Below are 57671 nucleotides of genomic sequence, written 5' to 3'. Positions count from 1 at the left end.
CTTGCCACGCCAGAATTTTCAGCTCGCGGCATAATGAAAAAAATGAACGTGGTAATGGCTGGCACAACTGATGATCCTATTCACTCCCTAGAGCACCACAAAGCTATTGCCGAAGATCCAGCCTGTGATATTGAAGTGGCACCAAGCTGGCGTCCGGATCGCGCTTTTAAAATTGAGATCGAAGGCTTTAGTGAATATATGCGCCTGTTAGGCGAAGTAACTGACATTGAAATCGGCAGATTTTCTGATCTCCTCAGTGCATTAGAGCAGCGTATTGAGCACTTTTCGGCTCATGGTTGCCGTGCAGCAGATCACGGTATTGAAGTGGTTCGTTACGCTACAGTACCAGTAGAATCAACGCTTGATTCTATTTTAACTCGCCGTCTAAGTCAGCAAACACTGACCGAACAAGAGATAGATCAATTTACAACTGCTGTTCAGATTTGGTTGGGCACTCAATATGCTAAACGTGGCTGGGTAATGCAATTGCACATTGGTGCACAACGTAATAATAATACCCGCATGTTTAAGCTGTTAGGGCCAGATAGTGGTTTTGACTCAATTGGGGATCGACCCTTTGCATTACAATTAGGCGCTTTACTTGATGCCATGGATATCACTAATGAGTTGCCAAAAACTATTCTTTACTGCTTAAACCCTCGTGATAACGAAATGCTGGCTACCATGATGGGTAACTACCAAGGTGGCGGTATTGCCGGAAAAATTCAATTCGGCTCAGGTTGGTGGTTCAACGATCAAAAGGACGGTATGCAGCGCCAAATGCAGCAGCTATCGCAATTAGGGTTACTCAGCAAGTTTGTGGGTATGTTAACCGATTCCCGCAGCTTCTTATCTTATACTCGCCATGAATATTTCCGTCGTATTTTATGTAATATGGTTGGTCAGTGGGTAGAGGACGGTGAAGCGCCAAATGATATAGCAATGCTTGGTAAGCTGATACAAGATGTTGCTTTTAACAACGCTAAAACCTACTTCAAGTTACCTGGGGAGCAGTGATGAAACGTCTCGCAATTATTGGCGAATGCATGATTGAGCTAAGTGGCAGTCCATTCGGCGCAATGCAGCAGACCTATGGTGGTGATTCTCTCAATACGGCCGTGTATTTGGCGCGAACGGCAGGTAAATCGGTTAACATTGACTATGTATCTGCATTAGGAACAGACGCTATTAGCGAAGGCATGTTAAATCGTTGGCAAGCAGAAGGGGTTAATACCCGTTATGTATTAAAAGATGTAACACGCCAACCCGGGTTGTATCTTATTCAGCTAGATACGCAAGGTGAAAGAACCTTTTTGTACTGGCGCAATCAGTCGGCTGCACGTTATCTTTTACAACATAATGAATTTCCATTGGTAGCAGACCATCTATCAGAGGTTGATATGGTCTACGTCAGCGGTATTAGTCTCGCCATTTTGCCCGCAGCAGATAGGCAGCAGTTAGTCGACTTGTTACAAACACTAGCAAGCAAAGGGGTTGAAATCGCCTTTGACTCTAATTACCGACCGGCTCTTTGGCAAGATGCGCAGGAGGCGCGTGACTGTTACCAGCAAATATTAACATACACCGATCTGGCGCTGGTCACCGATGATGACGAAGCAACCCTTTGGGGTGATACTTCCTCGCAACAGATAATGTTACGCCTGCAAAAAAGTGGTGTTAAACAAGTGGTATTAAAGATGGGGGAAATCGGCTGTTTGTATACAGATTTTAATAGCGAAACACCCGAGCTTATAAAGACTACCCCAGTGACAAACGTTATCGATACCACTTCAGCGGGTGACTCCTTTAACGCAGGCTTCTTAGCCGGTTACCTAACAGATAAAAGCCCGAGAGAATCAGCCCTGCAGGGACATCAATTAGCCGCCATCGTTATACAGCATAAAGGGGCAATTATCCCCACCTCTGCGACGGAATCGATTGATTATAATGCTACAAATAACTCAAACAAGGAAACAACACAATGAGCAATCTTGTCAAACAACTAGCCGCGCTTAAAGTTATCCCGGTTATCGCACTTGAACGCGCTGAAGATATTCTCCTATTAGGTAAGGCATTATATGACAATGGCCTGCCCGTTGCCGAGATAACTTTCCGCTCAGATGCCGCGGTTGAAGCGATTCGCTTATTACGTCGAGCCTATCCCGACATGCTAATCGGTGCCGGCACAGTGTTAAATAAAGCGCAGGCGCAAGCGGCAAAGGACGCAGGAGCAACCTTTATCGTTTCTCCCGGATTTAATGCCAATACAGTGCGTGCCTGCCAAGCATTAGATATTCCGATCATTCCCGGGGTCAATAATCCAAGTACGGTTGAAGCGGCGCTGGAAATGGGGCTGAAAACAGTCAAATTTTTCCCCGCTGAAGCCTCTGGCGGGATTAACATGCTCAAATCCCTCCTGGCGCCTTATACGCAGATTCAGATCATGCCAACCGGGGGTATTAACAGCGCAAACATTAATGATTATCTCGCTATCGATCGTGTTATTGCCTGCGGCGGTAGCTGGATGGTGGATAAAAAGCTTATTGATAATGGCCAATGGGATGAGATTGGACGCTTAACCCGCGAAGCGGTCGAATTAGTGAAATAATTAATACAGCAGCCATCGTTTTATTAAGGCTTCCATCGGAGGCCTTTCTTTTAGCGGCAGTAAGCGCTGACAGTAAATAATATCAATCAGACAAGTATCTAACGATTAACTACTCCACAGTAGTATTACTTGAACACATTTATAGAGAGAGCTTCACTAATGAATATCGCATTTCTTCACACTCTTAAAGCCAACGAAGTACTTTTTAAGCAATATATTGATAAATATCTGAAATACCTTCCTGTAACAGTTTCTCATTTTACCAACGAACGTTTATTACAAAACGCCATAAAAGATGGCTTAACCGAGCAGATCGCCACTGACGTACAGCAAAGCATCACAGAAATTTCAGCAGGTAATGCGGATATCATTATTTGTACCTGTTCTACCATTGGTGATTTAGCTGAAAAAACACCCAATATTTCTCCCCAGATAATTCGTGTTGATCGACCAATGGCAGAAGTCGCTATGCAACATAACACTATATTGGTACTTGCTGCTCTTTCTAGCACCTTGACACCTACCAGTGAATTATTGCACTCTGTGAATACTGCAACAAAAATCGACAATCATTCAGATCAAGCAACAACTCAACCAAAGAAGCTGCCAGTCATTCACACTGAACTAGTCCCTAAAGCCTGGTCTTATTATGCAGCCGGTAATACAGAAATGTATGCTAGAACCATCGCGGCATATATTAATGCGATCACCACTAAACCGGGTATTGTGATATTAGCGCAGGCGTCTATGGCTCCTGCGGCTCAGTATTGTCATAAAAACACCTTTGAAATATTAACCAGCCCTGAAATGTGCCTTCGTTATCTTGTAAAGAGAGTAAAGCTGCATGCCTGAATTAGATTTTCCACAAGCTATAGGCCTTGTCGCTTTTTCAATCGGTGCGACAGCATTTTTGCATAAAGATGGGCATAAGTTTCGACTGCATCTCACTCTTTTTCAAATTTTTCTCTGTTCCCATTTTATCTTAATGGGTGCAGTTACTGCCGCCATTGGCTGTGGAATAAGTGCACTACGTAGTTACGTATCAACTCGAACGCAATCCAGTCACGTAATGTGGTTTTTTATTGGATTATTATGGCTGATGGGATTACCCAATGTTGAGCATAGCTATGAAATATTGACTATATTTGGAGCCTCAGTCGCTACCTGGGCTTTGTTTAAAGCCCAAGGTATTCATATGCGTTTATTAATTCTATTTAATTCATTTTGTTGGCTAACAAATAATTTATTATTAGGTTCGATTGGCGGCATCATGATGGAAGCGACCTTTATTATGGTGAACATATTAACCACCTATAAAATGTATCGTACTTCCAAACAGCTCTCCGCCTGAATTGTCATCACAGACGTGACATGCACAAATATATCCATATTATTTATGTGGACATGTATTGCCGAAAAATTAAAAACATGCCTATATAGCAACTAATAAACCATGTTCTTGTTTCATTTCAGGTATAAATGCCAATTTATCTGCCGACATTTTTATCCGCTCGGCATCTGAATATAATTCACAATACAAATAACACAACCTTGCGGTAAATTAAGTAAGCTTCTTACTTGAGAATACAGCCTTCTATCATTAAATTCATCGGAAATTGGTGATACTTTTCCCTGCCAAGCTTCCATTATTTGCTGCTGGCTGACAGGTAAATCTAAAAAAAGATTTCAGGTTCAATATCTTTCATCACCTTTAAGTGCAAACAAATACCATCCTTATCACATTTTTTAACCCATAAGCGATGAGGTATATTATGATCACCCCAAGTAAGTTCATTAATATACTGATTCATATTTTCTTCTAATTTCCTATCGATTTAAATTACCTTTAAACAAAGTAACCTCTATTAATCTTAGATGGTTTAAAAAGTAAAATATTACTAAAAAGTATCTTTACGAATAGAACGCGAACATTATATACCACCACCAAAATACAATTAATATAGGATCAAGATCAATATTTAAGAATTGGAAAAACAGCTTGCAGAAGCTAGAGAAACTTTAAGCTGTTTTAGCCGAACCAAATGCTTTAGGCAATACGACTCCTATGCTCCAGCAGCATTACCTCGCAGTTATCTTTGTTGGCATCGTCATCATTAAAAATAAAATGAACGTGCTTTCTTAGGAAAAAAAAACAATATCCGTTTTTATTGATTTCATGACTCACAGTGAAACGCAGCCGCCACACATCAAAATAGAACAAGATCTGCTACTTATTCATCGAGATTAACAATCAATAGATCAGCAGCCACAGAATTGATCAGCTTACGCACAGAAGATAATAGTCGACTCCAGAAATCACGGTGATGGCCGCAAACCAATAAATCAATATTCATTTTTTTAACTGTTGCTACAAGTTTATTCTTCAAATCCTCCGTCACAACTATGATATTGTCAAACTGATAATCAGCCTTATCAGCTAATTCCTGCAATTCACCTTTTAATTTTTTTTCTCTCTCCTCAACCGAAGGTAGAGGTGCAACTTCTATAGTTACAACCCCTATGTTAGCAATATCATCAACAAAAATTAATGAAAGGTTAGCCTTTGCATCTTTAGCTAACGAGACAGCTTTATTGATTACTTTTTCGCTGGATTCAGATAAATCAACAGCGACTAATATATGCTTATAGCTCATAGCGTCCTCACAATTAACCCTATTAATAAAAAAACATCTTTTAATCCGACGGCTTAATCACTCTCTATAACAACACCGGATCAGTTTGGCATTTACCCCCTTTACAAGATAAAAGACTAAAAAGTTTAGATAACCTGTTGAATACCTTTTATATAATATTAGCACTAAAAAATAATTTATTTAGTCACAATGCCCAGCTTATAATAATCAGGAAAACCGAACTCAATATATTGGCACATATCATTATCCTCCGGATAGCTAGTACAGCTTCCAATTAATTTTGATGAGTTGATTCCCTGACGTTACCGTACGCTTTGTTAAGCTTTGACCGTGCGGCATACATCGAACATCCAGTTTATCGTTTCTTTTGCCTCACTGCGTTTTGACTCCCAAGCAGATAATTCAAACTTTAACGTATCCATGTCCGGGATGCGCCGATCCAAACACTGTTTGCTCATAACTCCGATCTCTATTTCCACCATATTAAACCAGCTTGCGTGCTTTAGCGTGTAATGAAATTCCAGTTTATTGAGTATTCTTCTCGCTTCCTCCGGTGGATAAGCTTTATATAGCGCGCTTGGCTTATGCGTGCCAAAATCATCCATAACTACACATATTTTGCTCGCTTCTGTAACCACTGGATATAAGGCATTGGTGGGTTCAGCATAAAGTGTCAATATATCTTCCATTTGAGCTCGCCATATAATATGAGTTGTCTACAAATATGGTTAATACTGATATATAGACATGAACTCACTAACGAATACTCAGGGCTTGCTAACAATACTCATTATATTGCCTTCGAAGAGTTTGAGAACGCATGCTCTTTCTTTCACTTTTTGGAGGTACTATGAATACTCATTTAGAAATAAATCTATATCGTGCGTTTGTTGGTATTGATTGGGTAAATGATAAACATGATATTTTTTTGCAATAGCTTGCTACAAACAAACGAGAATTCTCCGTTATCAAACACAAGCCTAAGAATATTGATACATGGGCTAACAATCTTAAAAAACGATTTGGCGGCCCTATCGCAGTTGCAGTTGAACTCAGAAAAGGCCCAATTGTTTATGCTTTGCTACAGTATGATTTTATTGTGTTAATCCCAGTTAACCCGACGACTTTAGCTAAATATAGAACCGCCTTTAAACCTAGTAGATCAAAAGATGATCCCACTGACGCAGAACTCGCATTAGAATTAATGCTTCGCTATCCTGATAAATTCAAACCGCTAAAGCCTCAAACTACTGACATGCGAAAGCTTACGTATCTTGTTGAACAAAGAAGGAAATTAGTAGATGAAAAGCAACGAGCAGTTAACCAAACTATCGACACATTAAAACAGTATTTTCCTCAAGCTGTTGAATGGTTCCCTAAAAAGACTCCCGTATATTTTGTCGATTCATGACTCGTTGGCCTACTATTCAGCAAGATCAGAGAGCCCACAAAGATACTCTAGAGGACTTTTTTCGTATCAACTATTATGTCATGCCCAAAAAATTACTAAGCGCGTCAATGCCATAAAAGAAGCAATGCCACTTACTGAGGATGAAGCGGTTATTGAGACTCATTCTATGTTTATAACCGCTTTACCAGAGCGAATTATATGTGTAATGAAAAACATAAAGCTGTTCGATCATAAAACCGCTGAGTTAATGAAAATACTGCCTGACGCCAAATTATTTATTACTCTACCAGGTGCAGGAGCTTGCCTTTCTGCCTGGTTGTTAAGCGCGTTCGGTGAGCAAAGAGACAGATTCTCTTCTGCTCAACAGTTACAACAATATGCAGGAATACCACCAGTCACAGAGCATAGTGGTAAAAAATCATAGGTACATTGCCGTTGGCAATGCCTAAGTTTGTAAGGCAAATATTTATCGAATGGGCTTCTCATTCAATTTATAGTTCGTATTGGGCTAAGATTTTTTATCTTAACAAAAGAGAATTGGGTAGTTCACATCAAGCGGCTGTTCGCGCCCTTGCATTTAAATGGATCAGAATAGTTTATAGGTGTTGGCAGGATAGCAAGCCATATAATGAAGTACGTTATTTAAGGGCATTAAAAGATCGTGGTTCACCATTATTAGACTGAGGAAAAGCTTGAACTAATCCTCAGGGCGTGAAGCGCCTTAGAAACCGCTCCTGTTAACATCCACAAAAAACAATCCAGTAAGAAAGAAAATAGGAACATTTAGCCATTTGGTCTTGGAAAAGAGCCAAAATGAGAATAGCATGTTAATCATTAAATATTCACGATTCCATGATTATTTTTAGATTGTGATTTTAAGGCGGATATCGATTGATTGGTTGTCTATTTTGAGTGTTTTATACTTATTTATCAATGAAGCTGTTATTTATACGATAAAAAATCGTTATTTACCATAATAGGTATTTTGTGCACATCCAAAGAGCTATAAATTTGCAGGTTTCTAAGTCGCAAAGGGGCACATAGCGCCTTAGAGCTTTTGCACTATTTATCTGTTGAAACCACCCCCCATTTACGCTCGCTTTCTCCCAAGACCGAGCGTAAAGACCTATCTATCCTTATAACTAGCTTTTGTAAGAGACTGCATTAACGCTGCGCTCTGCGGAAATTTGAGAGTGAAAGCGAGTAAGTTTTCCGTAGCAGCGCCTTGTTATAGGGACTCATTAGACGAATTTCCTCTTGAGAGCCTCTAAAATTGGAGGATTTTCTATTCCCTTAGGAATTATTGGATTATCGTTTCTATCTATTGCCATTATTTCAATATCATTCGGTCCAACTTCCCATGCATCCACAACTGTAATATCGAACTTTTTGATCATTTTTCGATTATTTGAAGAAGGAGGTAAAAGCACTTCGTTTTCAACTATTCCATAACTCATTATGAAATAGTTGCAGGCTTTATAAGCCGCCAAAAAGCGATCAAGATTATCACTAGTTGAAGGCGTCATAGTGTTTTTTCTAGCAACCATTTGAATTATTTTACTTTCATCAAATGAATGATTCTCACTGATGCAGACTCTATAATGCGCTGGTGACATTTTATCAATGTGCCGAACAATTGATATTTTAAGTCTATTAGATTTATCCTCCTTTCCAACTTCAATTTCAAGATCATCAAAAATTAATTGAGCTGCTTTTTCGTCTTTAAATAAGAGAATTAGCTCAGGCGTGCTATTTGGATAAATAGCGAAACCCGTTCCACACCAAGTTGTTCTGTCCCACAGCCTAACTTTAATCAAACTCTGAACTTTCATATCCTTATGTGACAACTTTTCATTATCAATTAATCCCTCTGGCGGCTCACCTTTACCAGGTTTGTAATCAGAAAATGAATTATTCACAGCACTTTCTTTTGGAAAGTCTTTATCCCATGGCTCAGGGCGTTTCAAAGTATAATCTTTTAGTTGTTTATCTAAAAAAAGCTCCTTAATATCGTTAACCGCACTATTACCCATAACATTCTGTAAACCTACAAAACAGGCACCAAAAGAAACTGAACGCTCCAGTGCTTTATCATTACCCAGCATTGACTCCAATGTTACTTCAGGATTTTTTGGCCTCATTATGTGAGCAAATACCTCAATCACAAAATGGTGAAGCCATTTTTGTATTTCATTCTGCCCCAAAATATTTAGCATGTCTGGCGTAAAAGAAGAGCAGAGTACTTCCATCTTTAAAATTGAACCAGAAGTATCAATTTCGTGAGATACAGCTATTTCATCGTCATCATCAGCTGTAATTTCAATATGAAGCTTTGACTCAAAAACCATTGCTTGACCGACAATGCAGGTTGAAAAGAATCCTTCTATTACGGAGAGAAGTGTTTCTGCAAGCTCTACCAATGGGCTTCGAAAAGGGAAGGAAATTTCTATTTTACAACCCATAACAGAACCTTTTAAATGACTATACCTACCTTCACAAACTATAAGATTTGGCACTAGGGCCCCTAAATCTGCATCCCTAACGATTTTAAGGTAATCAAGATATTCTTGGTCAATATTTAGTTCATATTCATTTTCAACAACCTCCTCATAACCTAAAGCGTGTAATAACATTAATCGGCTAACAAACAATTGGTAGTCATCTAACAAATCAGGTAATTTACTAAATAGGTTTAATCTCTCGTGGTTAGTATTCAAAAAACATTGAGAAAGGAACCCATCAAAACCTTGCGATTCTCTTTCTGATATAACTGATTCCTCAACATTGGCGTCAATTACACACGCCAGTCTCCACCATGCAAGTGCATAATTTAATCGGCCAAGTTGAAGTTCAATTTTGGCTAGGCGGGTATAAATATAAACCTGAGCTACAATAAGATCTCCACTTCTCCAATAATCATCTGTGACAATTGAAGCTGCCAATAATAAATTGGCACGTGAAGCCCAAAGCAAGCCAACTTCTTGATAAGCCTGTGATAAAACATTTAAAGCAGCATAAAGATCCTTCTTTGTTTCCTTTTTGTAAAGCCCAGCAAGCGATTTCCCAATAAGTGTTATAGCCTGATATGGCTCACCAGACTCCAAACGTCGCGTGCCTCTTTTTAACCAAAGCAATGCACCTTTAGCCTCTCCATCACGACTGGATGCTTGTTCGGTAAAGTAGTCTAACAAAGCCTCATAACTAGCTATATCACCGAAAACACCATCAAGTTCAGTTACTAAGCTATAAAGTTCGTTGAATGGAAAGCCCACAAGGTAGCCACTCTCTTTTATAACTAAAAGAAGCGAAGAGAATATATCCGATGCTTCATTTATATTTTCAATTGCATGTAAGTTTATTAATTCAATATAAGCACGAGACATAAGAGAATTGCTTGGTCGCTCATCTCTTAAAGATTGCTTTAAGAGAATTTTTTGAATTTCAACCTGAATCGGTGCCACTATATTTTGGAACTTTTCTTTATTACCTCGATAATAACCTGAATAAAGCCCAAGTAGAGAAACGACATCACCCCATTTCCCTGATTGCTCTAAATCCTTTGCTATTTCAATACATTCTAGTAAGTTCTCCTCATACAACGCCATATCTTCATACCACCAATAAGACGCCCATGCGTATTGATAATGTGCATCAAATAAGTGGTATTTCGTTCCATGTCGTTTTGACGCTCTGACAGCTCTATCAAAAAGCCCTTGTGTTTCTATAGGTGGATGTTCAAGCTCTTTTGAAATAACAGCTTCTTCAAGTATCCAATCTAATTGATGAGGAAGAATTTTACTGGTATTAACCTTTTCTCTGATATCCTTTTTAAGCTCTTGTAAGCGAAGATTTTTTGAATAGTCACTAGCACCAATCTCGACTTCCCTTCGCCAATCTATATCAATGGATAGCGTATCAATAGCTAACTTTTCATAGCCATTTTTAAAAATTTGATCAAGTATCCAGGATATATCTAATATTCTTACATCAATGCCAGTTTCTTCAGATAAGGAATCCTCTAGATCGCTGCGCTGATTTGCTTTTGCATACATATTAGTCACACAAAAGGCTTTTGTGTAATTACGATCAGTAGCCTTTATCTTTCTAACATCTTTTCTACACTTTGCTTTCCAGTTTTCTTGTGTACTAACAGCAAAAGCCCAACGCTCTTCATCGGACTTTTCATTAAGACCAAGATACCAAAGAACTTTTGCTTGCTCTGATACAGGAAAGGTTTGCGTATCAACTTTTCCATCCCCACCCGCAACTGGACCTGTTTGTTCGAGCAAATTTGGACATATTATTTTTTCACAAAGCTGCTTTGAAAAATCCTCAAATGCCAATTCCATATTTCTTTTATTGAGAGTAGATAGCTGATGCTCCAAAGCTGAGCGATCCAGCCTTCCGACTTCCCTTATCACCGAATCAGAAAAACGTTCTGGCCTTCTAGATTTAAGGAATGATTTTGGCGAAAATTTTGAATCTGATTTTTCAGTCATATAACATCCATTTATATTCAAACATTCAAGATCCATTGCATTGAAGAATGAAGTATGTGAAGTGTACTTATCTGCGAGAAACAGCCCTATAACGCCGCACTAAGCAGACTAAAATCGTGGGTTATAACGTGGAGCGAAGCGAAACGTAATCCACTGTTTTAGTTACGTTTAAGTGCTTTGTTATGTTTGTGTGATTCATTTAGAAACCTTAATACTCTCCTTTTAGCCACTTTTCATAAGTATTCAGCAAATCTTCATCATCACCAAATATGGAGGAAGTTAACTTTGCCGTTACTTGTAGATTATCGCCATCACTACCATTAATTTTTGTATTAGAAAGCAAAGCTGAAAATAAGGACAAGCCTTTATCTTTTGTGATTAAAGCTACGTTGTAATTACTTTTATCTTCTTTTTCATGGGAATTGTGCATATTAATCAATACTTCGATTGTGGACAAATCACAGACTGCATTATAAGCCATATCTTCAGTGTAATTTTGAGCATCCTTTAACACTAATTGTGCAGCTGTTTTTTTACCAATCATTGTAACTCTTAGTAATGCTAAAACAATTACTAGATCATTCTTACTTAATTGGGCTTTCTTAGCAGCTTTAAAGACAACATTAACAGCTTCTTTTCTCGACTTTGCAGTGAATTGTCTATTCAGCTTAGGTGTAACTTCTTGCAGAAAAGCCATTCGTTTTTTCATGATTGGCTCTAATAAATCCTTCAAATCATGATAATAACTATTCCCACCAGGATAATTAGCAATTTTAAGATTTGGCAGTGCCCGTTTAAGTGACTCTTTTACACTCGCCACTTGCTGATTAATTAATTCATTCGTTGGTATTTTACGTTCATTTGCCTCTATTACAAAAGCTGAAATATCTATACTTACACTCTTATTATGTAAAAAAATGCTATCAAAATAATCGAGAGCTTTATCACTTTTTTTTATTCCGCCTTTGTATCTAGTTGTAATTTCAGTTATAACATTTCTATCCGCATATAGTATCGTGTTGCTTTTGATAAATGCGCAAGGTATCCATCCACCAAATACAACTAGAAATGTCTCATTCTTGACTGAATTGATCATTTCTAATTCAATTCTTTCATCATTACGAATAATATTACTCTGGATGTTAAATAATCGGACTTTAACTTTATTTGATTCATTCATTTGTTGCATATCAGTAAATGAATTTGGAACAATATCAAATGACTTCAGAACAATATTATTTATTGTGAGTTCCCCCAAATGGTTGCGGCCTACTCCATCGTTCATTACATATACTCCAGAAGAACATAACGCCAGCAATAAACGGCGTTTAGGATTGGCGGTGTTTTTGCGGCTTTTTGCAAAAACAGTGACAAGACCAAAACGTCCGATTTAATTGCCTTGTTAGCACTCATATATCCCAAATTTCGCCTTTAAATAACCTTTCGTTTATATCTGGCGGATTATTCTTAACATTGGGGTGATTCGCAAGAATCATACGAAGTGTTCTTACAGCATCATAAGCGTCTATAACAAGCTCTCTTTGCTTTTTAAAAATACCCTGATCAAATACATTTGTATTCACTTTATGTGCAGGCTGTTGCCGTAATCTTCGTACTTTCTTGAAAGTCATCATCATTTGATCAATTGGCTCTGGATCTTGAGGGTGGAAGTACTTGTTTACCCAAGATTCTAAAATTTGGATCGTGCCCTTTGCTCTAACAATTATTTTACCATCATCTCTTTCTTCATCTGACTCGGTAGGTACATCATCTTCAAAGAATTTTTTATTAATATTGTCAGACATCATCTTATCGATTAATAACACAAAATCATTAAATTCAGATACAGTTGGCCTCAATAAAAATCCAAACTCTACTGGTCTTTGAGCACAATACGAATTTCTGAATAGTTCTGGCTTGCCAATTAATTTGCTCATTTTATTTATCAATTCAAGCTCTTCAACAAAAGCTTGAAATATCGATATTTTAGTTCCCCAAGAGCCTTGGATGCTTGAAGCATAATAATCAGGATGTAACTTTATATCGCCTTTAATTTCTTTTGCAGCCCACACTTTTTGATGTTCAGGACTCAAGTCAGATAAGTATCTAATAAAAACAGCAACGTAACGTCCAAAATCTTTGTCGTAAGCAAAACCAAATGTTTTTAATAGAATTTGATCACTTTCAGGAACCAACTCAGACTCAAAGTATTCACTTTCAATCGATATAGAACCATGAATGAAGTCTGTCTCATATGAATAACGCGGATCATTCCGATAATATTCAAGAACAGACAAATCAAATGTTCGATAATCAAGTTGTCCGGCACCTTTAGCTAGTTCTAATTCATAAGGTGAATCTTTATATTTATCTAGAAGTTTGCTGCCTTTCAGCACGTTCTGATGAGGATATAGGCAAATATGAGCCGGATACTTTTCACTATCAAACCATTCGAGGAGTTGCTCTTTTTTAAAACCTGAAAACGCTCTGATATGGGTATTTCCGTGGAATGTTGCGGTAATTATTTCATTTTCAATTCCAGCTCTTATTGCAGAACGAAAACCATCACTTTCAATATCAAAATTATCAGCTAAACGATAGATAGGCATTCCATTAAAGTTACCAGATCCAAAATACTGATTTTGTATTTCTTCTAACACTTCTTCTATCACGTACGTTTCCTTTTTGAGTGCTAAATGTGTATTAGTCTGCATTCTCACTAATACACATTTAAAATTTCATTTGTTGATATTAAATATATAATAACAGACTTATAAAACAGTTAGATAGACCCAGATCATGATTGTAAATTGACATTTAATGTTCGAGAAATGACGCATTTGCATTTATAGAGATCTCTATAAGTGCAAACTAAAAAAAATTAACTGATTTTTTTCAACAAGTTAATGTATTAATGATGTGAAACTTGTGCATAAAGTATTCATATCATGTGCAATAAAAGTGGCAAAACCCTTTATATGAATTATATCTGTATATAAAAACAGCCATATATAAGGAGAGTAAATATGCCAAGTTCCCCTTTTATTGAATCAATCCGTACCGAATTAAAAACACGGCTAAAACCAGGTGGTCTGTCTGATTCTGAAATCACTATTATCCATAATTTCCTCAGGCCTCTATCATCAAAGTGCCTCTGCTAATAAAAATTCCTATGCACGCTAATTCCCGGAAGTGAGCTAAATAGTGACAAATAAATTTGGTCACTATTTTTTAATTTGTAAGGCGCAATGGGGGCGAAAGCGCCTTATCCGTATCTCTGCATTTACCATAATACCCGTTAGATGCATTTTTAGAGGCTACCAAATGGTAGCCTCTTTTGTGTATAGCTGTAAATTTCTCTAGGGCGCTTTGTGCCCCAAACCGAGCTAGAAAGTTAAGTCGCAAACGCCCAAAAGCAATTTAGAAACCTACAAATCCGTGGCTAATTTTACTTGACTACTACAAACATAGAAACAACTAACCTATGAACAACGATGTCAGATATACTCCTTAAATAAAATAGGTATGAGCCAAAGTGAAATAGCCAACAACTAAATATTAGTGTGTAGCTCAAAGATAATGCGTGTAAATAGAAAGGATTTCGTATGTTATTTTTCGGTAATAATCAAAAATAACGGGAAGAAAAAGTGTATGGCTAAAAATGAATGTTTTAATAATTCATATTTCACTCTATCATTTTGTTTTTACTTGTTTATTTTCACGTCCCACCTCCAACATACAAAATTAAGAGTCATGTTCCGAGGGATGTTCCATCCATGTCTAGTAAGACTGTGTCGACCTCTAGTGCAAGATGCATAAAATACCTCAATAGGTTGTAATTAATTGGCAGTTACTTGTAAGATAACATCTTATTCATTGGCTAAAGAGAGTTTACATGAGTCAATCATCACCAACATTACCTCAAATACTCAAGCGCAGTCTAGTTGCGAGTAGTCGATTTTTTAAAATTGAAGCGCTGCAACTGAAATTTAGTAATGGTCAGCAACGAGAATTTGAACGTATGCAGGGTTACCATAAGGGCGCTGTACTGATTGTTCCATTTTACGATCCTCAAACTCTTCTACTTATAAGAGAATATGCTGCGGGCACACATTCCTATGAAATAGGTTTTCCAAAAGGGCTTATCGATTCTGGTGAAACTGCTGAACAAGCAGCGAATAGAGAATTAAAGGAGGAAATAGGTTTTGGGGCTAAAAGGTTACAAAAACTTAAAACAGTAACCATGGCACCCAGTTATTTCAGCAGTGAGATGACCCTGTTTATGGCATTTGATCTTTACCCCGAAAAGCTCGAGGGTGACGAACCAGAGCCGTTAGAAGTAATAAAATGGCCATTAAATAAAGTAGATGAATTATTAGCCAGGGATGATTTTCAGGAGGCGCGAGGAATATCTGCGTTATTATTGACCTTAAAAGCGCTTAACGAAGCCTGATGATGGGCATTAAAACCCATAAATAATTATTCTTTATGGGTTTTAAAATAATTTATAAGCGCTTCTATAACAATAAGTTATTGACAGAAAGAAGCACTAAAACAATCTATTTAGACCATTCAAAGCTGCCACACGGTAAGCTTCTGCCATGGTTGGATAGTTAAAGGTCGTCTTAACAAAATACTCAATGGTATTCCCTTCCCCTTTTTGTTCCATGATAGCTTGTCCAATATGAATAATTTCAGCTGCCCGCTCGCCAAAACAATGAATTCCTAATATCTCTTTTGTTTCGCGGTGAAAGAGTATTTTTAAACTGCCTACCTCTGAGCCTAAAATTTGTGAACGTGCTAAATCTTTAAACAGTGCACGTCCCACCTCATAGGGAACTTTTTGCTGGGTTAACATCTGTTCAGTTTTACCTACGGAGCTAATTTCCGGAATAGTATAAATACCCGTTGGAATATCTTTTATCAGTTTTTTCTTACCCTCTTGGGTTAATATAAAGTGGGCTGCAATCCGGCCCTGATCATAAGCGGCACTGGCAAGGCTTGGATAACCAATGATATCCCCAAGTCCATAAATATTATCGACCCCGGTTTGATAATGTTCGTTGACGGTGAGCTGTCCTCGGGGATCGGGTTTTAGATCAATATTCTCTAAGGCTAATTTATCCGTGTTACCCGTGCGTCCATTAGCATATAGCAGACAGTCAGCTTTCATCTTTTTACCCGACTTCAAGTGGATCACAACCCCTTCCTCTGTACTTTCCACTTTTTCATATTCTTCATCATGGCGCAGGATCATGCCTGAATTTCTAAAATGATAGGAAAGTGCATCGGACATTTCTGTATCTAAAAATGACAGTAAACTATCCCGAGTATTAATTAAGTCTGTTTTGACGCCTAACCCGTTGAATATCGAAGCATATTCACAACCCACAACACCTGCCCCATAAATCACAATGTGTTGCGGATGGTGGTCTAAGGCAAGAATGGTATCACTGTCGTAAATATTGGCCGCAGTAAAGTCAATGTCTGCAGGGCGATAAGGGCGCGATCCCGTGGCAATGATAATATCTTTGGCAGTAATAGTTTCTGTTGTGCCATCATCTTTGGTAATTAAAACAGTGTTTTTATCAACAAAGTTAGCACCACCAAAATATAAACTGCAATTGTTACGATTATAAAAACCACTGCGCATCGTTACCTGCTTGGCAATCACACTTTGTGTATGAGTCAAAACGTCTCTAAAAGTAAATGTTTTATTCTGAGGGTAATTGGTAAGAAATAATGGGTTTTTCTTTAATTCAATAAGTTGGCTGACACTGTGACGCAACGCCTTGGAAGGAATGGTTCCCCAATGGGTACAGCCCCCGCCGATATCTTTATATTTTTCTACAATAGCAACGCGCAAGCCTCCCTTAGCAAGCTTCATTGCAGCACCCTCTCCACCCGGACCGCTACCAATAACAATAGCATCATAATGATCGTGTTTAGGTTTAACTGTTGTATCTTTTACTGTGGACATGATGGACCTCGGGTTCGGGTGGACGAAAAACAGATTATGTTAACAAATTACTGTCATTTGTCACACATTCCAACAACAAATCGTGCGCTATACAATAGTTAAAGAAAATAAATATAAAAGTTTTACTTTGCAGATGGGAAAATGAAAAATAAAAAGAGGATTTAAGTGATTTATCATGCTATTTTTAACGTTAATATCTCAACCTATCGGAGGAAACACTCTATGAATCAACCTATTATTTCATTAAAATGGCTTGTTTACACCTATATTATTGGGCTTTCACTCAGTGCCTGCTATTCAATGCTTACCAAAGAACCCGTTCCGTTTTCTTTTTTTGCCTTTCTTACGCTGTTCTTTTCTGTGAATCACTTTTATGGTCTTTATATTAAAGAACCCGATAATGAAATCAGTATTCGCCCAGCTTGGGTATCCTTTTTTATTGGTATATTTTCTTACTCTGCTTTTATTGGCACACAATACCCTGAATTAGGGTCAAACTTATTTTCAGTCACATTAACTCTGATTTTAACCATCTGGTTAATCTATAAACTAATGTTTGGTGACAAACGCTATTCTGCTTAAAGTTTATTGTAAATAAAAAGGATATTAACTAAGTTGATACCCTCTTTTTTACACCCTTCCATAAAATATTTAACCTATTTTATAATTTGGTTAAGACAAAAATTAGCGAGCTGGATAACGGGTCGACGTTATATCCCCTCCGCAAATTTGATCATCTCTTTATAGCAAAATAAATCACTAAGTGATCATATTGTAAAACAGGACAAATTCTTCAATTATTGATTTAAATGGGTATTCCCACCTTTTAAATTTTACAACCTCTATGTTCATTGCAGGAGACTGGCTAGCAAGCTATCACTGCGTTACAATAGGTTAAAATTTAATCTCTGTACTGATCCTGGATACGGGAAAGTATTTGACACGCCGGCTGTAAATCGAAAGAGGCTTTAATCACCGCGTATTTAAACGGACCTATCTTCGAATAACTGAACCATGATACCTGACAAGCCAGATACTTAAGCCTTACGATCATTTTTAAGGAGCTAAAATGCAATATATAACCCGCGAGTTGCCTAAATATAAGCGGATCGCACTCGTTGCACATGACCATATGAAAACAGAACTATTAAACTGGTCACAAAGACGCATCAATGTATTAAAAGACCACCAGCTCTATGCAACGGGCACCACAGGCAGCTTATTGGCGAATAAATTAGGTTTGCCCATTGAGTGTTTGCTCTCCGGACCAATGGGAGGTGATCTGCAACTTGGCGCCAAAATAGCAGAAGGTGAAATTGATCTGCTGATATTTTTTTGGGATCCGATGAATGCTGTGCCGCATGATCCCGATGTGAAAGCATTATTACGTATCTCTGCAGTATGGAACATCCCCGTTGCTACCAATATATCCACTGCTGATTTTATTATCGATTCGTTACATATTGGAAAAAGTTACACTACGCGTATTCCAGATTACCTCGGTTACATGGCTGAACGCACTGAATAACACCCGCTTAAGAAGGCTTCTAACTTGCAAACACTTACAGATATTTATATTTATCCCATTAAATCAGTCAAAGCGATTAACCAACCTGCTGCAAAAGTTGAAAAAGCAGGTTTAAAGTTTGATCGTCGTTATATGTTGATTGATCAACAAGGGCAATTTATTACCGGTCGAAGTTACCCGCAACTCACCCAAATAGAGGTGCAGTTTTCAAAAAAAACGTTAATAGTCAACGCCCCCAATATGCCATCATTAACCATTAATCCTGCGCACTTTGGCCAGCAAACTAAAAATGCACAGCTGTGGTCTGATAATGTTAACGCACTGCATTGTCATGAGGATTACGACCAATGGTTTTCAGCCTTTTTGCAAAAAAAATGCCAGCTGGTCTTTTTTGCAGAAGAAACTCAGCGCTTGGTCAAAAATACTAACGCACCGGTTTCATTTGCCGATGGTTACCCGTTATTATTGATTAATCAAACATCCGTAGAGCAACTTAATGCGCGCTTAACAACGCCGGTAACCGCATTACATTTTCGTCCTAATATTGTTGTCAAAGGTGATTTCCCTTTTGTTGAAGACAGCTGGTCCCGCATTAAGATTGGAGAAGTCGAATTTGAAGTCAGTAAACCTTGCTCACGTTGTATATTTATTAATGTGGATCCTAAAACCGGCATTGCTGACCAAAGTGAACCTTTACTAACATTATCCAAATTTCGTTATTCCCATGGAAATATCGATTTTGGGCAAAATTTGATTCCTCTTAATGAAGGTTTGATTCGAGCAGGTGACGAGGTACAAGTGATCATTGCCCAGGGGGCCCGATTTTATAGCGCTCAGGACGATCAACAGGAAAATAATAAAGAAACCTTAGCAATACATTATCAAGGCTCAAACGTAACCACTCAGGGGGATAATCAACAACTATTATTAGATCAAGCGGAACAAGCAGGCATCGATATCCCGTACTCCTGCCGGGGTGGGCAATGTGGTAGCTGCAAGGTTAAATTAATCGAAGGTGAAGTGCAGGTGCTTAATGATGAAGGATTAAGTGAAGAAGAAATTGAGCAGGGGTATATTCTTGCCTGCAGTTGTATCCCCACCTCAGATATTAGTATCAACCATTAATAATATCGAAGAAGGAAAATAAAAAAGAGCCTTTTGAAAAAGGCTCTTTTTATAATGAATTAGTAACGTTCAAATAACTTCAATAACGTATCGCTATTATCAGGTACAAATTTTTCCTCTTGCTCACTACCATAAACGCTATCCGCAAGCTTTTGCTTACGCGTTTGCAGTGCGAGAACACGCTCTTCAACGGTATGCTCACAAATTAATTTATACACAAAGACTGGCTTATCCTGACCAATTCGATAAGCACGATCCGTCGCTTGATTTTCTACCGCAGGGTTCCACCAAGGATCATAATGGATAACCGTATCCGCAGCGGTCAGGTTAAGCCCAACCCCACCTGCCTTTAAGGAAATAAGGAAAATCGGCACATTTCCATTTTGGAATTTATCAATCACTTCACTCCGATTACGCGTCTGCCCGGTTAACTTAACAAAATCAATATCCGATGCCAGCAGTGATTGTTCAATCAAACCTAACATTTGTGCAAACTGAGAAAAGATAAGGATACGTCTGCCTTCTTCAATCATTTCCGGTAAAACACCCATCAAATAGTCGAGCTTGGCCGAACTTTTAATGTTTTTTGCATGCTCAAGTTTCACTAAACGTGGATCACAACAGGCTTGACGCAGTTTAAGCAGTGCATCCAAAAACTCTATACGGCTTCTTGCCAGGCCTTTTTCTTTAAGTAAATCACGGACTTTTTCTTCCATAGTGACACGGATGCTTTCATATAAGGTACGCTGGTCATTAGGCAGCACTATATTCTGGATAATTTCAGTCTTGGCAGGCAGCTCTTTTGCCACATCATCTTTGGTCCGGCGTAATAAAAAAGGATGAGTTTTTTGTATTAACCAGGACTGTACCTGTGCATTTCCTTCGCCTTCAATTCCTTTACGATAAAAGCGATTAAAAGTCGCATAGCTACCCAAAAATCCAGGCATTAAGAAGTCAAACAGTGACCATAATTCGCCTAAATGATTCTCCATTGGCGTACCCGTTAAACATAAACGCTGTTTTGCATTTAAACGTTTAATACTTTTGGTCATTTTTGCCAAAGGGTTTTTAATGGTTTGTGCTTCATCAAGAATTAAATCTGAGAATTGAAACGCTTCCAGCTGAGTAAAATCGCGGCCAACTAATGGATAAGTGGTGATCACTAAATCATAATCAGGCACATACTCAAAAGACTTATGCCTGTCCGCACCATGTAATATCAGCACTTTTAAATCTGGGGTAAACTTAGTTGTTTCATTTAACCAGTTGCCCACCAATGAAGTCGGGCAAATAACCAACGCCGGGTGAACTAATTGCTGATGCTGTTTTTTATAAAGTATATAGGCCAATGTTTGAATGGTTTTACCCAAACCCATGTCATCGGCCAGCACTCCTGAAAACCCATATTCATTTAAAAATACCAGCCAATTTAATCCCGTATGTTGATAATCTCTTAATGTTGCATCCAGCCCTTCAGGTAATGTAACTTCTTGAATTCCAGTGAAATTACTCAGTTTTTCAGCTAATGCCTTAACATGTGATCCACCAACCCAACTATTTATTTCAGGTAATTGAGCTAATAAAGCCGCCTGACTTTGCGGCAGGTGAATATTATCATTATTGACCTCACCCAACTCCTGCAATATTGATAAAATGGGTTGAATAGATTCACGTTTAATACGTAATGGCCGTCCGTTGGGTTGGGCTAATAAAATATCAAAGCGGTGCTGTTGCCAATCTTCATTATTACGCAACCATTCCAATAATAGCGGTAATAACTCAATACGTTTACCTTCAATCTCAATAGATACGCCAAGGTCAAACCACTGCCCCTGCTCTTCAACTTCAATATCAATGCTATTCACCTGATCGCTCAGCAAGACAAGATTCGAAGAAATTTCAAAGCGCCAGCCCATAACTTCCAAGCGAGCTTTATGAGCCGTTAATAATGATAACCACTGAAATTCCTGAGATCCCCCTAACTCCGGCGGTAAAATACCCAAGAGCTGATCGGTGTCAGGCTGTTTAGGATCGTACATCGACAGATCTAACAGGCACAGCTGCTCAAAATGTTTGAGCGCTAAGCGTTCCTGATTAAGATCCCGATCAATAGTGACAATTTTATTGTTGCACATAAATTGAGTACGATCTGGCTCATCAACGATACCCGGATTTAATTCGAGATCACCATAACGAAAATACAAACGAGAGATAAACAACTTTTGGCCCTTGATCTCTTTTTCGTTGAGACTCAATACGACCTGTAATTCATCCAAAATTTCACGCGTTTGATAAACCATGGGATTGGGTAAAACAGCCTGAGGAAAACGCAGCGATACCTGCTCGGTGAAATGGACACACTGTTGTTCCCCAAGTGGTGGCGTTTTTAATAAGGACAAAATCCAACCGCTATCAAACACACTGTCAATTTCAGCCACTAAACCGCGATCCGTATCAATATAGAAAGGCGTGGGTGTCGGAATTAACAACCAGTTGTCTGTATTTTCAAGACTCACCTGTAATTGTTTTAAATCTTCCTCATCAACCCACTCAAGTTGTATCGGTTTTTTCTCACCGGCCTGTAAAGGCAGATTCAAGTTCCGCCAGAAACAACGCCCTGTTGCTAATATTTTATGCAGTGCAAGCAGGTCATTTTCAGTGTGCATGCTGGTTTTTTCAAGCTTGGGTACACGCCCTTCTTTAGCTAATAAAAGTTGTAAAATAGAGACGTCTTCTTCTTGCACCCATTTATAACTTTCCATCCAAGATTCATTTTCTACAACAGAAATAAGATCTTTTGCGGCAAAGACATTCGCATTTTCACTTTTTAGAAAACGTACTGAGCCGTATTCCACCTGTAAATAGAGCAATGAATGATTATATGCACTTTTATTAAATGAAAGGCGGAAATGACCCTGATAAGCACTAGGTGCCGTTATAGATTTCTTTTTAGAAAGTTGACTTTGTAATAATTCAAACCAAGTCTGGTAGCTATTCTCAATATTATAATTTGGAGTGTCCGCCTGATAAGCAAGCAACAAAGCCACTGCGTGTTTACAGTTCCAGCCGACCGGGCAGGTACAAGTGCTGTGGATAATAAATCCGCCTTTATTAGACGGTTTAATTGAAGCACTGGTTTGGTAAGGGGTTTCTGATGATCCTTTAACACTGCCGTGGAGTTGCTTTTTATCCTCATCGTATTCACAAGATAACACTCTGCTTTCTTTAAAGTAGCGTGTTCCACGGTCGATAATATTACGGCCGAAACTAGTGGAAATGTCTTGCGGAGTGATTTTGGGCATCTATTTAACCAACTGAAAAAATGGATCATTAATGATAGAGGTCACAGGACAATAAATAAAGATTTATTCCCACTAAGCAGAAAAAATAACCCTAAAATCAGCAATTTCAAGGGTTGCTAGCACAATACAGCCGTCAGTGATACCTTAGTAAACACTCTATCGGCATTAATTTTTACTGTGCGGTTTGAAATTATTTAATGATATAGACTGTAATAAACGCACAGATTAAGAATAAAACTCAATCAGCATACACTGACAGAACATATCAAAAGCCATTATTTATTTGCTTTTGATATGGCTACTTTAAAATATTATAAATGAGGATCCAATCACTCTTCAGCAGTCCATAAATCCCCGTCTTTATGCTACATGTTCTGCAATTTGCTTTTACCCGATATACCGCGTCGCAGCTGCAGGTGGGTTTACCAGCTTTGTTGGGAAAACAAAAAAGGGAGCCTAAGCTCCCAATTTATTGACCTATAATTTATAGCCTTATGAAAGGTTAGGACCTAACCAGCGCTCTGCCGTTAGTAAATCCCAGCCTTTACGCCCTGCGTAATCCTCTAACTGATCCTGCTGAATATGTGCAACGGCAAAATAACGACTTTCAGGATGCGAGAAAATCCATCCCGAGACCGCAGCTCCCGGGAACATCGCATAACTGCTGGTTAACTGCATACCAATCTGTTGCTCTACATCCATTAAGTCCCAAATCACTTGCTTTTCGGTATGCTCAGGACAGGCAGCATAACCCGGTGCCGGGCGAATACCCTGGTATTTTTCACGAATCAAATCATCACACTCTAGGGTTTCATTCGCTGCAAATCCCCAATATTCCTTGCGGGTTTTCTGATGCAGATATTCAGCAAAGGCCTCGGCTAAACGGTCACAAATAGCCTGTACCAGAATCGCATTGTAATCATCAAGTTCGGCTTTATAACGCTCGGCAACTTCCTTTTCACCGATACCTCCCGTCACAGCAAATGCGCCAATATAATCGGCAATACCCAATGATTTAGGCGCAATGTAGTCGGCTAAACAATGATTGACAAAGGGCGGTTTTTTCTCGCTTTGCTGGCGCAGATGATGACTCATTTGTAATATTTTACTGCGCGTTTGATCGGTGTAAATTTCGATATCATCACCCACACTGTTCGCAGGAAAAATGCCAACCATACCGCTGGCAGATATTTCCCCTTGTGCTTCAACGACATCAAGCATTGCCAGTGCATCAGCAAATAAACGCTTAGCTTCTTCGCCAACAACTTCATCCTCAAGAATTCTCGGATACTTGCCTGCTAGTCCCCAAGTCAAAAAGAAGGGAGTCCAGTCAATATATTCACGTAATATTTTAATCGACATCTTTTTAATAACCTGCACACCCAGTTGATTTGGTACGGGTGGTTGGTAATTAGCCCAATCAATTTTAGCGGCGTTAGCACGCGCTCGCTGTAGTGAAACGGGTGCGCTGCGAGGACGTCTATTAGCATATTGTTCACGTACCCTAACATAATCTTCATCCAATTTTTTCACAAATTCTAGTTTATGAACGGGATTTAATAATTTCTGACAAACCCCGACTGCACGGGATGCATTAGACACATAGACCACGGGCTGATCGTAATTCTGCTCTATTTTTACTGCGGTATGGGCTTTAGAGGTTGTTGCTCCCCCGATTAATAACGGCAATTTCAAACCCTGACGCTGCATCTCCTTGGCAACATACACCATTTCATCTAAGGAGGGGGTAATTAGGCCGGATAAACCAATTATATCAGCCTTTTCTGCTATCGCCGTTTTAATGATTTTTTCAGTTGGCACCATGACACCAAGATCGATAATTTCATAGTTATTACACTGTAAAATAACACCGACAATATTTTTACCAATATCGTGGACATCCCCTTTAACCGTGGCCATAACGATTTTACCGTTGGTCGCACCAACCGCTTTAGTTTCTTCAATATAAGGGTTGAGATAAGCCACCGCCTGTTTCATAACACGCGCCGACTTAACCACTTGTGGTAAAAACATTTTTCCGTCACCAAAGAGATCGCCAACAATATTCATACCATCCATTAATGGCCCTTCAATAACGTCTATGGGCATTTCAGCATTGACGCGTGCTTCTTCGGTATCTTCCACAATAAACTCGGTAATACCTTTTACTAAAGAATGGGCAATACGTTCGTTAACGGGCAGGTTCCGCCATTCCAAGGACTTGCCATCATCCACTTTTTCACTGCCGGAATCTCGGTATTTTTCCGCCAGCTCCAGTAAATTATCCGTTGCATCCGGGCTGGTATTTAAAATAATCGCTTCAACGGCTTCTTTTAACTCTTTTGGGATATCATCATAAATGGCCAGTTGTGCTGCATTAACAATGCCCATGTCCATGCCATTTTGGATACAGTGATAGAGAAACACAGCATGGATAGCTTCACGAACGGGGTTATTGCCCCGAAAGGAGAAAGAAACGTTAGAAACACCACCTGAGATCATCACATGGGGTAGATTGGTTTTAATATCTTTAACCGCTTCGATGAAATCAACGGCATAATTGTTATGATCGGAAATACCCGTGGCCACAGCAAAAATATTGGGGTCAAAAATAATATCTTCCGGCGGGAACCCCACCTGGTTAACCAGAATATCGTAAGAACGTTTACAAATATCAAATTTACGGGCACGCGTATCGGCTTGCCCGTCTTCATCAAAAGCCATTACAATCACAGCAAAACCATAACGGCGGATTAACTTAGCCTGAGCAATAAAATTATCAACGCCCTCTTTCATGCTGATCGAATTAACAATCCCCTTACCTTGCACACACTTCATGCCCTCTTCTAAAATTTCCCATTTAGACGAGTCGATCATAATCGGTACTCTGGAAATATCCGGCTCAGAGGCACATAAATTAAGAAAACGTTTCATCGCATACAATGAATCAAGCATCGCTTCATCCATATTAATATCGATAATATTGGCGCCAGCTGTCACTTGATGAAGTGCCACCTCTAGTGCCTGATCATAAAGCTCGTCCATGATTAAGCGCTTAAAGCGGGCAGAGCCTGTTACATTGGTCCGCTCGCCAACATTTTGAAAGAGAGAATCTTTGCGGATAGTTAATGCTTCTAATCCGCTTAATCGGCAGGCAATTTCAATCTCAGGCAGGGCGCGCGGTTTTACGCCGGCAACAGCATCAGCCATTGCTTTAATATGCGCGGGCGTCGTGCCGCAACAGCCACCAACTAAATTTAAGAAACCACTTTCTGCCCACTCTTTAATATGCGCAGCCATTTCATCGGCTTCTAAATCATATTCACCAAAGGCATTAGGTAAACCCGCATTCGGGTGTGCTGAAACATATGTTTCTGAAATCTTCGATATCTCCTGCACATATTGGCGCAGTTCCTCGGGTCCAAGCGCACAGTTTAGACCAAATGAGATAGGCTCAATATGGCGTAATGAGTTGTAAAAAGCTTCGGTTGTTTGCCCGGTAAGCGTTCGTCCGGAGGCATCAGTTATTGTGCCGGAGATCATAACGGGTAATTTATAACCGAGCTCATCAAAAACACCACTTACCGCGAAAACGGCTGCTTTGGCATTGAGCGTATCAAAAATAGTCTCAATTAAAATGAGGTCACACCCGCCTTCAATTAACGCGCGGGTTGATTCAGTGTACGCCTCAACGAGTTCATCAAAGCTGACATTACGAAAGGCAGGATCGTTTACATCCGGAGAGATTGAGCAGGTACGGTTTGTTGGGCCTAAAACACCAGCCACAAAACGTGGGCGTTCCGGTGTTTCTGCGGTTTTTTGATCAGCCTCTTGACGCGCTAAACGGGCGGCTTCACGATTTATTTCTGCTGATAATGACTGCATTTGATAATCAGCCATGGCAATAGTAGTTGCATTAAAGGTATTCGTTTCAAGAATGTCTGCCCCGGCATCTAAATATTCACGGTGAATATCCGCAATCACTCGAGGTTGAGATAAAACCAACAGATCATTATTGCCTTTAACGTCACAGGACCAATCAGCAAAACGTTCACCACGATAATCCTCTTCTTCAAATTTATAAGACTGGATCATGGTGCCCATGGCTCCATCAATAAGAAGGATATGCTTTTCTAGCTGCGCCTTAATAAGTGCGCTTCGATCGTTAACTACCATAGGACTTCCTGATATTTGGTGCTGTGAATAATAGGTTAGAATATTAGCATGAAAGTAGTTAAAACTGACGCATCAAAGATGCTCTTTGATTGAAATATTCTCTTCTAAATAATGAAATAAATTTGCACTGAAAAAGCAAAAAATTCTGTGCGCTTAAAACTAAAAAAGTATTCAACCTTGGTTAGTATTTGAATTCAAGTTGTAAGCCTAACGGTATGGTGATTTTTATCCCTGACGAGCATTTATTTTGACTTCTATAAATGAAGAGAACTTAGGTGGATTTGTTATAATAAGCCAAGTACTCACCCAAAAGTTTTCTGATCTTAAGAGCGCTTTTATTGAGTAAAGAGCTCAAAAAAACCGGGAAATTTATGCAAGAGTACTTATGTAAGAGTACTTAGGCAGAAAAACGTCAAAAAGTAGCTATCATAAATTTCAGATATAAAAAAGCGAACTAAGAGTAGTTCGCTTTTTACTTATACTGTTCTTTTTTAAAAATTATAATGCCATCATAATAAATAAAAGGGATTCTTAAATTATTACTTTTCCTACACCACCAGATAAACAGAGGAAAATAGAATGTTTATTTGTAGACAGATGTTAAGAAAAAGTCGAAACATAACCAAAAATCTGTATTTAAACTATGATCGGCTATCACGCCACAAAAAACAGCAACAGTAACGCCGGACTGGCAATGAGAGGCTCAAAATAGCTCACTCCTAAATACTATTACTGCTTTTCAAAAACTGATACAAAATAATAATATGTAGTCCCTCCATGTTAGTGATCTAACCAAAACCAGTTTTTAACTTAAATATAAATAAACCTCCCCCTCTGCCCTTCGGGCTAACAAGTTACAACTGCTAACTCTTAATTAGGTTATGGCCCCACTAAAAACTGATACTATGGGTAATATATAACCCTCCATATTACTTAGGGATATCAACGAAAATCTATATTAAAGATTCGCTGAGCCTATTTACTAACTAACGACTATTGACTAACAACTATTTTCTGTATTTTCTGTCAGCTAAATAAAAATTTCTACCGCTAACATTTAAAGTGTAGAAGTTATTATTGGTAGTGCTATTAAACCACCACTGAAATAATCAAAAATTTACCAAGGCAATTTTTTATTGGCTTGTTATATCAAATCGGCTAAGTCATAGGGTGTCACTTGATAAACACAATAGTTTAACCAGTTGCTGTATAATAAGTTTCCATGACTTCGCCAAATTGCCCGCGGTGTTTTATTCTGATCATTATCGGGATAATAATTCACTGGCTGTTTGGGCTCCAACCCCTCTTCGAGATCGCGTAAATACTCATTATGTAATGTACTCGCATCATATTCCGGGTGCCCGGTAACATAAACCTGACGACAATCCGGGCTGGCGGCCAAATAAATACCCGCATTGGGTGCATCTGCAAAAATAGTTAAATCACTATTTTCAGAGACCACCTCTGAATTAAATTCAGCAAAACGAGATAATGGAGCCCAAAATTCATCATCAAATCCGCGTACTAGAGGGTGATGATGGTGATGGGTACGGTGTAAATAAATACCAGACAGTTTATCTCCCCGTGTTTCTTTCTTTAAGCCATATAAATAGGTTAAAGCAGCCTGCGCAGCCCAACACAAAAAGAGTGTTGAGGTTACATTATGGCGTGACCATTCAACAATTTCGACAAACTTTTCCCAATAGTAAACATCTTCAAAGGGAAGCTGTCCTAGTGGTGCCCCGGTAATCACAAAACCATCCCACTTTTGATTTTTGACTCGGTCAAAATCACTGTAAAATTTGTCTAAGTGCTCTTTCGGGGTGTTGCGTGATGCGCGGGCATCTACTCGTATTAATTCAACATTTACTTGTAATGGTGTATTAGATAACAAACGCATTATTTGTGTTTCTGTTTCAATTTTTTTCGGCATCAAATTAAGAATCAAAACACGTAAAGGACGGATATTCTGAAGGCTAGCGCGCGATTCAGACATAGTAAAAATATTTTCTGACCTTAAAATATCAGCAGCTGGCAGATCATCAGAAATACGAATTGGCATAATTTTAAAACCCCATATTAGAATATATTTTTATTTGGACATCCAGAAGTCTAACACTAATTTTATTAATACTGCTAAAAAATCCTTCTAAATGATATTATCGCACTAGAAAAAAAAATTATTCAAGGGGTCCTAATGTTTAATATTGTACAGGCTGATTTATCACACACTGAACACGCCAAGGCTTATCTGCATTTGATGTCACACTACGCATCAGATCCAATGGGAGGAGGTCAAGATCTTTCAAATTTTGCAAAACAAAACCTGATTCCAACCTTATTAAAACGTAATGATATTTTTATTGTATTAATATTTTCGAACAATAAACCCGCTGCACTGTTAACGGCAATAGAGGGGTTTTCAACATTTGCTTGTAAACCACTTTTTAATATCCATGATGTTGTTGTCTATCAAGATTTTAGAGGGCAGGGTCTAACATCATTATTATTTAAAAAAATAGAGGAGATCGCAAAGCTTCGCGATTGCTGTAAAATCACTCTTGAGGTGTTAGAAGGTAATACTATTGCAAAAAATGCCTATAGCAAATTAGGTTACTCTGATTATGTACTAGATCCAAAATGTGGCAGTGCGCTGTTTTGGACTAAATCTTTATATTAACAATAAGCTTAAATTAAAGATTACTGATGGCTCAACTAGCCCTAACCGCTCGACATTGTGATTTAATAAAAGCTAAAAGGGGCTAGCGGATCATACCAAAAGAATTAATGAAGTGATCAATGATTTTAACCAGCAAAAGTAATCACCTTTTTAGTTCTTTTGGTATTAGTTGGTCTTTTTTACTAAGTTGCCTATAAATCCATGCAAGGCTTAATCCGCGGGCAAGCATAAAAGCATTCATTGCTATCCACAAGGCGTGGTTACCCTGTTCTGAAAATAGAAACCAAACGGGGAAATAGACCAGCAAAAGAGAAAAAATAAGACTATTACGCATCTCCTTGGCACGTGTCATACCGATAAAAATCCCATCAAAAATAAAACCTAATACTGATGTTATCGGAATAATAACTAACCAGGGCAAATAGCTGAGCGCCTCTTTTTGCACACTTTCAATCGATGTTATCTGCGCAATAATCCACTGCCCATAAACGTAAAATAACAGGAGCTGCAATAAGCTAAAAATAACCGACCAAAATAAAGTGACATAAACACTTTCTTTTAATTTTATTAAACAACGTGTACCGATACTTTTCCCGACAAGTGCTTCGGCTGCATAAGCAAGACCATCCATAGAAAAAGAGATAAGTAATAGAAAATGCATCAACACTAAATTTGCAGAAACAACAGCATCTCCCAATTTAACCCCCTGAATCGTCATAAACGCAAAGGTGACTTGTATACATAAAGTGCGAATAAATATATCACGGTTCAATAAAATAAATTTTTTAAGAGAATTTAAATCGCTAAGTTGTTTACTTAATTTAAGTAAATCTCCCTGTTTATAAAAAGGCTTAATGTGATTTTTAACAAGTAATAAACCGCACAATAAAGAAATATAATCAGCGAATAGAGATGCCCAGGCCACTCCTGCAACTCCCCAATCCAAAAACACCACAAATAATACGTCTAAACCAATATTGATGGCATTGCTAATAATCAGTAAAAACATAGGTACTTTGGCATTTTGCATACCCAGTAACCAACCTAATAACGCCATATTAATCAAAGCTGCTGGCGCGCTCCAAATACGGATATTAAAATATAACTGTGCATAAAAAAGAACTTGCTCACTACCCTCAATAAATTTTAAGGCCAATATAATCAAAGGTTTTTGTAAGAGTAAAATGGCAATAGCTAACAACAAAGCGACTAGAATAGCTTGTAACAACAAGCGAATAATTTGCTGATGATCACCCGCTCCATAAGCCTGTGCGACTAATCCGGTGGTCGACATTCTTAAAAAACCCAGCATCCAGAAAATAAGCGTCACAATCATCGAGCCTACTGCGACTCCCGCTAAGTAGTATGATTCCGGCATATGCCCAATCACGGCCGTATCAACAAGGCCAAGTAATGGCACGCTAATATTTGAAATCATCATCGGAAATGCAATTGCGAATATTTTCTGGTGGATAGTTAAATTGAAAAGGGGGGATTTTATCATGATAAAAATACTCAATTGTAAACACAGTGAGCGCTTTGCATAACTCATGCAAAGATAAAAACAGCTATCCGCATCACTCAGATTAAAATTATATCCATAAACTCAATGCTAGAAAGATAAACCACTTACCCAGTGGATTTGCTTTAATGCCAGTTTTTATACATTTGATGGATGTTTTCTACCATTAAGTCCATCTTCACACTGAAGATGCCTTCTGCATTTATTGTCGCTTGAAAAGAGGCGTGATGCTCACCTTTGGGATTAATTAATACAATTGAAGCACTGTGATCCACCAAATAATAGGGATCTCCCACTCCCTGGTCCACAATGCTGTAAATCAACCCTAAATTTTGTACAACAGGCCATAGCTGTTTGTGCGTACTCGTCACACCTATAAATTCGGAATTAAAGTAATGTACATATTCCGCTAATTCCTCGGCTTTATCACGGTTTGGATCAACCGAGACAAATACAATTTGTATATCGTCATAGGGTTGTGCTGTTAATTTTGGGTAAACACTATCAAGATGCGCTAAGGTCGTTGGACAGATATCAGGACAAAAAGTGTAACCAATAAAGAAAAGTGTCCATTTTCCTTGTAAATCTTGATTAGTAAAATGTTCACCTCCTGCCACATCAAAGGAAAAATCGATTAAACTTTTACCTTCTTTAAATAAAATTAAAGATTCATTCTGAGTTAAGTCATTTTTAAACTGTGCTCGTCCTAATAATAGAAAGAACAACAGAAAGAACGGCATTATAAAGAGTAATATTTTTTTCATTTCAATAACCCGTTAAATTAAAAATCATCTTATCTAAAGAGGGTAAATGTGCTCAATTCATACTACAGCCAGACTGTAAATAAAACAGCTGACATTACATCCAATCTGCTGTTCGAATGACACCAACGGCTATCCCTTCGATATCAAAAGATTGATATGCAAGGTCTATTTTAATCGGACCAAAATCATTGTTTTCTGCTTTTAATATCACCTGGCGGCCTTCTCGATAAAAACGTTTGACTGTTACATCATCTTCAACACGGGCGATGACCACTTGCCCGTTTTTGATATCTTGGGTTTTATGTACAGCCAGCAGATCACCATCCATAATACCGATATCTTTCATGCTTTCACCCTGCACTCGCAGTAAAAAATCAGCACTAGGGTGAAATAAAGCAGGATCAACATCATAATAGGTTTCAATATGCTGCTGAGCTAAAATCGGTTCACCTGCAGCGACTTGACCAATAAGAGGCAATCCGTCCTGGTGCGCTTTTTCATTATGTTGATGCTCACCCAAAAGACGGATTCCACGAGATGTGCCTGCTAAAATTTCAATCGCACCTTTACGCGCTAAAGCTTTAAGGTGCTCTTCTGCTGCATTAGCGCTTCGAAAACCAAGGATCTTAGCTAATTCAACTCGTGTAGGAGGCATTCCCGTCTTTAATATTTGATCTTTGATCACATCCAATACTTCATTTTGACGCTTGGTTAGCTCTTTCATTATTTAATCTCCACGCTAAATTTAACTGTAAACATGAACAGTGTATATTCATACATGGAGTTAATCTAGTTCCAAACAATATTTTTGAGTCAATCCATCACAAATAATTTTTTCCTGCTTTAAGCATCTCTACAAACGGCCATTAAAGCGCACTACAGTAGCACCAGAAGCATCTTTTGGCCCCAAAAAGGAGAGTGCCTGATTTATGTCAGGACTAAGTTTATTACTGCCTTTAACTGTTCCGACTAGCCGGTAAGCACCACCTTGCTGCAATAAGATATTAATGTTGCTGCTTAGCTGTTCTGATTCCTGCTGCAAAATAGCCACTGCATTACCCTTATCACAACTCAAATTAATGTTCATAGTGGTTAAATCTATTTTACCAAGATCACTGTTGATCCCAGCATTTTTCCAAACAAAAAAACCATCCAATGTATCGCAATAGGGTTCACCCTGTGATGCCTCTTTTATTACCAGGGTAATATCGCCCGATGCTTCAACAGGAATGGGTAAATCTGCATAGGAGAGCAATTCCTGAGCACTTAAATCAAGCAACACATTTTCAATCGCCAGCCCGGAAAGACCTAATTTAACAAAACCTTTTCCTGACATGGCATTCTGACCATTGTTAAATTTAACATTCAGTTTAATCTGCAAAGCAGCCAATGCGAACCAATCTACATCCCATGAGACGCGCTGCAGGTTAAGTTTTTTGTTATAGGATAATAACGCGGCTTCGCCCTGCCATGCAGAGCCGGAAACACCGGCAATCTGGAGCCCCGTGTTTTGAGGGATAAAACGCAATAATGCAGTTGCCGGTAAGGTGGCAAGCAACGCGACCAGATAAAAAGATACAAAGAATATAATAAACTTAATTTTCATGAAGATGGGATCTCTTTGGCAGAGTTAAAGGCATGATTTAATACCCAAGGGAAAGGCGAGTGACTTTAATATAACCTTCTTCATCTGCACGAGATATATCCGCATTGAGAACCGACACTGAGTATTGCGAGCTTAATACGGAAACCCAGTTAATGAAACGGTCAAATTCAACATTACTTACCTGCACTTCAACTTGTTCATTGCGGTTTATAATACGGGAGAAAGTAATACCATTTTGTTGCGCACTGATGGTGACTATCTGGGTAACATTTTGGTTTTCACTCACAGCGGATCCTTGTCCTACACCCGCGCTAACTAAAAGAGTTGCGCGCTGTTGGGTGGTGGATAAGGTCTGCTGGGCTCGCTGTAATTGATTTTCACTATTATCAAGCCCGATAGACAGCGGCTGCCATATGCCCCAGTAAATAATGGCTATCAATATCAGCAATACAGAAACTAATGATAGTTGCTGCTCTCTTTCAGTAATACTTTCCCACCAGGTGTTAAGGCGCTCGACCATTATTTTTCCCTTCTTATTAGTACGTCACTAATACTTTCCCAACAAAAGTTAAACCACTCGACCATTATTTTTTCCTTCTTATTAGTACGTCACTAATACTTTTCCAACAAAAGTTAAAACGCTCTACCATTATTTTTTCCTTATCGTGAGCACGCCACTAACGCCCGACTTACTGTTATTTAACGCGCCTTGCTGTGCGCTTAAATGCTCAGGTAGTTCAGCTGCAAATGTTTCAAAGGCCTGAAAACTTGGCGCAGTCAGTGCCAGCTGCAGCTCCTGTTTTTTACTGTCAAACTTCAAGCTGGAAATTTCGAATTCTTTAAGAGACATAAGTGCAGGTGAAAGATCATCAAGAACAGTTAAAAAATCAAATTCCACACTACTCCCTTGAAGTTCTTTTAACATTGTATCGAGTTTATAATTGATACGCGCATATCTTAATTTACTTTCCCGAGGAAATGCTTGGCTATAGATAGTTTCGACCTGTTGCTGGATTAACTCGGTTTCAGCTTGAACTTGTAAGGTGTGGCTATAAATATTGAGCACTGATACGATAAAAAGCAGGACGCCAGCAGCAGCTGGAATTCGCCATTTTTTAATATATGGGCTCACTTCTTTTACGGGTTTAAATTCAGCGGTCAGAAAATTGACTGGGTTGTTTTTAGTCCCAATGGCTAACAACTCCATCGGTAACATGGCGTCATGACTCGACCACTCTGCAACTGAATCTTCAATAACAGGACTGTAACTTTCAATCCGTGGCACCAAATCCTCGTCAGCTGAATTCTTTAACTTGCTCTCTAAAATGGTGTTAAGCATAGAGTGATCACAACTCCAGGCGATATTTGCAGTTTCTCTTATTAACCACTGCTCTCCAAGCTTTATCGCCTGCCATTTGCCATCTTCAGGTAAGGGTAAAGTTAGCCCTTCAGGAATAAACTGTTTACAATTAATTTGTGCTTTTTCCAACCAGTCAATCCAGTCATACATTTTTTGTTTATCACAAATAGCCACATGCACAAGATGAGTCTCTTTGGCAATGACATTAAAATGCAGCTTTTCCACATCAGAGGCTAACTCCTCTTCAACTAAATACGGCAAAGCCTGTTGCATTTGACGATTAAAAGCACCTTTAATGACCACTTTTTTGATGCAGATATCCACACCCGGCAATAAACAAATAACCCGTCGTTGGAATGCTTTTTCCGTCAGCAAGCTCAATTGCTCGGCATTATCCACTTCACCCGATGCAATAATTTCATTTTCACTATCGGACCATATCAGCCAATAATTTTTTTGTGAAGCACTGCTTGCTAAGCGAATAATTAAACGTTCATTCACCAAATTTCTCCATTTTAAATTTACGCTTTGTAGATCTGATTTAAGATTAGATTCATTTAAGACCGCCTGATTGATAGCGGATTACCTTGGCTTGTTGTGCTTTGATCTGAAAGGTCAGATCAATTGCAAGTAGTCGATCGGCAAACTCTGTAATGCCCCTTAATTGAAAAAAGTCACTGGTAACACTTAATTGCGTTTTTAGCGGTGCCGAAATTGACACTCCCTGAAAGAGAGGCATAGCCAGAAATTCATCAACATTTGCCCAGCCACTTATCGGTCTGTTCTGAAGCAAATTTTGCAGATTATCAATACTGATATTGAGCTCATCTTTAAATAAAGCATAGAGTATTTCTGCTTGTTCAATATCCACCGTATTAACGTTTATTTTCTGCACACGGCTTGGAACGGCACACAAATAAGGCACTATTTTTTCGTATGTTTTTGGTCCAACACCCTGAATACTGCGCAGCTCACTGATATCGGTCATTAAATTATCCGCCGTTAAATGTGGAACCCTCTTTGCCTGATAAAAACTATCTTCAGCCCCCAGAGCTGCGTCGTTGCTGTCATCTTCGTCAATCCAGTCCCGTGTAGATTCGGCAATCATCTGCGCACCATATTCACTCACACCCAGCGCCGCCAGTAAGTTTTGGAATTGCCGCAAAGGGATAGCTGGGGTACCTTCCTTATCCGGCGACTGCAGGGCATTGACATTAAAACAGCTGCGTAAATCCCTCATTCTTCCTCCGATGTTGCCGTTTTCCAGAGGAAAAACCATGTTTGGGATTGCCCACAGTTGATCCAAACTAACCACTCTGCTATCTGAAAAATTTTGATCTAAAATCTTTTTCCCAAGCTCCGCGGACGCCTGACCATACCAATATACTTTTTGTGAAAAAATTAACCCCTCGGTGCGTTTTAAACTCATGGTCAACCGACCGGTCATTGTTGCGGCAACGGTTACCATAATGGCTAAAATCATTAATACTGTAATTAATGCAACACCACGTTGCTTTTTGTTATACGACGAAGCCATCACTCAATAACCTCACCAGATGAAACTAAAAAAACGCGTCTGATATTCGCAAAATATTTGCTGGTAAAATTAATTTCGATACCTTGCGGCAGTGTTTCTGCCGGTGACCAACTCTCTTTCCAGCCATTGCTCCAAACACGAAAGCTTAATTGTTCGATATCCTTTAATAATACTTGCACTTCTGGCTGTTGTCCGGAAACAGTATCCGGATAAAGAAAATACAAACGCTGCAGTTGCCCATCTTGCAGTATGTATCTGACCCTTAAGATATTTGAGCGCGGTAATAAATTTAACGGATTTGTCCAACCCAGACGGTTAAATTCTATGCCCTGATCCTGCGAAGAGAATAACCCTTTGCCGATAGTTAACGCGCGTAACTCTTCTTTATCTACCCCTTCCTGGCGAGATTTTCGGGCCACTATCTGGGTGAAATCCTGCTCGATAATAAGCATCGCACGTTGCAGCTCTGTTAAGCGTTCGCTGTGTGTTTTACTTATTTCACTACTGCGTAATACCCCCTGCAATACTTGATAAGCCGCCAAACTCATCATTGCAAAAATGATGATCGCAATCAAGACTTCCAGTAGCGTAAAGCCTTGTATTGATTTTTTATCTGTTCGATTAGGGTTTGACAATGTAAGTCCTAATGTAAGCCAGCGCGTTACCGTCTTTTTTATCACTCACTTCGATATCCAACGCTTTAAAATTATCATCGACGGTGACAACCCCCTGGTAACGTGAATACCAAGTACTACCAGCAAAATCAACTTGATCGGAGCGCCAGGTATTCGATGGCCACTCGTTCTCTAGCTTCAGTTCCGCTAATCCATTGCTGGCAATCCACAATGCAAAGGTTTTATCCTGCAGATAAGCCTGGCTATTTAATGCACCTGAAGCAGCGTTCATAACAGCGAGTCCTGCTGTCGCTAAAATAACCAGTGCCAGCAGAACCTCAAGTAAGGTCATACCGCTGTCTTTATACATAACCGAGTTTCGTTCTGATTTCATTCTTTACTCAACTCTGTGAGAGAAATCGCACCATTCATACTCACGGAAACTGTTATTGATTGTTTTTCAGGATCATTATCAGCCTTCGAAAAGACCAATGAAAAAGGAGATACCTCACCACTGGACATCACATAAATCGGTGGATTTAAAGTTTTTAGTTTATTATCATCTTCAATATCAACACGTTCCGATTCTTCAATAAAACTGTCCTGATCTGAGCTGCTTATTTCACCCCAGACCGAATCGGACAGGCTATATTCAAGGCGGATAAGCTCAGGCAATTCGACTTTTTCCTCTATTTCACCCACGCGAGCGGCTAGCCAACGTTGCTTTGAATAATCATAAACAGCGAATTGGTAACTGTTTTTTTCAATCACTAACCCGAGCTCATTACCCGAAATAAGCGCCTCATCTTCGGCCAATTGTAATAACGTTGCGAAACGCTGCGCCTGCCAACGGGCATTGTTTTCAGTGCTTAAAGTATTAGGAAAAGTCATCACAACCGCAAGCGAAGCCAAACCAATTAATAACACCACCAACATCACTTCCAGCAGAGTAAAGCCGTGTTGCTGGGGATTTTTTAAATGCTTTTTATAGCGTAAAATAGGGGTTATTTCCCATCCAGGTTCCAGTTACCTATATCATCATCGGTGCCTTCCTCGCCATCGCGGCCAACAGAAAAAACATCAATTCTACCCTGCTCTCCCGGGCTCACCAGTATATAATCATTGCCCCATGGATCCTGAGGAAGGCGTCTGATGTAACCCTCTTCTCGATAATTACGCGGTGCGGGTGTGCCGCTCGGCTTTTCAACCAAGGCATCTAATCCTTGATCTGTAGTGGGATAATAACTGTTATCTAAGCGATACATATCTAAAGCATTTTCTAATGCAACCAGATCCGACACCACTTTTTGACGATCGGCTTTGTCCTTATTACCCATCAAATTAGGTACTACTAGGGAGGCTAATATTCCTAAAATGACAATAACCACCATAATTTCAAGTAAGGTAAAACCTTTTTGTTGATTTTTGTTTCTCTTCACTATCTTGCCCCTAGATTTTGTTATTCAAATTTAAACTTGCCAAACATCAGGTTAACGCGATTATCACCTTGGCAATACGCGCGTTAACCTGACACCATATTATTCAACTGCAAAATGGGTTGTAATATTGCCATGACGATAAATAAAACGATACCCGCCATGGAGATAACCAAAGCGGGTTCAAAAATACCCAGTGCAATGGTTACCTGTGCCGCAAACTGTTTGTCCTGATTATCAGCAGATCGTTCAAGCATATTACCTATTTCTCCACTGCGTTCCCCGCTTTTTATCATATGTAACATCATTGGAGGAAACAATTTTGTACTGTCTAAGGCTTGCCCTAGACTTGTGCCCTCTCGGACACGCTCCGTCGCCTCACTGACTTTGAGACGTATAAATTGGTTGCTTAATACATTTCCGGCTATCGACAGTGCTTCTAATAAGGGCACGGCACTGCTATTTAGAATACTCAAGGTACGGGCAAAACGAGCAGTATTCAGTTCGTTAGCGACACGCCCAACAACGGGAAATTTAAGCAGTTTCTGATCAAACAATAACTGATTAGCAGGTTTTCTAAGTAACCTTTTGAAAATAAACAGTGAAGCAAAAATAAGGATAACAATAATTAATCCGTAACTGTTTAAGCCATCGCTGGCGGCGATCAGAAACTTAGTTGAAGCGGGTAGATCTGCGCTCATATGTTCAAACTGCCCAACCACTTGCGGCACCACTGAGGTTAATAAAATAGCCACAACAGAAATGGCGACTAAGGTTAATATCAGCGGATAAATCAATGCCTGCGTCATTTTGCTTTTCATCTCTTCGCGTTGCTCTGCGTAATCTGCCAAACGATCCAGTACCTGATCAAGATGTCCTGATTTTTCACCCGCCGCAACCATCGAGCAAAACAGGTTATCAAAAATCAATGGAAATGCGCGCATGCTGTCTGCCAGGCTATTTCCTTCAAGCACTCCGCCCCGTACCGAGACAATCATGCCCTTTATGTTGGGTTTATCACACTGCTCAGCCACTGCGTGCAAACATTCCTCAAGGGGAATGGCTGATGCAACCAGAGTCGATAATTGACGCGTAATTAAGGCTAAATCAGCGGTTTTTATTTTTTTACTGAATAGACTGCCTCCTTTTTTTGGAGACTCGTTGCTAACAACTTCAATTTCAAGGGGAGTTAAACCCGCTGTGCGTAACTGGTGCCGCAACAAGCGTGCCGAATCAGCTTCTTCAGTACCTTTTTTCAGTTTTCCTCGATCATCCATTGCTTTATAAGAAAATGTTGCCACGTTAATCCTCTCTGCTTACACGTAGAACCTCTTCCAATGTGGTTACTCCTGCTAACACTTTAGCTAGACCATCATCGCGAATACTGGGCGTACGCTGACGAATTAATTTTTCGACCGCCTGCTCTCCTGCTCCGGAATGAATTAATTCGCGAACCTGCTCATCAACGATTAATAACTCATGGATACCGGTACGCCCTCTATAGCCGGTTTGATTGCATTGAGAGCAACCTTTGGCTTTATAGATACGCGCATTATCTTTTTCCTGCAAACCTAAAATCTGCTTTTCTTGTGCTGTTGTGGTGTGCGTTTGTCTACATTCAGGGCATAAACGCCTGACTAATCGTTGCGCTAAAACCCCTAATAAACTGGAAGATAACAGAAACGGCTCAACTCCCATATCATGCAAACGAGTCACCGCACCCACAGCACTGTTAGTGTGCAGGGTTGATAAAACCAGATGTCCGGTTAAACTGGCTTGTACGGCAATCTGCGCGGTTTCTAAATCACGAATCTCACCAATCATAACAACATCGGGATCCTGACGTAAAATTGCCCGTAATCCCCGCGCAAAAGTCATGTCCACTTTGGTATTTACCTGAGTTTGTCCGACACCATCAATGGCATACTCAATAGGATCTTCAACCGTGAGGATATTACGATCTTTCGAGTTTATCTCTAATAAACTGGCATACAAGGTCGTACTTTTACCTGAACCTGTTGGTCCTGTGACCAAAATAATGCCATGGGGTTTATGAATAAGGTCGCGCACCAGTTGGTGATTTTCTTCTGTCATACCTAAGGTTGCAAGGTCTAATTTAATGACATTCTTATCCAATAAACGCAGTACAACTCGCTCACCATGACTTGAAGGCATAGTTGAAACACGCACATCAACCGCCCGACCACCAATACGTACGGAAATACGGCCATCCTGTGGCACCCGCTTTTCAGCAATATCTAACTTCGCCATTACTTTAATACGAGAAACCAATAAGTTAGACAACTTACGTTGTGGTTTAAGAATTTCTCGTAATAAACCATCAATACGGAAGCGAATAACTAAACTATTTTCAAAGGTTTCGATATGAATATCGGAAGCTTCTTCTTTAATAGCCTCACCCAACATAGCATTAATTAATTTAATAATCGGGGCATCATCTTGTGTTTCTAATAAATCCTCATCCAGAGGCAATTCATCTACCAGAGTAAAAAGATCATCACTGCCAATATCTTCCATCAATTGTTGTGCTTGAGAAGAAGAAGTTTGATAAGCCGTTGTTACTAACTGCTCGAAAAGGACATTATCTACCTGTTTTAAAGTAAATTCACAACCGATCGCACGACGCACTTCAAGTATCAAATCAGCACTCGGGGCTTTCTTGTAACAAAGCTGTGCATTCTCATTTTCGTAAAAAATCACTAACTCATGTTTTTTTGAAAATGGGAAAGGTAACTGACCACCCGGCGTGACTTCAATAAGCTCAGCTTCATTGAGCGCCGCCACCACCTGCAAAGTATCTTGCTCAGGCGTGATCATTAGTTCACACCTTCTGTTGTTGGTTTTCTGATTTTACTTTCTGACTTGATGAAATGATCCGGATTAATTTCATAACTTTGCCCCCATTCAGGCAGGATGGGAGGAGTAGCGTTAGGCATCAAATTAATACCAGTATCACGCTGTTTTTCCTGAACAGCTCGAATTAAACTATATTTCCGCGTACTAAGATTCATCATAGTCTGATCATCCCGGATAATGGTTGCGCGCAGGAAGATCATTAGATTGCGTTTTTCTGTGCTACTTTGAGTTGATCTGAAAAGGAATCCCAACAAAGGAATATCCCCCAATAAAGGCACTTTCTGAACAGTCTCTTTGACAGTTTCATCAATCAAACCACCAATTACGATGGTTTCACCTGACTTTGCTAATACCGTTGTTTTAACTGAACGAGTCGAAAAAATAACATCCACGGCGGAAGTATCATTTTTAATATCTGAAACCTCTTGTTCAATGATCATTTGCACTGAATCCCCTTCATTAATCTGCGGGGTCACCTTTAATTTAATGCCGATCTCTTTACGTTCAATGGTTTGGAATGGGTTATCATTAGTTGCGCTGGAAGTTGAGCCGGTTAAAACTGGTACTTCATCACCGACAATAAAACTGGCTTCCTGATTATCCAAAGTTGTTAAGCTCGGTGTCGCTAATATATTAGAGGTTGTGGCGCTGCTTAATGCCTGCAGCACAACACCCCAATTGGATCCTATATAACCGGCGATTCCTCCGGAAATGTTGCCTATTGCTGAAATAGCCGCATCATTGTCCTGTGTACCCGCTACAATGTTACCAGTCGTGACAGCACTATCCTGGAATTGTGTGCCACCATTGGTGGTTCCCCATTGAACGTTAAGATTAATACCATCACCTTCAGAAACCTCGACAATAATAGCTTCTACTAAAACTTGCGCACGGCGAATATCTAATTGACGAATAATACTGGTTAATGATGACATCAGAGCCGGTTGTGCAGAAACAACAATCGCATTAGTACCTTCATGCGCTTCAATACTGAGGCCCCCTTGAGCAGAGCCCGATTGGCCTGCCGCATTTCCCTGGGGACTATCAATACTTTTACTAACCCCTTTTAATACATCAACTACTTCCTGAGCACTTGCATATTTAAGGTAAAAAACCTGTGTATTACCCTCATTCAACAGTTCAGCATCTAATGATTTAATTAACTTAACAATGCGCGATCGCGATTTAGGTTCGCCGCTGATAATAACCGAGTTAGTACGTTCATCAGCCACTAATTTAGGCTGTAAAACAGATGAGCTGATATTTTTTGCCCCGCTTGACGATCCCTGAATCGCATCAACAATTTTAACCATCTCCAGCGCGCTGGCATATTTAAGTTTAATGATATCAACTTCCTGATCACCTGCCTTATCGACCCGATTAACAATCTCTACCAAACGATTAACAACAGCAGCTCGGCCGGTGATCATTAAGACGTTGGAAGGGTCATAATGCACCACATTACCCCCGCCGGCATTATCATTTAATTGCCGCAATAGAGGGGCTAACTCACGCACGGAAACGTTAGTAACAGGGACTACCCGGGTCACCATTTGGTCACCGATATAGGTTGTGCCATCATCAACAACAGGGATAGCAGCTGTTTTAGCGTCCTTGGCTTTAACTACTTTGACTATACCATTCTCCATTTCAACAGTAGCGAAGCCATAAACCTCTAAGACATTTAAGAAAAACTGATAATACTGTCTTTCATTTAACAAATCGTAACTGCGTACATTGATGCTGCCACGCACCGACGGATCTAATATAATAGTTTTATTTAAATTTTTACCAACGATATTGATAAACTCATTAATATCCGCATTTTTGAAACTGGCCGAATATTCAGTGGCAGATACACGCCCTGCATTAATCGCACAAATCAATAAAACCAACAAACTGAAAATTAATTGCTTAGATAATTTTTTTTGTATCATGAAAAGATTCATCTTTATTAAAACTCCAAATTATTACTGTCACGGCAAATTAACTATTTACGCTCTACAATATAGTTTACTGCAATCATCATCCATGCATGTAAGCTATGGAATACTAAAATACAGCTCATATAACTGACCTTCGCGGTCAACTGTTAAGCTAATCTCGGTCATTGTTGGGAACTCTTGCATTAAAGACATCGACTCTGCCATATTCGTGAGATCAACGCCATTTAACTCGACGACCAAATCTCCATTTTCTAAACCGGCCTGTTCAAATAAGGCCGGATCACGACCGGGAGTGAGGCGGTAACCTTTAATTTCACTTCCCTCTCGCACGGGCGAAATATTAATGTAGTTAGTTAACTTACTCGGATCTTTTAATATTTCGCTACGGTCTAAAGCGATTTCTTTCATTGGGGCTTGAGTCGGCGTTTCTTTGGAGGATCTATTATTAGCCGTATCAAATCCATCCAACATTAAGATCTGATAAGTACCATTTTCATCAAGAACGATATGATCCTCATAAATTTCATAAACGAAAGCACTTGTGCCTTCGATCTTAGAGTTAATAAAATAACTGTCCTGCCTTCCATTATTGGCAATAATTGCACTCGAATATAACGGGTCAGAGGCAGCAACCACACCAGCCAACGTTAAATTCAGTTTTGTTGCACTCATTGTCTCGGGCAACAATCGCTTTTTAGGCTTAGCAGCAGGTGCGACAGTTTTCCCAAAAAGCTGCAGGCCTTTGAGCTTGTCACTATCAATATTATTAGCACTATTTAGCCCGGTTATTTCGGGCATAGCCCACTGCCCTGCAGATTTTTCAACAGGCAATAACGACCAGGTAAACAAGGCAAGTTGGTATGCTAACAAAGCAACTAACAAGAGCAGTACTATGTTTGGCAGTTTTTGTAAAAAAATAGATAACGGCACTAAAATATCCTGTTTTATTTGGAATTTTTAATTAAAGAGGGAGCAGATAAAAGTAATAGTTATAGTTATACCTGTTCACTTTTTTATTTAGAAGAAGAACCTAACTCTCCTAAATAAACTAATTCCCATAGGTTATGACTAAAACCCCATACCCTTGACATGTTAGCGTTATATATCAGACAAGTACATAAATGGAACATTGTAGATAAGAAAAAAACCAAATGTGACCCTCAATAAGTAAGATATGGTTTATTTATTGAGAATAGGCAAAAAAATCATGGTGAAAAATGCTAATTTGTTATACTCAAGATTTATCGATAGAGGTTGAAAAATGACTGATAAAAAGATTCGTTTAGATAAGTGGTTATGGGCTGCCCGTTTTTACAAAACACGCAGCACGGCGCGAGAGATGATCCAGGGCGGCAAAGTACGCTTTAATGGACAACGTGCTAAAGCGAGTAAAATAGTAGAACTTGGTGCAGTATTATCAATCCGTCAAGGCGAGATGATAAAACACGTTTCAGTCGAAATTTTATCTGAGCAACGCCGCGGCGCACCTATTGCCGAAACCTTATATAAAGAAACAAGCGACAGTATAAAAAAACGTGAGGAACACCAAATATTACGCAAACTAAGTTTACAAAATGCACCGCATCCTAATAAAAAACCAGATAAAAAACAGCGTAGAGAGTTAATCCAAGCCAAAATTGAGCGTAACACAGCTAACTTCGATTAATATTATACAGCTATTTGTGAACACTAATAAACCCACAGCATAAAACCAGCACAACAGTGCAGAGAGTAAAAAATCATGAATGACCAACTACAACGCTTTATTTTTGATGCCTACCAAATTCGGGGTGAAATAGCCCAGGCCCATAATAGCTTTAACGACATCATTAAAAAACATGATTATAGTACTGAAGTCGCTAATCTTGTTGGTGAGTTGTTAATCGCGACCAGTCTAATAACAGCAACATTAAAATTCAATGGTAAAATTACAGTGCAGTTACAGGGTGACGGGCCGTTAAATACGGCGGTCATAAATGCCAATCAGAATCTGGAAATCCGTGGTACCGCGAATGTTACCGGCGACACGACGGGTTTGTCTTTTAAACAACTTGTTGGTAAAGGGCACTTAATGATTACTATCTCACCTGAAGAGGGTGAGCGTTATCAAGGGATTGTGGCTTTAGAGAAAGATTCGTTAAGCGAATGTTTAGAGGATTATTTTATTAAATCGGAGCAATTAGCAACGCGTATCATTTTACATGCCAGTGTTAAAAACAAAGCACAAGCAGCAGGTTTATTATTACAAACTTTACCTGCTGTTGATGAGAACCATGAAGCGGATTTTCAGCATGTTTCCGCATTAGCTTCTACAGTGAAAGAGGAAGAGCTCTATACCTTATCAAACGATGAATTACTGTATCGTTTATATCATCAAGAAAAAGTGCGATTATTTGAAATTCAACCAATTAGCTTTAAATGTAGCTGCTCAAAAGAACGCTGTTTAACATCGCTAGCTTCAATCACAGCAGACGAGATCCTTGAAATGTTGAATGAACAGGGCAGTATTGATATGCACTGTGAATACTGTGCGAGTGATTATCACTTTGAGAAGGATGATTTACAAATATTATTGCATGACGAACAGGGCCTGCAACACTAAGAATAAATCCCCAAGGGGCAGCTGCTTTAAACCAGAAAAGCAGCTGAGTAACACAAAAACCGAGAATCAGTTGCATTATATTCATGTAAATGTCCTTTCTTTAACAAAAATCTCTCATTATTTGAACTAGATCTCCTAAATACATCCTCTAATACCTTACCCTGTAAGTCTCATTTTTATACAATTTAATGGCTAGGCAATATTCATTAAATAAACACTACCTGAGGGAAATTGAACATGGCTACGACGAACACATTTTCTGCTGAAACATTAAGTCAATACGGTATCACAGACATTCCAGAAGTTATCTACAATCCGAGTTATGACAAACTCTATGAAGAAGAGATAGCAGAAAATTTAGAGGGATTTGAAAAATGTACCGTCACTTCAAATGGTACTATCGCGGTTGATACGGGTATTTTTACCGGCCGCTCCCCAAAAGATAAATATATTGTTAAAGATGATACTACTCGCGACACAGTTTGGTGGAGTGACCAGGGTAAAAATGATAATAAAGCTATCGATCAGGGGACTTGGGATTATTTAAAAAAAATCGTAGCCAAAGATCTTTCCACTAAACAACTCTTTGTGGTTGACGCTTTTTGCGGAGCAAATGAAAACTCCCGCTTAAAAGTTCGTTTTATTATGGAAGTTGCCTGGCAGGCACATTTTGTAACCAATATGTTCATCCGCCCTACGCAAGATGAACTTGTTGATTTTGAACCCGATTTTGTTGTAATGAATGGCTCTAAAACAACCAATCAAGAGTGGAAATCTCACGGATTAAACTCTGAAAACTTTGTTGCTTTTAATCTTACAGAAAAAATTCAATTGATCGGTGGCACCTGGTACGGCGGTGAAATGAAAAAAGGGCTGTTTTCAGTGATGAACTACCTGTTACCCCTTAATGGCATGGCATCTATGCATTGTTCAGCCAATGTGGGTGAAGCTGGCGATACTGCGATTTTCTTTGGTTTATCAGGTACCGGTAAAACCACCCTGTCAACGGATCCAAAACGTAAATTAATTGGTGATGATGAACATGGCTGGGATGATGACGGTGTATTTAACTTTGAAGGTGGTTGTTACGCTAAAACTGTCCGTTTAAGCGAAGAAGCTGAACCTGAGATTTTTAACGCGATTAGACGCGATGCATTACTTGAAAATGTGGTTGTCGGCGCTGATGGTGTTGTCGATTATGATGATGCAAGTAAAACTGAAAATGGACGTGTTTCATACCCTATTTATCATATTGAAAATATTGTAAAACCTGTATCGAAAGGCGGCCATGCCAAGAAAGTTATTTTCTTAACTGCTGATGCTTTTGGTGTTTTACCCCCAGTTTCCAAACTGACTAAAGCGCAAGCGCAGTATCACTTCCTGTCGGGCTTTACCGCAAAATTAGCAGGTACTGAGCGTGGTATTACCGAGCCAACACCGACCTTCTCTGCTTGTTTTGGAGCTGCATTTTTACTGCTACACCCAACACAATATGCTGAGCAGCTAGTTAAACGTATGGAAGCAAGTGGTGCAGAAGCATACCTTGTTAATACAGGTTGGAATGGCTCAGGTAAGCGCATCTCAATCAAAGATACTCGTGCCATTATTGACTCTATCTTAAATGGATCAATTGAAGACGCACCCACTAAAACAATCCCATACTTTAACCTGGAAGTTCCATTAGCTTTACCCGGTGCTCGCAGCGACATTCTTGATCCGCGCGATACCTATGCAACGCCTGCCGAGTGGGAAACAAAAGCAGAAGAATTATCAAATCTGTTTATTAATAACTTTGCCCGTTATACCGATAAAGCAGAAGGGCTAGCCCTTGTTTCTGCAGGACCACAATTAACCAAACTACTTGTTTAATTTATAAAAAAGGTTGAATCTAAGCCAGTTAAGTTCCCTCTTGACTGGCTTTTTTTTAATTAAAATATCAATCATAGACTCTTCTACCCATTATTCAACTGCCCAAGCAGATGGATGACTAACTGCACTGCCCCATCTTCGCAAGCCTGAATCCGTGGGTAATCAAGCCGATCCAATTGCTTAATAACCGTTGTTAAAGAATCGTTGCTCAGCTGCGAAAGCTTTATTTCGACAAAAGGTACCCGTGCACTTAAAAACTGGTTTAAAAAGGGTGTTTCTGGCCAATCTGGACGTTCGATACTAATGACCCTTACTTTTTGATATTTGGCGATAGCCGCAATTTCACAATAGGTGCCATATCCAGGTTTTGTTAAAATCAGATCAGAGCAGCTAAGTAACTGTAAAAAAGAGAAAGGTAACTCAGTTAATTGACTCATATCATCACGCAACTGACCGGCATTCTGATCCACCAGCCAATGCCACCCTGTTATGTGAGGCCAATTTTCAAGATCCAGTCGCATTGGTAAACCACCCAATGCGACTAAGCCAATTTTATCTGTACCGGCCGGTAGTTTTTGCAATAACGGCACAGAGGGGAGCGGTGGGTGATCACAGATACTAGCTACCTGTATTTCTTTTTCCTTAGTAAAAGGCACCGAGGGCAAAGGTTTATAAATGAAATCAACCTTCTCATAGATAGAGACCATTTTATCAAAAATAGATTTTGCCTTATTTATTTCTGGTTGCTCGGGTTTAAGGCAATAGGCTTGATAAATTTGAGCCCAATTAAAAGGTGCAACCGACGCCGTAGGGATATTCAACTGCATCGCCGCATCCAAACTAACAGGTGAAATATTGCTAATCAGACAGTCAGGTTTAATCTGTTCTAAAATCAGCTTCTCTTGCTCAACAGCCTTCTGCCAGTTGTCATAAAGAGATAAATATTTAAGTGCACTTGCTTGTACATCCACCTCAACGGGAGAAACCATTAACATACCAAAATCATTCCCCAACGGGATCAATTCAAACTCACAGGTCAAGCGTGACTGCAAATAAACTCTAGAAACTAAACTGAGCACAGTAATTTTTATATTAGGATATTTTTCTTTTACTTGATTAATAACAGCGCATGAAATTGCGGCATGTCCAAAGCCATGTGCGGTTATCGAAAAACACAGATGCATAAAAAACTCCATTTAAAACTGTTAAAAAAACAGCAAAAAAATTAAAAAAAACACTGTTGCAGGGTGCTCACAGCTTTACAGATAAAATTTCAAGCAGTATGGTTAGATAAAGTATACCACTGTGTTTACATTGGTTTTGCATATGAAAAATTAGAAAGAGCAGCCTCACTGTCTGCAGGCAGGGTAACCAGAAAATAAGACTCTTTTTCACAAAGGCGGTTAATTTTTTCTGTTATATAGCCCCTTTAATAATTAATTTTTTCTCCCTATTTTAAAACCAGTTATAAAACAAGCATGTTATTTTTTTATCAATCTTGGGAATTCTATTATGAAAGTTGCCATGTTCAGTACCCGCAATTATGATATTAAACATTTCGATCCACTATTAGCTGTTCAGCAGGAATCAATACAGATAAAGTATTTTGATACCCGCTTAGATATTCATACCAGCCAACTGGCTAAGGGTTATGATGCGGTCTGTGCATTCGTGAACGATGATCTCGCAGGTCCTGTATTAACTGAACTCGCAAGCCTAGGCATTAAGCTTATCGTGATGCGCTGTGCCGGTTTTAACAATATAAATTTAGCGGTTAGCAAAAAATTAGGCCTGACTATCATGCGCGTGCCGGCATACTCACCGGAAGCCGTTGCCGAACACGCTATTGCATTAATGATGACCTTAAACAGACGTATTCATAAAGCTTATCAACGCACCCGTGATGCCAATTTTTCACTCGATGGATTAGTTGGGTTTAATATGTTTGGTAAAACCATGGGTGTTATCGGCACAGGTAAAATTGGTCTTGCAACCATGCGTATTCTAAAGGGATTTGGCTGTGAGATTTTAGCTTATGATCCCTACCCATCTGCACAGGCAATTGAACTTGGCGCTAACTATGTTTCATTAACAGAGTTATTTACACGAAGTGATGCTATCACCCTGCATTGCCCGTTAACTGACGATAATTACCACCTGCTTAATAGAGAATCTTTTGCGCAAATGAAAGAGGGCGTGATGATCATTAATACCAGCCGTGGCGCTTTAATAAATGCCAAAGATTCAATCGATGCGCTGAAAAGTAAAAAAATAGGCGCATTAGGCTTGGATGTTTACGAAGAGGAAGACTCTCTTTTTTTTGACGATCACTCCAATGAAATTATCACCGATGATGTGTTTCGCCGTTTATCTTCGTGTCACAATGTTATCTTTACAGGTCATCAAGCATTTTTAACCCGAGAAGCCTTAACCAGTATTGCCCAAACAACCCTGGATAACTTAAACTGTTTTGCTTCAAGTAAACCTAATGGTAATGAAGTGAGTTAAATTTTAGCGGGCATCAATAAGCATTTTTAATCCGAGAAGCATTAACCAGTATTGCCCAAACAACCCTGGATAACTTAAACTGTTTTGCTTCAGGTAAACCTAATGGTAATGAAGTAAGTTAAATTTGAGCATTAATTAATAGTTGTAAAGTATCAGTAAACTATGGGCATAGTAGGCAGCAGTGATCCCAGTCAAGCTTAAAGTATGTACTTACTATCAATATGATAACTTAATGACCGGATGAGTTTATAACGCTAACATTAGATCATAACAAAGCGCTGGCGCTGCAAAGGGTAATTGAAGCGATCTGGACAGCTGCTGTTTTTGTGGAAAATGAAGCGCCACAAAAAGTATTAAAATTAAAAATATTTCCCATCACTTCATTAAAATAATCAAGGGATTAGAGTATTAATGAGCACTAACAACAGAGGCTTTCTTTGCCCTGTCTAAAATTATTTGGGTCAATATAAGATATTTAGCTTAAGGGAGTATCTCTATGCAGTTCTTTGATGATTTCAGTGATTGCCAGAATCAATGAGGACTTAATGACCTGTCTATTCTGCTCCAGTTTCATTTGCACTATATAATGAGAGCTTTCTTCTAATTGATTATCACCTAAGTTGGGAGGCAGTATTTTAGCCACCGCACGAATAGCATTTAAACGTTCAATGAGAGCAAGTGAAAGAAACTCTATTGATTCACCTTCTGACTGAACAAATTCTTTTAACCCAATAAACTTCTCAATATCCTGATAGGAGCCCTGAGATAACAGCCCCAATCCGTATAACAGTTTGATACGAACAGGTAAATGAGCCAACGGACCATCACGGCTTAATAAGGGTTCAACAGCATATTTCACTGCATAATCATCTTTTCTAAAAACATTTTGAATTAAGATATCAACAGCATCTTCAAAAAGATCAAAACTGGCGGTAAAAAAATCATAGGGTGTTTCTGCTTCAGAAAGCGTTTCTACAATATCAATATCAAATTTTAAACGGGCAAATTTTGTCATAATTTTTCTAATAAAATAAATAAGTGCCGCAAAAGCGGCACTGGAATTGAGTCATCATTTTAGGCTTTGGTAAGCTTGTTCGACCAGTTTAACAGTTTCACTGTCAACAGCCAGCCCGGAATAATGTGCTAATGTTGCAGCTAACCCCTTTTCCGCGAACATGGCCTGCAACTCAACGGCTTGAGGATCTTGATCATTTTTATATAGGAATGCTGCAGCAATCCCCTTAATTAAATGCCCATTAGGTAAGCCATACTCTAATGTACCGTTAAGAGGCTTAATTAAACGATCGTTTGCACTTAATTTACGGATTGGCTGGCGACCAACACGATCCACCTCATCGCGTAAATAGGGATTCGCAAAACGACCTAATATTTTTTGAATATAAGCCGCGTGGGCTTGTGGGTCAAAACCATAGCGACGTATTAAAACTTCACCGCTTTCCTGCATAGCAGCGGTTACATCGGATCGAATAGCCTCATCTTCAATTGATTCTTTAATAGTCTCGTAACCGGCAAGCACACCTAAGTATGCAGTGATCAGATGCCCGGTATTTAACGTAAATAATTTACGCTCAACAAAGGCCATTAAATTATCAGTGCATTCCATCCCTTTAATAGTTGGAATTTCACCTTTAAATTGTGTTTGGTCAACAATCCATTCGCTAAAGGTTTCAACGGTTACTGCTAATGGATCCGTTTCTCCCGCTTCAGCTGGCGGTACAATACGATCAACAGCACAATCAACAAAACCAATAGTCTGGTCAGATTGAACATGCAAAGACTCGGGTAGATATTTGAATACCTGCGCTTTTAGCTGGCTGGTACCACGAACCATATTTTCACAGGCAATAATATTTAACGGAAACTTATTGCCGCTGTTTAAACGCAGCTCGATAGCATCAGCAATTGTTTTTGCAATAATATTCAATACGGTAGGGCCTACCGCCGTGGTGACTAAATCAGACTCTGCAATCAATTTAACAATCTCAGAACCAGCCGAATTAACAGCAGTAACATTAGTTACTTTTTCAACCACACAGTCTGCACCAACAACATTTACATCATATTCATTTCGCGCTATCAGGGCATTTACAACCGTTTTATTGACATCGGCAAAGGTGACTTTAATACCTGCATCCGATAAAACTTTACCAATAAAACCACGGCCAATATTACCCGCGCCAAAATGTATCGCTTTCATAATAAATATTTCCCTAAAATTAAAAAAGGCTAGAAAATCTAGCCTCGAATATTTAATCGGCCACCTCAATCGAAGCAGCTACCTTAAGAAGCTTCTAGTTATTTAAAATTTTCAGTACATCTTCTTTATTAACTGTTGTTTTTAAACATTCTATTGCTTCTTCATCATCAAGTGCATTGGTGATGGCGGTGATCACATGAATATGTTGATCACCCTGCGCTGCAATACCAATAACCAGAATTGCAACATCGTCTTCATCTTCACCCCACTGAATACCTGCCGGGTACTGACAAAATACGATACCGGTTTTAAGAACATGTTTTTTTGTCTCAATAGTACCGTGAGGAACCGCTATCGATTCACCTAAATAAGTTGATACTAATTTTTCTCTATCAAACATACCCTGTAGATATTCAGGCTCAACATAATTCAAAGCAATCAACTGCTCACCAGCAAATTTAATCGCCTCTTCCTTGGTTGCAGGTTTAAGCCCTAAGAAGATATTTTTATCGGTTAATTTCAAAGGACCTTCAGACTTTTTTGCATCACCTTCTGGTGCATTTGCAGCAGGTGCATTACCGGCAGATTTAAGATCTTTCACCAAATTGTCATACATCGCATTATCTAAGAAATTAGTTAATGAAATATGCTGTGCATTGGGCGCATGCTTACGTGCTCTGTCGGTTAAATCTTTATGAGTAACAACAATATCAACATCACCGGGTAAATCATTGATCGCAGTATTAATCACTTCAATATTTAAATTTGCAGCTTGCACTTTTTTGCGTAATAGACTTGCGCCCATTGCACTTGAACCCATACCTGCATCACAAGCAACAATGATTTTTTTAACGGCAGACATATCAACGCGGTCATTTCCTGTTGCTTGACCTTTAGCGCTTTGCTTCATGTCGCGCATTTGGTTTGCAGCTTCTTCCAGTGCAACTTCATCACCGGCAACCGTTTTTTGTGTTTTCATCAGAATAGATGCCACAACAAAAGAAACAGCGGCAGCAGCAGCAACAGATAGAAGAATACCCATATATGCGCCTTTAGGCGTCATGGCTAAAACAGCAAAGATAGAACCAGGAGATGCAGGAGAGATAAGACCGGCATCGAATAGAGTAAGAACGAATACGCCTGTCATACCACCTGCAATAACAGATAGGATAAGACGCGGATTCATCAATACATAAGGGAAGTAAATTTCATGGATACCACCAAAGAAGTGGATAATGACGGCACCAGGAGCTGTTTCTTTTGCAGAACCTTTACCGAACACCATGTAGGCTAAAAGAAGACCTAAACCTGGACCTGGGTTTGCTTCAATTAAGAAGAAAACAGATTGACCAAGAGACTCTGACTGCGCAATACCCAGCGGCGTAAAAATACCATGGTTAATCGCATTATTAAGGAACAAAATCTTTGCCGGTTCAACAAAAATAGAAGTCAAAGGAAGCAGGTTATTGACCACTAAAACATCAACACCAGCAGCAAGGGCTGTCGATAACATTTTAACAGCAGGACCAATCACTACGTAAGCAATAATCGCTAGCACCATACCAATAATACCGGATGAAAAGTTGTTAACCAACATTTCAAAACCGCTTTTCACTTTACCGTGAATGGCAGCATCAAATTTCTTAATTGCCAGGCCGCCTAACGGACCAACAATCATCGCACCCATAAACATTGGAATATCTGTACCAACAATCACACCCATTGTCGCTATTGCACCTACAACGGCACCACGCTCTCCGGCTATAATTTTACCACCGGTATAACCAATTAAGAGCGGCAGCATATATTTGATCATCGGCCCAACCATGGTGGCTAATGTTTCGTTAGGTATCCACCCCGTTGGAATAAATAATGCGGTAATTAAACCCCATGCGATAAAGGCGCCAATATTTGGCATAACCATATTTGACAATAAGCGACCAAAGTTTTGTACTTTAATCTTGGATTGTGATGACAGCATAATTTGCTCCGAGTGTCTTTCTTCACCTAAAATGGGTGAAATAATTAATGAGGTTAAACTTTCTCCACTGAATCTACCATATTATTTCAAAAGCATATGCTGCACACAGCAATACGTGACAGTCAGCTCAAAAAAACAATAAGAACAAAATATTTAACAGATACAGATCACAAATATTACCGTAAAATTAAAACAAAACACATAAAACAGGCTAATACAAACCATATATTGAGATATAAGTCACACAAACCAAAATATCAGGCGACAATAAAAAAAGATACAGATCACAAAATCAAAACGACAACATGAAAATATAGGCATTACGCATGAATTTTCATGTTAAATACGCGCAAAAAAAAACCTAAAATCACTACAAAACAAAAAAACTGTAATTTTATTACACAATAAAACACGGAATGGTTGAGTGCTTATTTTCAAACAGAGCCCATTTTATAAACTAACGATATTTTCTGGAATCTTATTTTATTAAAGATCAACTAACCACAAACGAAGATGATTAAGCACATATTAATAACCTTAGTCTATTGCCAAACAGCACTAAATTATGGGAACATCTGAAAGATTAATGACCATTTGAACACCACTTAATTTAATTAACTAATGAGTAATCTAGATGTCTCAAGTAAAGACTACTTCCACCACACCCGGTATTGACGATCATGAAATGTTGACCGAGATTGCTATCCTCTATTATCAGGAAGGTGCGACTCAAGCAGAGATATCAAAAAAGTTTTCTATCTCTAGAATTAAAATTGGACGCCTGCTGCGTAGAGCACGAGAAGAGGGGGTTGTTGAGATTAATGTACGTTACCATCCCATCTATACGGCCCAACTTGAGAAACGCTTAATCAAGAAATTCAATCTCAAACGTGTCCTTATTGCGCTGGATCAAGCGAATAACGAAGAGCAGCGCAAACAGGTCGCGGGGCTTGTCTCAGCCTTTCTCGCTATCAACCTGCAGGACGATAGTACGGTCGCGGTTGGCCAAGGCCAAAATGTCGCGGCCGTTGCCGATCATGTAGGCCTGGTGACACAACGCAAGGCACGATTTGTTTGTGCTATTGGTGGTACTCATCGCAGTGGGGATAGCATTAATGCAGACCATATCTGTCGTCAACTTGCTAAAAAATTTGGCGGTACCAGTGAAACCTTGTATGCACCTGCCTATGTTGATAATCCCGAGACTCGCAACGCTTTTATTGCTCATAACACGGTTTCTGAAACATTAAAACAAGCTAGAAATGCAGATTATGCTCTGGTGGGTGTCGGTGATATGAATAAAAATAGTCATATGATTAAACTCGGATGGTTTACCAAGCAAGAGTTTGCAGAGGCGCGCATCAATGAAGGTATCATTGGTGATATTGGTGGTTTTGATTTCTTTAAATCTAATGGCCAAAGAGCGAACACCCGGTTAAGAGATCGGGTGATTGGTCTGGGCACCGAGGATTTACGCCGTATTCCAAATGTAATTGCCATTGCCAGCGAAGAAAGAAAATCCTTAGCTCTGGCAGGTGCACTGCGTACCGGCAGTATAGATATCTTAGCCACTAGCGTAAGTTGTGCAATGACGTTATTAAATATGGAAGATTAATCCTAAAAATAAGGACTGATTTAAGGTACTTTCCAAAAAAATTTACAAATTCAATATATTAGGAGATATAAGATAGAAGAGTACAAAAATACCAACTCCGCTAGCTATCGCATCAAAATTCCTCTTTTTGCTTAACATAAATAATAACCGACTTGAAAAGTGATCCAGATCCTGTTCTTCGCTTTTTATATTGACATTTTATGGTATAAAAATGAGTATATGTAAAACAAATGTTCTTTATACAATCATATGTTCAACCTCCCAGCAGATGGCTGCATAACAATAAATCGCTATTATTGCAGTAAATCCTATTGAGTCTAGTCCAAGCACAATATTAAGGCAGAATAAAAATGAGCAATAAATTAGATCAACTTCGTAAATTCACTACTGTAGTCGCCGATACCGGTGATGTTGAAGAAATCGCTAAATACCAGCCAGAGGATGCAACAACCAACCCATCTTTAATTTTAAAAGCCGCACAACTAGCAGATTATAAATACCTTATTGATTCATCGATCGCTTATGCAAAATCCAAGAGTGCAGATAAAGCGCAACAGATTGTTGATACTTGCGACATGCTAGCAGTTAATATTGGTAAAGAAATTCTTAAAATAGTACCCGGACGTATCTCTACGGAAGTCGATGCGCGTTTGTCCTATGATACTGAAAAAAGCGTTCTTAAAGCACGACAGTTAATTAAAATGTATAACGATGCAGGTATAAAAAATGACCGAATCTTAATCAAACTCGCTTCCACCTGGGAGGGTATCCGTGCTGGTGAAATCCTTGAAAAAGAAGGAATTAATTGTAATCTGACACTTTTATTCTCTTTCGCTCAGGCACGCGCATGTGCAGAAGCCGAGGTTTTCCTTATCTCTCCCTTTGTTGGTCGTATTATGGATTGGTATAAGGCCAAAGAAGGAAAAAGTTTTGCGGGCGTTGAAGATCCTGGTGTTATCTCCGTTTCTAATATTTACAACTACTACAAAGAGCATGGTTATAAGACAGTTGTGATGGGTGCAAGCTTCCGAAATGTAGATGAAATACTGGAATTAGCCGGTTGCGATCGCCTTACAATCAGCCCGCAATTGTTGCAGGAACTAAAAGATAGCAGCGGTGACGTTATTGAAAAACTGACGGAAGATGTATTACTCAAAGCATCTCCTGAAAAAATGACTCATGCTGATTTTCTGTGGCAGCATAATCAAGATCCGATGGCTGTTGAAAAATTAGCTGAGGGTATTCGAAACTTT

The 57671-nt window shown here is 39.2% G+C and carries 44 protein-coding genes and 1 pseudogene (2 of these 45 cut by a window edge); 17 read left to right on the top strand and 28 right to left on the bottom strand.

The annotated features are described in order from the left end of the window. From uxaC to PING_RS00705, 5 genes are all read left to right on the top strand, one after another. A protein-coding gene (gene uxaC / locus PING_RS00725) for a glucuronate isomerase (RefSeq protein ID WP_041765717.1) crosses the window boundary here: on the top strand, positions 1-1017 show its 3' portion. 405 nt of this gene lie to the left of the window's left edge; the window shows 1017 of its 1422 coding nt (coding positions 406-1422); its start codon lies beyond the left edge, outside the window; the stop codon is at positions 1015-1017. Continuing rightward, complete coding sequence (locus PING_RS00720; RefSeq protein WP_011768560.1) at positions 1017-1985, top strand: sugar kinase; 969 nt, start codon at positions 1017-1019, stop codon at positions 1983-1985. Before uxaC ends, PING_RS00720 begins: the two co-directional genes overlap by 1 nt. Next, positions 1982-2608: a bifunctional 4-hydroxy-2-oxoglutarate aldolase/2-dehydro-3-deoxy-phosphogluconate aldolase gene (locus PING_RS00715; RefSeq protein ID WP_011768559.1), complete on the top strand. Its 627-nt coding sequence runs from the start codon at positions 1982-1984 to the stop codon at positions 2606-2608. Before PING_RS00720 ends, PING_RS00715 begins: the two co-directional genes overlap by 4 nt. 159 nt (positions 2609-2767) lie before the next feature. Next, positions 2768-3460: a hypothetical protein gene (locus PING_RS00710; RefSeq protein WP_011768558.1), complete on the top strand. Its 693-nt coding sequence runs from the start codon at positions 2768-2770 to the stop codon at positions 3458-3460. Then, positions 3453-3959 carry a YgjV family protein gene (locus PING_RS00705; protein WP_011768557.1) on the top strand — a complete coding sequence of 169 codons (507 nt, stop codon included), beginning with the start codon at positions 3453-3455 and terminating at the stop codon, positions 3957-3959. Before PING_RS00710 ends, PING_RS00705 begins: the two co-directional genes overlap by 8 nt. Before the next feature lie 880 nt (positions 3960-4839). On the opposite strand, the gene PING_RS00695 is transcribed toward PING_RS00705, so the two are convergent. Beyond that, on the bottom strand, positions 4840-5262 hold the full coding sequence (locus PING_RS00695) for a universal stress protein (RefSeq protein WP_011768556.1): 423 nt from the start codon (positions 5260-5262) through the stop codon (positions 4840-4842). A gap of 317 nt (positions 5263-5579) precedes the next feature. Beyond that, positions 5580-5951, bottom strand: a complete 372-nt coding sequence (locus PING_RS00690) for a transposase (RefSeq protein ID WP_049752935.1) — start codon at positions 5949-5951, stop codon at positions 5580-5582. Positions 5952-6130: 179 nt separating this feature from the next. Here PING_RS00690 and PING_RS00685 point away from each other — a divergent pair. Then, positions 6131-7357 (top strand): annotated as a pseudogene (locus PING_RS00685) (IS110 family transposase). A 557-nt stretch (positions 7358-7914) separates the two neighbouring features. Here PING_RS00685 and PING_RS00680 read toward each other — a convergent pair. The 3 genes from PING_RS00680 to PING_RS00670 all read right to left on the bottom strand — a co-directional run bounded on the left by PING_RS00680 (position 7915) and on the right by PING_RS00670 (position 13844). After that, complete coding sequence (locus tag PING_RS00680) at positions 7915-11172, bottom strand: hypothetical protein (protein ID WP_041765714.1); 3258 nt, start codon at positions 11170-11172, stop codon at positions 7915-7917. Positions 11173-11380: 208 nt separating this feature from the next. Then, positions 11381-12457 (bottom strand): hypothetical protein, encoded by a 1077-nt coding sequence (locus tag PING_RS00675; protein ID WP_011768554.1) that lies wholly within the window; start codon positions 12455-12457, stop codon positions 11381-11383. Between the two features lie 124 nt (positions 12458-12581). Next, positions 12582-13844: a hypothetical protein gene (locus PING_RS00670; RefSeq protein WP_041765711.1), complete on the bottom strand. Its 1263-nt coding sequence runs from the start codon at positions 13842-13844 to the stop codon at positions 12582-12584. 1223 nt (positions 13845-15067) lie between these two features. Here PING_RS00670 and nudE point away from each other — a divergent pair. Further along, positions 15068-15625, top strand: a complete 558-nt coding sequence (gene nudE, locus PING_RS00665) for an ADP compounds hydrolase NudE (protein ID WP_011768552.1) — start codon at positions 15068-15070, stop codon at positions 15623-15625. Between the two features lie 96 nt (positions 15626-15721). Here the strand turns inward: nudE and sthA are convergent, their stop codons facing one another. Continuing rightward, the gene (sthA, locus tag PING_RS00660) at positions 15722-17152 is read right to left on the bottom strand and encodes a Si-specific NAD(P)(+) transhydrogenase (protein ID WP_011768551.1); all 1431 of its coding nucleotides are present in this window, start codon (positions 17150-17152) and stop codon (positions 15722-15724) included. 222 nt (positions 17153-17374) lie between these two features. Here sthA and PING_RS00655 point away from each other — a divergent pair, with 222 nt between their 5' ends. The 3 genes from PING_RS00655 to PING_RS00645 all read left to right on the top strand — a co-directional run bounded on the left by PING_RS00655 (position 17375) and on the right by PING_RS00645 (position 19805). After that, positions 17375-17734 carry a YijD family membrane protein gene (locus tag PING_RS00655; RefSeq protein WP_041765708.1) on the top strand — a complete coding sequence of 120 codons (360 nt, stop codon included), beginning with the start codon at positions 17375-17377 and terminating at the stop codon, positions 17732-17734. 487 nt (positions 17735-18221) lie between these two features. Then, entirely contained in the window at positions 18222-18680 is a 459-nt protein-coding gene (locus PING_RS00650; RefSeq protein WP_011768549.1) for a methylglyoxal synthase, read from the top strand. A 24-nt stretch (positions 18681-18704) separates the two neighbouring features. Continuing rightward, positions 18705-19805, top strand: a complete 1101-nt coding sequence (locus PING_RS00645; protein ID WP_011768548.1) for a YcbX family protein — start codon at positions 18705-18707, stop codon at positions 19803-19805. A 59-nt stretch (positions 19806-19864) separates the two neighbouring features. Here the strand turns inward: PING_RS00645 and PING_RS00640 are convergent, their stop codons facing one another. From PING_RS00640 to metA, 3 genes are all read right to left on the bottom strand, one after another. After that, positions 19865-23107: a DEAD/DEAH box helicase gene (locus PING_RS00640; protein WP_011768547.1), complete on the bottom strand. Its 3243-nt coding sequence runs from the start codon at positions 23105-23107 to the stop codon at positions 19865-19867. A 492-nt stretch (positions 23108-23599) separates the two neighbouring features. Then, positions 23600-27283, bottom strand: coding sequence for a methionine synthase (gene metH, locus PING_RS00635; RefSeq protein ID WP_011768546.1), 3684 nt, complete (start codon positions 27281-27283; stop codon positions 23600-23602). A gap of 1144 nt (positions 27284-28427) precedes the next feature. Next, positions 28428-29345, bottom strand: coding sequence for a homoserine O-acetyltransferase MetA (gene metA, locus PING_RS00630; protein ID WP_011768545.1), 918 nt, complete (start codon positions 29343-29345; stop codon positions 28428-28430). A 135-nt stretch (positions 29346-29480) separates the two neighbouring features. Between metA and PING_RS00625 the strand changes: the two genes are divergently transcribed. Then, positions 29481-29963 (top strand): GNAT family N-acetyltransferase, encoded by a 483-nt coding sequence (locus PING_RS00625; protein WP_011768544.1) that lies wholly within the window; start codon positions 29481-29483, stop codon positions 29961-29963. A 142-nt stretch (positions 29964-30105) separates the two neighbouring features. Here PING_RS00625 and PING_RS00620 read toward each other — a convergent pair whose 3' ends face one another. From PING_RS00620 to gspC, 15 genes are all read right to left on the bottom strand, one after another. Next, positions 30106-31404, bottom strand: a complete 1299-nt coding sequence (locus tag PING_RS00620) for an MATE family efflux transporter (RefSeq protein ID WP_198134727.1) — start codon at positions 31402-31404, stop codon at positions 30106-30108. Between the two features lie 206 nt (positions 31405-31610). Next, a complete protein-coding gene (locus PING_RS00615; RefSeq protein WP_011768542.1) occupies positions 31611-32249 on the bottom strand; it encodes an SCO family protein in 639 nt (212 codons plus the stop codon). A 94-nt stretch (positions 32250-32343) separates the two neighbouring features. Continuing rightward, positions 32344-32973: a transcriptional repressor LexA gene (gene lexA, locus PING_RS00610; RefSeq protein ID WP_011768541.1), complete on the bottom strand. Its 630-nt coding sequence runs from the start codon at positions 32971-32973 to the stop codon at positions 32344-32346. A 129-nt stretch (positions 32974-33102) separates the two neighbouring features. Beyond that, a complete protein-coding gene (locus PING_RS00605; RefSeq protein ID WP_011768540.1) occupies positions 33103-33855 on the bottom strand; it encodes a type II secretion system protein N in 753 nt (250 codons plus the stop codon). A 37-nt stretch (positions 33856-33892) separates the two neighbouring features. After that, positions 33893-34375 carry a type II secretion system protein M gene (locus PING_RS00600; protein ID WP_011768539.1) on the bottom strand — a complete coding sequence of 161 codons (483 nt, stop codon included), beginning with the start codon at positions 34373-34375 and terminating at the stop codon, positions 33893-33895. Between the two features lie 129 nt (positions 34376-34504). Beyond that, positions 34505-35716 carry a type II secretion system protein GspL gene (gspL, locus tag PING_RS00595; RefSeq protein WP_011768538.1) on the bottom strand — a complete coding sequence of 404 codons (1212 nt, stop codon included), beginning with the start codon at positions 35714-35716 and terminating at the stop codon, positions 34505-34507. 52 nt (positions 35717-35768) lie between these two features. Further along, positions 35769-36752, bottom strand: coding sequence for a type II secretion system minor pseudopilin GspK (gene gspK / locus PING_RS00590; protein ID WP_011768537.1), 984 nt, complete (start codon positions 36750-36752; stop codon positions 35769-35771). Then, on the bottom strand, positions 36752-37387 hold the full coding sequence (gene gspJ / locus PING_RS00585; protein WP_011768536.1) for a type II secretion system minor pseudopilin GspJ: 636 nt from the start codon (positions 37385-37387) through the stop codon (positions 36752-36754). The genes gspK and gspJ overlap by 1 nt, the downstream gene beginning before the upstream one ends. Next, positions 37374-37760 (bottom strand): type II secretion system minor pseudopilin GspI, encoded by a 387-nt coding sequence (gene gspI, locus PING_RS00580; RefSeq protein ID WP_011768535.1) that lies wholly within the window; start codon positions 37758-37760, stop codon positions 37374-37376. Before gspI ends, gspJ begins: the two co-directional genes overlap by 14 nt. Then, on the bottom strand, positions 37757-38365 hold the full coding sequence (gspH, locus tag PING_RS00575; protein WP_041765704.1) for a type II secretion system minor pseudopilin GspH: 609 nt from the start codon (positions 38363-38365) through the stop codon (positions 37757-37759). Before gspH ends, gspI begins: the two co-directional genes overlap by 4 nt. 5 nt (positions 38366-38370) lie before the next feature. Further along, positions 38371-38805 (bottom strand): type II secretion system major pseudopilin GspG, encoded by a 435-nt coding sequence (gene gspG, locus PING_RS00570; protein ID WP_011768533.1) that lies wholly within the window; start codon positions 38803-38805, stop codon positions 38371-38373. An 83-nt stretch (positions 38806-38888) separates the two neighbouring features. Further along, on the bottom strand, positions 38889-40103 hold the full coding sequence (gene gspF / locus PING_RS00565; RefSeq protein ID WP_157035274.1) for a type II secretion system inner membrane protein GspF: 1215 nt from the start codon (positions 40101-40103) through the stop codon (positions 38889-38891). Between the two features lies 1 nt (position 40104). Next, the gene (gene gspE, locus PING_RS00560; RefSeq protein ID WP_011768531.1) at positions 40105-41640 is read right to left on the bottom strand and encodes a type II secretion system ATPase GspE; all 1536 of its coding nucleotides are present in this window, start codon (positions 41638-41640) and stop codon (positions 40105-40107) included. Further along, positions 41640-43628, bottom strand: coding sequence for a type II secretion system secretin GspD (gene gspD / locus PING_RS00555; protein ID WP_011768530.1), 1989 nt, complete (start codon positions 43626-43628; stop codon positions 41640-41642). Before gspD ends, gspE begins: the two co-directional genes overlap by 1 nt. Positions 43629-43721: 93 nt before the next feature. After that, entirely contained in the window at positions 43722-44555 is an 834-nt protein-coding gene (gene gspC / locus PING_RS00550) for a type II secretion system protein GspC (RefSeq protein ID WP_011768529.1), read from the bottom strand. A gap of 331 nt (positions 44556-44886) precedes the next feature. Here gspC and hslR point away from each other — a divergent pair, with 331 nt between their 5' ends. From hslR to pckA, 3 genes are all read left to right on the top strand, one after another. Further along, positions 44887-45291, top strand: coding sequence for a ribosome-associated heat shock protein Hsp15 (gene hslR, locus PING_RS00545; protein ID WP_011768528.1), 405 nt, complete (start codon positions 44887-44889; stop codon positions 45289-45291). Positions 45292-45366: 75 nt separating this feature from the next. Then, positions 45367-46227: an Hsp33 family molecular chaperone HslO gene (gene hslO / locus PING_RS00540; protein WP_011768527.1), complete on the top strand. Its 861-nt coding sequence runs from the start codon at positions 45367-45369 to the stop codon at positions 46225-46227. 237 nt (positions 46228-46464) lie between these two features. Beyond that, entirely contained in the window at positions 46465-48096 is a 1632-nt protein-coding gene (pckA, locus tag PING_RS00535) for a phosphoenolpyruvate carboxykinase (ATP) (protein ID WP_011768526.1), read from the top strand. An 83-nt stretch (positions 48097-48179) separates the two neighbouring features. On the opposite strand, the gene PING_RS00530 is transcribed toward pckA, so the two are convergent. After that, positions 48180-49280 carry a hypothetical protein gene (locus PING_RS00530; RefSeq protein ID WP_011768525.1) on the bottom strand — a complete coding sequence of 367 codons (1101 nt, stop codon included), beginning with the start codon at positions 49278-49280 and terminating at the stop codon, positions 48180-48182. Between the two features lie 328 nt (positions 49281-49608). Here PING_RS00530 and PING_RS00525 point away from each other — a divergent pair, with 328 nt between their 5' ends. Next, on the top strand, positions 49609-50604 hold the full coding sequence (locus PING_RS00525; protein ID WP_011768524.1) for a 2-hydroxyacid dehydrogenase: 996 nt from the start codon (positions 49609-49611) through the stop codon (positions 50602-50604). Between the two features lie 475 nt (positions 50605-51079). On the opposite strand, the gene PING_RS00520 is transcribed toward PING_RS00525, so the two are convergent. The 3 genes from PING_RS00520 to PING_RS00510 all read right to left on the bottom strand — a co-directional run bounded on the left by PING_RS00520 (position 51080) and on the right by PING_RS00510 (position 54803). Further along, positions 51080-51619, bottom strand: a complete 540-nt coding sequence (locus PING_RS00520) for an MltR family transcriptional regulator (RefSeq protein WP_011768523.1) — start codon at positions 51617-51619, stop codon at positions 51080-51082. A gap of 54 nt (positions 51620-51673) precedes the next feature. Continuing rightward, on the bottom strand, positions 51674-52822 hold the full coding sequence (locus tag PING_RS00515) for a mannitol-1-phosphate 5-dehydrogenase (protein WP_011768522.1): 1149 nt from the start codon (positions 52820-52822) through the stop codon (positions 51674-51676). 94 nt (positions 52823-52916) lie between these two features. Further along, positions 52917-54803 (bottom strand): PTS mannitol transporter subunit IICBA, encoded by a 1887-nt coding sequence (locus PING_RS00510; RefSeq protein WP_011768521.1) that lies wholly within the window; start codon positions 54801-54803, stop codon positions 52917-52919. A gap of 634 nt (positions 54804-55437) precedes the next feature. Here PING_RS00510 and PING_RS00505 point away from each other — a divergent pair. Both PING_RS00505 and tal read left to right on the top strand, forming a co-directional pair. After that, positions 55438-56418, top strand: coding sequence for a sugar-binding transcriptional regulator (locus PING_RS00505; RefSeq protein WP_011768520.1), 981 nt, complete (start codon positions 55438-55440; stop codon positions 56416-56418). A 350-nt stretch (positions 56419-56768) separates the two neighbouring features. After that, on the top strand, positions 56769-57671 hold the 5' portion of the coding sequence (tal, locus tag PING_RS00500; RefSeq protein ID WP_011768519.1) for a transaldolase. Its footprint extends 48 nt past the window's final position; the window shows 903 of its 951 coding nt (coding positions 1-903); it begins with the start codon at positions 56769-56771; the stop codon falls past the right edge of the window.

Source organism: Psychromonas ingrahamii 37, assembly GCF_000015285.1.
Lineage (GTDB): Bacteria > Pseudomonadota > Gammaproteobacteria > Enterobacterales > Psychromonadaceae > Psychromonas > Psychromonas ingrahamii.
The sequence above is the reverse complement of the archived record's forward strand: the minus strand, read 5'-3'. Positions and strand labels throughout refer to the sequence as shown.

What these genes read in the sequence shown, in the direction of transcription:
- PING_RS00720 (WP_011768560.1), top strand. Translation starts at nt 1,017, where the DNA reads ATGAAACGTCTCGCAATTATTGGCGAATGCATGATTGAGCTAAGTGGC.
- PING_RS00715 (WP_011768559.1), top strand. Translation starts at nt 1,982, where the DNA reads ATGAGCAATCTTGTCAAACAACTAGCCGCGCTTAAAGTTATCCCGGTT.
- PING_RS00710 (WP_011768558.1), top strand. Translation starts at nt 2,768, where the DNA reads ATGAATATCGCATTTCTTCACACTCTTAAAGCCAACGAAGTACTTTTT.
- PING_RS00705 (WP_011768557.1), top strand. Translation starts at nt 3,453, where the DNA reads ATGCCTGAATTAGATTTTCCACAAGCTATAGGCCTTGTCGCTTTTTCA.
- PING_RS00695 (WP_011768556.1), bottom strand. Translation starts at nt 5,262, where the DNA reads ATGAGCTATAAGCATATATTAGTCGCTGTTGATTTATCTGAATCCAGC.
- PING_RS00690 (WP_049752935.1), bottom strand. Translation starts at nt 5,951, where the DNA reads ATGGAAGATATATTGACACTTTATGCTGAACCCACCAATGCCTTATAT.
- PING_RS00680 (WP_041765714.1), bottom strand. Translation starts at nt 11,172, where the DNA reads ATGACTGAAAAATCAGATTCAAAATTTTCGCCAAAATCATTCCTTAAA.
- PING_RS00675 (WP_011768554.1), bottom strand. Translation starts at nt 12,457, where the DNA reads ATGAACGATGGAGTAGGCCGCAACCATTTGGGGGAACTCACAATAAAT.
- nudE (WP_011768552.1), top strand. Translation starts at nt 15,068, where the DNA reads ATGAGTCAATCATCACCAACATTACCTCAAATACTCAAGCGCAGTCTA.
- sthA (WP_011768551.1), bottom strand. Translation starts at nt 17,152, where the DNA reads ATGTCCACAGTAAAAGATACAACAGTTAAACCTAAACACGATCATTAT.
- PING_RS00655 (WP_041765708.1), top strand. Translation starts at nt 17,375, where the DNA reads ATGAATCAACCTATTATTTCATTAAAATGGCTTGTTTACACCTATATT.
- PING_RS00650 (WP_011768549.1), top strand. Translation starts at nt 18,222, where the DNA reads ATGCAATATATAACCCGCGAGTTGCCTAAATATAAGCGGATCGCACTC.
- PING_RS00640 (WP_011768547.1), bottom strand. Translation starts at nt 23,107, where the DNA reads ATGCCCAAAATCACTCCGCAAGACATTTCCACTAGTTTCGGCCGTAAT.
- metH (WP_011768546.1), bottom strand. Translation starts at nt 27,283, where the DNA reads ATGGTAGTTAACGATCGAAGCGCACTTATTAAGGCGCAGCTAGAAAAG.
- metA (WP_011768545.1), bottom strand. Translation starts at nt 29,345, where the DNA reads ATGCCAATTCGTATTTCTGATGATCTGCCAGCTGCTGATATTTTAAGG.
- PING_RS00625 (WP_011768544.1), top strand. Translation starts at nt 29,481, where the DNA reads ATGTTTAATATTGTACAGGCTGATTTATCACACACTGAACACGCCAAG.
- PING_RS00620 (WP_198134727.1), bottom strand. Translation starts at nt 31,404, where the DNA reads ATGATGATTTCAAATATTAGCGTGCCATTACTTGGCCTTGTTGATACG.
- PING_RS00615 (WP_011768542.1), bottom strand. Translation starts at nt 32,249, where the DNA reads ATGAAAAAAATATTACTCTTTATAATGCCGTTCTTTCTGTTGTTCTTT.
- lexA (WP_011768541.1), bottom strand. Translation starts at nt 32,973, where the DNA reads ATGAAAGAGCTAACCAAGCGTCAAAATGAAGTATTGGATGTGATCAAA.
- PING_RS00605 (WP_011768540.1), bottom strand. Translation starts at nt 33,855, where the DNA reads ATGAAAATTAAGTTTATTATATTCTTTGTATCTTTTTATCTGGTCGCG.
- PING_RS00600 (WP_011768539.1), bottom strand. Translation starts at nt 34,375, where the DNA reads ATGGTCGAGCGCCTTAACACCTGGTGGGAAAGTATTACTGAAAGAGAG.
- gspK (WP_011768537.1), bottom strand. Translation starts at nt 36,752, where the DNA reads ATGGCTTCGTCGTATAACAAAAAGCAACGTGGTGTTGCATTAATTACA.
- gspI (WP_011768535.1), bottom strand. Translation starts at nt 37,760, where the DNA reads ATGAAATCAGAACGAAACTCGGTTATGTATAAAGACAGCGGTATGACC.
- gspE (WP_011768531.1), bottom strand. Translation starts at nt 41,640, where the DNA reads ATGATCACGCCTGAGCAAGATACTTTGCAGGTGGTGGCGGCGCTCAAT.
- gspD (WP_011768530.1), bottom strand. Translation starts at nt 43,628, where the DNA reads ATGAATCTTTTCATGATACAAAAAAAATTATCTAAGCAATTAATTTTC.
- hslR (WP_011768528.1), top strand. Translation starts at nt 44,887, where the DNA reads ATGACTGATAAAAAGATTCGTTTAGATAAGTGGTTATGGGCTGCCCGT.
- hslO (WP_011768527.1), top strand. Translation starts at nt 45,367, where the DNA reads ATGAATGACCAACTACAACGCTTTATTTTTGATGCCTACCAAATTCGG.
- pckA (WP_011768526.1), top strand. Translation starts at nt 46,465, where the DNA reads ATGGCTACGACGAACACATTTTCTGCTGAAACATTAAGTCAATACGGT.
- PING_RS00530 (WP_011768525.1), bottom strand. Translation starts at nt 49,280, where the DNA reads ATGCATCTGTGTTTTTCGATAACCGCACATGGCTTTGGACATGCCGCA.
- PING_RS00525 (WP_011768524.1), top strand. Translation starts at nt 49,609, where the DNA reads ATGAAAGTTGCCATGTTCAGTACCCGCAATTATGATATTAAACATTTC.
- PING_RS00520 (WP_011768523.1), bottom strand. Translation starts at nt 51,619, where the DNA reads ATGACAAAATTTGCCCGTTTAAAATTTGATATTGATATTGTAGAAACG.
- PING_RS00515 (WP_011768522.1), bottom strand. Translation starts at nt 52,822, where the DNA reads ATGAAAGCGATACATTTTGGCGCGGGTAATATTGGCCGTGGTTTTATT.
- PING_RS00510 (WP_011768521.1), bottom strand. Translation starts at nt 54,803, where the DNA reads ATGCTGTCATCACAATCCAAGATTAAAGTACAAAACTTTGGTCGCTTA.
- PING_RS00505 (WP_011768520.1), top strand. Translation starts at nt 55,438, where the DNA reads ATGTCTCAAGTAAAGACTACTTCCACCACACCCGGTATTGACGATCAT.